This is a genomic window from Mannheimia sp. E30BD (assembly GCF_041807785.1).
In the GTDB taxonomy this organism is placed as follows: domain Bacteria; phylum Pseudomonadota; class Gammaproteobacteria; order Enterobacterales; family Pasteurellaceae; genus Mannheimia.
The window spans coordinates 114,880-171,477 of sequence record NZ_JBGTYX010000003.1; the positions used below are offsets into that span (position 1 = coordinate 114,880).

General features: G+C 38.7%; 58 protein-coding genes, 4 tRNA genes and 5 pseudogenes (2 of these 67 cut by a window edge). 27 read left to right on the forward strand and 40 right to left on the reverse strand.

The genetic code is table 11. The features are described 5' to 3' along the window. Both ACERCG_RS03075 and trpE read right to left on the reverse strand, forming a co-directional pair. On the reverse strand, nucleotides 1-124 hold the 5' end (the start) of the coding sequence (locus ACERCG_RS03075; protein WP_373610610.1) for an aminodeoxychorismate/anthranilate synthase component II. The gene continues 464 nt to the left of window position 1, outside the view; only the first 124 of its 588 coding nucleotides appear in the window; it begins with the start codon at nucleotides 122-124; the stop codon falls past the left edge of the window. Nucleotides 125-318: 194 nt separating this feature from the next. Continuing rightward, nucleotides 319-1,872, reverse strand: coding sequence for an anthranilate synthase component I (trpE, locus tag ACERCG_RS03080; protein ID WP_373610611.1), 1,554 nt, complete (start codon nucleotides 1,870-1,872; stop codon nucleotides 319-321). A gap of 143 nt (nucleotides 1,873-2,015) precedes the next feature. Between trpE and ACERCG_RS03085 the strand changes: the two genes are divergently transcribed. From ACERCG_RS03085 to ACERCG_RS03095, 3 genes are all read left to right on the forward strand, one after another. Next, entirely contained in the window at nucleotides 2,016-2,633 is a 618-nt protein-coding gene (locus ACERCG_RS03085; RefSeq protein ID WP_373610612.1) for an L-threonylcarbamoyladenylate synthase, read from the forward strand. A gap of 141 nt (nucleotides 2,634-2,774) precedes the next feature. Beyond that, nucleotides 2,775-3,854 carry a 23S rRNA pseudouridine(2605) synthase RluB gene (gene rluB, locus ACERCG_RS03090; RefSeq protein WP_373610613.1) on the forward strand — a complete coding sequence of 360 codons (1,080 nt, stop codon included), beginning with the start codon at nucleotides 2,775-2,777 and terminating at the stop codon, nucleotides 3,852-3,854. A 139-nt stretch (nucleotides 3,855-3,993) separates the two neighbouring features. Next, nucleotides 3,994-5,763 (forward strand): SLC13 family permease, encoded by a 1,770-nt coding sequence (locus ACERCG_RS03095; RefSeq protein ID WP_373610614.1) that lies wholly within the window; start codon nucleotides 3,994-3,996, stop codon nucleotides 5,761-5,763. Nucleotides 5,764-5,808: 45 nt separating this feature from the next. Here the strand turns inward: ACERCG_RS03095 and lolE are convergent, their stop codons facing one another. The 19 genes and pseudogenes from lolE to rmuC form a co-directional block, all read right to left on the reverse strand. Beyond that, entirely contained in the window at nucleotides 5,809-7,074 is a 1,266-nt protein-coding gene (gene lolE / locus ACERCG_RS03100; protein WP_373610615.1) for a lipoprotein-releasing ABC transporter permease subunit LolE, read from the reverse strand. After that, nucleotides 7,071-7,754 (reverse strand): lipoprotein-releasing ABC transporter ATP-binding protein LolD, encoded by a 684-nt coding sequence (gene lolD, locus ACERCG_RS03105; RefSeq protein ID WP_373610616.1) that lies wholly within the window; start codon nucleotides 7,752-7,754, stop codon nucleotides 7,071-7,073. Before lolD ends, lolE begins: the two co-directional genes overlap by 4 nt. A 16-nt stretch (nucleotides 7,755-7,770) precedes the next feature. Beyond that, the gene (locus ACERCG_RS03110; protein ID WP_373610617.1) at nucleotides 7,771-9,195 is read right to left on the reverse strand and encodes a DUF4041 domain-containing protein; all 1,425 of its coding nucleotides are present in this window, start codon (nucleotides 9,193-9,195) and stop codon (nucleotides 7,771-7,773) included. Between the two features lie 14 nt (nucleotides 9,196-9,209). Then, entirely contained in the window at nucleotides 9,210-9,554 is a 345-nt protein-coding gene (locus ACERCG_RS03115; protein ID WP_373610618.1) for a hypothetical protein, read from the reverse strand. Between the two features lie 52 nt (nucleotides 9,555-9,606). Continuing rightward, the gene (locus ACERCG_RS03120) at nucleotides 9,607-10,779 is read right to left on the reverse strand and encodes a lipoprotein-releasing ABC transporter permease subunit (protein WP_373610619.1); all 1,173 of its coding nucleotides are present in this window, start codon (nucleotides 10,777-10,779) and stop codon (nucleotides 9,607-9,609) included. An 87-nt stretch (nucleotides 10,780-10,866) separates the two neighbouring features. Next, a complete protein-coding gene (locus ACERCG_RS03125; RefSeq protein WP_373610620.1) occupies nucleotides 10,867-11,814 on the reverse strand; it encodes a 2-hydroxyacid dehydrogenase in 948 nt (315 codons plus the stop codon). A 219-nt stretch (nucleotides 11,815-12,033) separates the two neighbouring features. Further along, on the reverse strand, nucleotides 12,034-12,888 hold the full coding sequence (gene kdsA, locus ACERCG_RS03130) for a 3-deoxy-8-phosphooctulonate synthase (RefSeq protein WP_373610621.1): 855 nt from the start codon (nucleotides 12,886-12,888) through the stop codon (nucleotides 12,034-12,036). Continuing rightward, entirely contained in the window at nucleotides 12,885-13,484 is a 600-nt protein-coding gene (locus tag ACERCG_RS03135) for a Fic/DOC family protein (protein ID WP_373610622.1), read from the reverse strand. Before ACERCG_RS03135 ends, kdsA begins: the two co-directional genes overlap by 4 nt. Then, on the reverse strand, nucleotides 13,453-13,647 hold the full coding sequence (locus tag ACERCG_RS03140; RefSeq protein WP_373610623.1) for an antitoxin VbhA family protein: 195 nt from the start codon (nucleotides 13,645-13,647) through the stop codon (nucleotides 13,453-13,455). The genes ACERCG_RS03135 and ACERCG_RS03140 overlap by 32 nt, the downstream gene beginning before the upstream one ends. Before the next feature lies 1 nt (nucleotide 13,648). Further along, on the reverse strand, nucleotides 13,649-14,515 hold the full coding sequence (locus ACERCG_RS03145; protein WP_373610624.1) for a SirB1 family protein: 867 nt from the start codon (nucleotides 14,513-14,515) through the stop codon (nucleotides 13,649-13,651). A 9-nt stretch (nucleotides 14,516-14,524) separates the two neighbouring features. Further along, the gene (prmC, locus tag ACERCG_RS03150; RefSeq protein ID WP_373610625.1) at nucleotides 14,525-15,391 is read right to left on the reverse strand and encodes a peptide chain release factor N(5)-glutamine methyltransferase; all 867 of its coding nucleotides are present in this window, start codon (nucleotides 15,389-15,391) and stop codon (nucleotides 14,525-14,527) included. An 11-nt stretch (nucleotides 15,392-15,402) separates the two neighbouring features. Continuing rightward, entirely contained in the window at nucleotides 15,403-15,552 is a 150-nt protein-coding gene (locus ACERCG_RS03155) for a hypothetical protein (RefSeq protein ID WP_373610626.1), read from the reverse strand. A 39-nt stretch (nucleotides 15,553-15,591) separates the two neighbouring features. Then, nucleotides 15,592-16,023: pseudogene (locus ACERCG_RS03160) on the reverse strand (DNA adenine methylase); the annotation flags it as partial. Next, nucleotides 15,984-16,151, reverse strand: a complete 168-nt coding sequence (locus tag ACERCG_RS03165; RefSeq protein ID WP_373610627.1) for a DNA adenine methylase — start codon at nucleotides 16,149-16,151, stop codon at nucleotides 15,984-15,986. The gene ACERCG_RS03165 and the pseudogene ACERCG_RS03160, both read right to left, overlap by 40 nt. A gap of 65 nt (nucleotides 16,152-16,216) precedes the next feature. After that, the gene (locus ACERCG_RS03170) at nucleotides 16,217-16,492 is read right to left on the reverse strand and encodes a hypothetical protein (RefSeq protein ID WP_373610628.1); all 276 of its coding nucleotides are present in this window, start codon (nucleotides 16,490-16,492) and stop codon (nucleotides 16,217-16,219) included. A 113-nt stretch (nucleotides 16,493-16,605) separates the two neighbouring features. Next, entirely contained in the window at nucleotides 16,606-17,139 is a 534-nt protein-coding gene (locus tag ACERCG_RS03175) for a hypothetical protein (protein WP_373610629.1), read from the reverse strand. Nucleotides 17,140-17,217: 78 nt separating this feature from the next. After that, nucleotides 17,218-18,300 (reverse strand): peptide chain release factor 1, encoded by a 1,083-nt coding sequence (gene prfA / locus ACERCG_RS03180; RefSeq protein ID WP_373610630.1) that lies wholly within the window; start codon nucleotides 18,298-18,300, stop codon nucleotides 17,218-17,220. A gap of 101 nt (nucleotides 18,301-18,401) precedes the next feature. Then, nucleotides 18,402-18,986, reverse strand: a complete 585-nt coding sequence (locus ACERCG_RS03185) for an anthranilate synthase component II (protein WP_373610631.1) — start codon at nucleotides 18,984-18,986, stop codon at nucleotides 18,402-18,404. A 104-nt stretch (nucleotides 18,987-19,090) separates the two neighbouring features. Further along, nucleotides 19,091-20,710, reverse strand: a complete 1,620-nt coding sequence (gene rmuC, locus ACERCG_RS03190) for a DNA recombination protein RmuC (protein ID WP_373610633.1) — start codon at nucleotides 20,708-20,710, stop codon at nucleotides 19,091-19,093. 85 nt (nucleotides 20,711-20,795) lie between these two features. Between rmuC and ACERCG_RS03195 the strand changes: the two genes are divergently transcribed. The 13 genes from ACERCG_RS03195 (at nucleotide 20,796) to purN (ending at nucleotide 27,613) form a co-directional block, all read left to right on the forward strand. Beyond that, nucleotides 20,796-21,770 (forward strand): aminodeoxychorismate synthase component I, encoded by a 975-nt coding sequence (locus ACERCG_RS03195; RefSeq protein ID WP_373610634.1) that lies wholly within the window; start codon nucleotides 20,796-20,798, stop codon nucleotides 21,768-21,770. Next, nucleotides 21,748-22,368, forward strand: coding sequence for an aminotransferase class IV family protein (locus ACERCG_RS03200; protein WP_373610635.1), 621 nt, complete (start codon nucleotides 21,748-21,750; stop codon nucleotides 22,366-22,368). The genes ACERCG_RS03195 and ACERCG_RS03200 overlap by 23 nt, the downstream gene beginning before the upstream one ends. Nucleotides 22,369-22,459: 91 nt before the next feature. Next, nucleotides 22,460-23,569, forward strand: coding sequence for a recombinase RecA (gene recA, locus ACERCG_RS03205; protein WP_373610636.1), 1,110 nt, complete (start codon nucleotides 22,460-22,462; stop codon nucleotides 23,567-23,569). 54 nt (nucleotides 23,570-23,623) lie between these two features. Then, on the forward strand, nucleotides 23,624-24,103 hold the full coding sequence (gene recX / locus ACERCG_RS03210; protein WP_373610637.1) for a recombination regulator RecX: 480 nt from the start codon (nucleotides 23,624-23,626) through the stop codon (nucleotides 24,101-24,103). Continuing rightward, nucleotides 24,096-24,407 (forward strand): N(4)-acetylcytidine aminohydrolase, encoded by a 312-nt coding sequence (gene yqfB, locus ACERCG_RS03215; RefSeq protein ID WP_373610638.1) that lies wholly within the window; start codon nucleotides 24,096-24,098, stop codon nucleotides 24,405-24,407. Before recX ends, yqfB begins: the two co-directional genes overlap by 8 nt. Before the next feature lie 9 nt (nucleotides 24,408-24,416). Continuing rightward, nucleotides 24,417-24,953, forward strand: a complete 537-nt coding sequence (locus tag ACERCG_RS03220; protein ID WP_373610640.1) for a topoisomerase DNA-binding C4 zinc finger domain-containing protein — start codon at nucleotides 24,417-24,419, stop codon at nucleotides 24,951-24,953. Then, entirely contained in the window at nucleotides 24,946-25,500 is a 555-nt protein-coding gene (locus ACERCG_RS03225) for a Sua5/YciO/YrdC/YwlC family protein (RefSeq protein WP_373610641.1), read from the forward strand. The genes ACERCG_RS03220 and ACERCG_RS03225 overlap by 8 nt, the downstream gene beginning before the upstream one ends. A gap of 3 nt (nucleotides 25,501-25,503) precedes the next feature. Then, nucleotides 25,504-26,328, forward strand: coding sequence for a shikimate dehydrogenase (gene aroE, locus ACERCG_RS03230; protein ID WP_373610642.1), 825 nt, complete (start codon nucleotides 25,504-25,506; stop codon nucleotides 26,326-26,328). 164 nt (nucleotides 26,329-26,492) lie between these two features. Next, nucleotides 26,493-26,569, forward strand: a tRNA-Met gene (locus ACERCG_RS03235). A 2-nt stretch (nucleotides 26,570-26,571) separates the two neighbouring features. Beyond that, nucleotides 26,572-26,656: transfer RNA gene (locus tag ACERCG_RS03240), tRNA-Leu, on the forward strand. A 25-nt stretch (nucleotides 26,657-26,681) separates the two neighbouring features. After that, nucleotides 26,682-26,756: transfer RNA gene (locus tag ACERCG_RS03245), tRNA-Gln, on the forward strand. A 55-nt stretch (nucleotides 26,757-26,811) separates the two neighbouring features. Further along, nucleotides 26,812-26,886 (forward strand) — tRNA-Gln (locus ACERCG_RS03250). Nucleotides 26,887-26,974: 88 nt separating this feature from the next. After that, complete coding sequence (gene purN / locus ACERCG_RS03255; RefSeq protein ID WP_373610643.1) at nucleotides 26,975-27,613, forward strand: phosphoribosylglycinamide formyltransferase; 639 nt, start codon at nucleotides 26,975-26,977, stop codon at nucleotides 27,611-27,613. 56 nt (nucleotides 27,614-27,669) lie between these two features. Here purN and ACERCG_RS03260 read toward each other — a convergent pair. The 3 pseudogenes from ACERCG_RS03260 to oppB form a co-directional block, all read right to left on the reverse strand. Then, a pseudogene (locus ACERCG_RS03260) lies at nucleotides 27,670-29,265 on the reverse strand (ABC transporter ATP-binding protein). Nucleotides 29,266-29,274: 9 nt separating this feature from the next. After that, nucleotides 29,275-30,123, reverse strand: a pseudogene (gene oppC, locus ACERCG_RS03265) (oligopeptide ABC transporter permease OppC); the annotation flags it as partial. A 63-nt stretch (nucleotides 30,124-30,186) separates the two neighbouring features. After that, nucleotides 30,187-31,110, reverse strand: a pseudogene (gene oppB / locus ACERCG_RS03270) (oligopeptide ABC transporter permease OppB). A gap of 186 nt (nucleotides 31,111-31,296) precedes the next feature. On the opposite strand from oppB, the gene ACERCG_RS03275 reads away from it, so the two are divergent. Genes ACERCG_RS03275 through ACERCG_RS03285 form a run of 3 tightly spaced genes read left to right on the forward strand, consistent with a single transcriptional unit; the run spans nucleotide 31,297 to nucleotide 33,490 of the window. Continuing rightward, nucleotides 31,297-31,956, forward strand: a complete 660-nt coding sequence (locus ACERCG_RS03275) for a CDP-alcohol phosphatidyltransferase family protein (protein WP_373610645.1) — start codon at nucleotides 31,297-31,299, stop codon at nucleotides 31,954-31,956. After that, on the forward strand, nucleotides 31,937-32,563 hold the full coding sequence (locus ACERCG_RS03280) for a lysophospholipid acyltransferase family protein (RefSeq protein WP_373610646.1): 627 nt from the start codon (nucleotides 31,937-31,939) through the stop codon (nucleotides 32,561-32,563). The genes ACERCG_RS03275 and ACERCG_RS03280 overlap by 20 nt, the downstream gene beginning before the upstream one ends. Nucleotides 32,564-32,566: 3 nt before the next feature. Beyond that, nucleotides 32,567-33,490 (forward strand): phosphatidate cytidylyltransferase, encoded by a 924-nt coding sequence (locus ACERCG_RS03285; RefSeq protein WP_373610647.1) that lies wholly within the window; start codon nucleotides 32,567-32,569, stop codon nucleotides 33,488-33,490. Between the two features lie 69 nt (nucleotides 33,491-33,559). Here the strand turns inward: ACERCG_RS03285 and ruvB are convergent, their stop codons facing one another. The 11 genes from ruvB to ACERCG_RS03340 all read right to left on the reverse strand — a co-directional run bounded on the left by ruvB (nucleotide 33,560) and on the right by ACERCG_RS03340 (nucleotide 41,396). After that, the gene (ruvB, locus tag ACERCG_RS03290) at nucleotides 33,560-34,564 is read right to left on the reverse strand and encodes a Holliday junction branch migration DNA helicase RuvB (RefSeq protein WP_373610649.1); all 1,005 of its coding nucleotides are present in this window, start codon (nucleotides 34,562-34,564) and stop codon (nucleotides 33,560-33,562) included. A gap of 10 nt (nucleotides 34,565-34,574) precedes the next feature. Further along, nucleotides 34,575-35,180, reverse strand: a complete 606-nt coding sequence (ruvA, locus tag ACERCG_RS03295; protein ID WP_373610650.1) for a Holliday junction branch migration protein RuvA — start codon at nucleotides 35,178-35,180, stop codon at nucleotides 34,575-34,577. Between the two features lie 108 nt (nucleotides 35,181-35,288). Beyond that, nucleotides 35,289-35,915, reverse strand: coding sequence for a LysE family transporter (locus tag ACERCG_RS03300; RefSeq protein ID WP_373610651.1), 627 nt, complete (start codon nucleotides 35,913-35,915; stop codon nucleotides 35,289-35,291). Between the two features lie 7 nt (nucleotides 35,916-35,922). Beyond that, nucleotides 35,923-36,396 carry a phosphatidylglycerophosphatase A gene (locus tag ACERCG_RS03305; RefSeq protein WP_373610652.1) on the reverse strand — a complete coding sequence of 158 codons (474 nt, stop codon included), beginning with the start codon at nucleotides 36,394-36,396 and terminating at the stop codon, nucleotides 35,923-35,925. 5 nt (nucleotides 36,397-36,401) lie between these two features. Further along, nucleotides 36,402-37,382, reverse strand: coding sequence for a thiamine-phosphate kinase (gene thiL / locus ACERCG_RS03310; protein ID WP_373610653.1), 981 nt, complete (start codon nucleotides 37,380-37,382; stop codon nucleotides 36,402-36,404). A gap of 58 nt (nucleotides 37,383-37,440) precedes the next feature. After that, the gene (nusB, locus tag ACERCG_RS03315) at nucleotides 37,441-37,854 is read right to left on the reverse strand and encodes a transcription antitermination factor NusB (RefSeq protein ID WP_373610654.1); all 414 of its coding nucleotides are present in this window, start codon (nucleotides 37,852-37,854) and stop codon (nucleotides 37,441-37,443) included. 86 nt (nucleotides 37,855-37,940) lie between these two features. Beyond that, complete coding sequence (pilQ, locus tag ACERCG_RS03320; protein ID WP_373610655.1) at nucleotides 37,941-39,242, reverse strand: type IV pilus secretin PilQ; 1,302 nt, start codon at nucleotides 39,240-39,242, stop codon at nucleotides 37,941-37,943. An 8-nt stretch (nucleotides 39,243-39,250) separates the two neighbouring features. Next, nucleotides 39,251-39,664, reverse strand: a complete 414-nt coding sequence (locus tag ACERCG_RS03325) for a hypothetical protein (RefSeq protein WP_373610656.1) — start codon at nucleotides 39,662-39,664, stop codon at nucleotides 39,251-39,253. A gap of 1 nt (nucleotide 39,665) precedes the next feature. Next, nucleotides 39,666-40,199 carry a hypothetical protein gene (locus ACERCG_RS03330; RefSeq protein WP_373610657.1) on the reverse strand — a complete coding sequence of 178 codons (534 nt, stop codon included), beginning with the start codon at nucleotides 40,197-40,199 and terminating at the stop codon, nucleotides 39,666-39,668. 1 nt (nucleotide 40,200) lies between these two features. Next, entirely contained in the window at nucleotides 40,201-40,722 is a 522-nt protein-coding gene (locus ACERCG_RS03335) for a hypothetical protein (RefSeq protein ID WP_373610658.1), read from the reverse strand. Continuing rightward, nucleotides 40,698-41,396, reverse strand: coding sequence for a competence protein ComA (locus tag ACERCG_RS03340; protein WP_373610659.1), 699 nt, complete (start codon nucleotides 41,394-41,396; stop codon nucleotides 40,698-40,700). The genes ACERCG_RS03335 and ACERCG_RS03340 overlap by 25 nt, the downstream gene beginning before the upstream one ends. A gap of 124 nt (nucleotides 41,397-41,520) precedes the next feature. On the opposite strand from ACERCG_RS03340, the gene ACERCG_RS03345 reads away from it, so the two are divergent. The 5 genes and pseudogenes from ACERCG_RS03345 to ACERCG_RS03365 all read left to right on the forward strand — a co-directional run bounded on the left by ACERCG_RS03345 (nucleotide 41,521) and on the right by ACERCG_RS03365 (nucleotide 48,302). Beyond that, complete coding sequence (locus ACERCG_RS03345) at nucleotides 41,521-44,073, forward strand: penicillin-binding protein 1A (RefSeq protein ID WP_373610660.1); 2,553 nt, start codon at nucleotides 41,521-41,523, stop codon at nucleotides 44,071-44,073. A gap of 230 nt (nucleotides 44,074-44,303) precedes the next feature. After that, nucleotides 44,304-44,828, forward strand: coding sequence for a shikimate kinase AroK (gene aroK, locus ACERCG_RS03350; RefSeq protein ID WP_373610661.1), 525 nt, complete (start codon nucleotides 44,304-44,306; stop codon nucleotides 44,826-44,828). Between the two features lie 25 nt (nucleotides 44,829-44,853). Further along, nucleotides 44,854-46,022: pseudogene (locus ACERCG_RS03355) on the forward strand (3-dehydroquinate synthase). Between the two features lie 8 nt (nucleotides 46,023-46,030). Beyond that, complete coding sequence (locus tag ACERCG_RS03360) at nucleotides 46,031-46,858, forward strand: Dam family site-specific DNA-(adenine-N6)-methyltransferase (protein WP_373610662.1); 828 nt, start codon at nucleotides 46,031-46,033, stop codon at nucleotides 46,856-46,858. A gap of 85 nt (nucleotides 46,859-46,943) precedes the next feature. Next, nucleotides 46,944-48,302, forward strand: coding sequence for a sodium-dependent transporter (locus tag ACERCG_RS03365; protein ID WP_373610663.1), 1,359 nt, complete (start codon nucleotides 46,944-46,946; stop codon nucleotides 48,300-48,302). A gap of 92 nt (nucleotides 48,303-48,394) precedes the next feature. Here ACERCG_RS03365 and ACERCG_RS03370 read toward each other — a convergent pair whose 3' ends face one another. Continuing rightward, nucleotides 48,395-49,783, reverse strand: coding sequence for an SLC13 family permease (locus ACERCG_RS03370; protein ID WP_373610664.1), 1,389 nt, complete (start codon nucleotides 49,781-49,783; stop codon nucleotides 48,395-48,397). Nucleotides 49,784-50,001: 218 nt separating this feature from the next. Between ACERCG_RS03370 and ACERCG_RS03375 the strand changes: the two genes are divergently transcribed. From ACERCG_RS03375 to ACERCG_RS03385, 3 genes are all read left to right on the forward strand, one after another. After that, a complete protein-coding gene (locus ACERCG_RS03375) occupies nucleotides 50,002-51,177 on the forward strand; it encodes a phosphoglycerate kinase (protein ID WP_373610665.1) in 1,176 nt (391 codons plus the stop codon). Between the two features lie 84 nt (nucleotides 51,178-51,261). Next, entirely contained in the window at nucleotides 51,262-52,338 is a 1,077-nt protein-coding gene (gene fbaA / locus ACERCG_RS03380; RefSeq protein WP_373610666.1) for a class II fructose-bisphosphate aldolase, read from the forward strand. A gap of 105 nt (nucleotides 52,339-52,443) precedes the next feature. Next, nucleotides 52,444-53,238 carry an ATP-binding cassette domain-containing protein gene (locus ACERCG_RS03385; protein ID WP_373610667.1) on the forward strand — a complete coding sequence of 265 codons (795 nt, stop codon included), beginning with the start codon at nucleotides 52,444-52,446 and terminating at the stop codon, nucleotides 53,236-53,238. Between the two features lie 76 nt (nucleotides 53,239-53,314). On the opposite strand, the gene aspA is transcribed toward ACERCG_RS03385, so the two are convergent. The 4 genes from aspA to tehB form a co-directional block, all read right to left on the reverse strand. Continuing rightward, the gene (gene aspA / locus ACERCG_RS03390) at nucleotides 53,315-54,742 is read right to left on the reverse strand and encodes an aspartate ammonia-lyase (protein WP_373610669.1); all 1,428 of its coding nucleotides are present in this window, start codon (nucleotides 54,740-54,742) and stop codon (nucleotides 53,315-53,317) included. A 150-nt stretch (nucleotides 54,743-54,892) separates the two neighbouring features. After that, nucleotides 54,893-55,162, reverse strand: a complete 270-nt coding sequence (locus ACERCG_RS03395; protein WP_373610670.1) for a DUF1294 domain-containing protein — start codon at nucleotides 55,160-55,162, stop codon at nucleotides 54,893-54,895. A gap of 80 nt (nucleotides 55,163-55,242) precedes the next feature. Continuing rightward, nucleotides 55,243-56,280, reverse strand: coding sequence for a phosphoribosylformylglycinamidine cyclo-ligase (gene purM, locus ACERCG_RS03400; protein ID WP_373610671.1), 1,038 nt, complete (start codon nucleotides 56,278-56,280; stop codon nucleotides 55,243-55,245). 143 nt (nucleotides 56,281-56,423) lie between these two features. Beyond that, nucleotides 56,424-56,598: the 3' portion of an SAM-dependent methyltransferase TehB gene (tehB, locus tag ACERCG_RS03405; RefSeq protein ID WP_373610672.1), read on the reverse strand. The gene runs 698 nt beyond the window's last position; only the last 175 of its 873 coding nucleotides appear in the window; its start codon lies beyond the right edge, outside the window; it ends in the stop codon at nucleotides 56,424-56,426.

Sequence of the window (56,598 nt, forward strand, 5' to 3'; positions counted from 1 at the left end):
CTAAAAAATCCTCAAGCGGATAATCATTGCGGAAAATCGTTACTTGATGCCCTAATTCACGAAATTGATCGACCAAGTTATAGGTAAAAGAGTCGAAGTTATCAATAAAAAGAATATTTGCCATTGTTTTTTTATCCTATTTTCTCTCCCCTTCTTTAGAAAAACTGAGCTATCAGGTTCTATCTTATATCCGTAGGGACGGGTCTCTGTGCCCGTCCGCTAACGATATTAATTTACGGGCGGGCACAGGACCCGCCCCTACAAACAATTATTATTTAGAACCTGGTAACCCCATCTTTTCTAAAGAGGGGAACTTAGTTACTGTCTATTCACTTGCCCAATCGCTTTTAACACCGCTCGCGCTTTATGGCGGGTTTCGTCTGCTTCTAATTGAGGATCAGAATCTAACACCTCGCCGCAGCCTGCTTGCACATAAGCGATACCGTTTTGCACAAAAGCAGAGCGAATCACGATACAAGTATCTAAATTACCATCTGAGGTTAAATAACCCACCGCACCGCCGTAGCTATGGCGTTTTTGCTGTTCCACTTGGTAAATAAGCTGCATTGCTTTGATTTTGGGAGCCCCAGTTAATGTGCCCATATTCATACAAGCTTGGTAGGCGTGAAGAGCGTCTAAGTCAGCACGAAGTATGCCGATCACACGGGAAACAAGGTGCATAATTTGCGAATAGCGGTCAATTTGCATTAAATCGACCACACGGCGGGTGCCTGATTCGCTTACACGGGCGACATCGTTTCGAGCTAAATCCACCAACATTAAATGCTCGGCAAGCTCTTTTTGATCGAGGCGTAATTCCAGCTCTAAACGGCTGTCTAGTTCAGGATCGATATTGCCTTGTTCATCAAAACCACGAGGGCGAGAGCCTGCAATCGGGTAGATCTCTAACTGGCGGTTGCCTTGCGAATACTTCAACGCACTTTCAGGCGAAGCCCCAAATAGCGTGAAATTTTCCCCTTGCATATAGAACATATAAGGGCTTGGGTTGCTAATTTTTAACTGTTTATAACTAGCAAGCGTATTCGGGCAAGGCAGGCTAAAACGGCGAGATGGCACAATTTGGAAGACATCGCCAATGTTAATATGGTGCTTGAGCTTGCGGATAATCTCTTTAAACTCCTCATCTTCAATATTGGCAATAGCTTCATCACTCGCTGCTTTAATGGATAATGAAAGATCAGCTTCTGAAACATTTGCAAGTTTTTGGGCAAATTCGACCGCTTGTTGTTGAAGATTAGCTTGCTCGTTAGGCTCAAAACAGAACGTATTTAACACCGCTTTTTCGGTTTGATGATCGATAGTAACCAACTGTTCTGCCAAATAGAAACTGTAATCAGGGCAGCTTAAGCCATCATCTTGCAAGCTGATATTTTCCATCGGAATAAAGTTCGCCACTAAATCGTAGCTAAATAAACCACCTAAATAGATTGGCGATGTGGAACTCGCAAACAGTTGGCTCACGGTGCGTAAACCATCAAAAACGGTAGTGGTTTGGAGTTTGCTATCTTCATCTAAATGATTGCTGATGGTTGGAAAAGTGGCTTGCAAGCGGTCATTTTTTTCCAACATTTTGCAAATAGGAGCAGGGGAAAGTTGGTTTAACGCTTTTTCAATTAAAGGCAATACCGCCTCGCCATTTTTGGTTAAGGCGTGAAAGGTTACGCTTTGATCTTCACAAAAAATATGTACAGCCGATTTTGCAAATAACAAACTTTTTAGGCTGTTTTTGCTCTGAATTTCGGCAGAATCTAATAATAAGGTATGCGGACGTTCGCCACATAACGCATAGTAAATGCTTGTAGTGTCTGAAAAGTAAGGAAGCTCTGTTTGAGTAATGGTTAAGTAAGACATTGCTAATTCCTATAAAAAATTATTTTGCACTATTAAACTAGTACAAAAGGAATAAGTCAAGCAATTATTGTAGATATTTATAGAGCTTCGGGCATATTGGTGTATAATTAGCCCAATTTTTATCGAGCGAAAGGCGTGAAACGATGACACAATTTTTTTATATTCACCCCGATAATCCACAGCAACGCTTAATTAATCAAGCGGTTGAAATTATTAAAAACGGCGGTGTGATTGTTTACCCAACCGATTCAGGCTATGCCTTAGGCTGTGCGATGGGCGATAAGCACGCAATGGATAGAATTGTGGCAATTCGTAAATTGCCAGAAAATCATAATTTCACGTTGGTGTGCAGTGATTTATCAGAGCTTTCCACTTATGCGTTAGTGAATAATCAAGCCTATCGCTTAATTAAAAATAATACGCCGAATTCTTACACTTTTATTCTGCCAGCCACCAAAGAGCTGCCTCGCAGATTAATGACAAAGCGTAAAACGGTGGGCATTCGTGTGCCGAATAATGCCATTGCATTGGCACTCATTGCAGCACTTGGTGAGCCAATTCTTTCTTGCTCGTTGATGCTGCCTGATACGGAAATTACCGAATCTGATCCCGATGAAATTCGTGAACAGTTAGAACATCGGGTTGATCTCATCATTCACGGCGGTTATTTAGGACAACAGCCTACGACCGTGATTGATTTGACGGAAGATGCACCCGTCATTATTCGAGAAGGTTCGGGCGACCCGACGCCGTTTAATTAAATTGATATTGTGTGATAAATGCACAAAATTTTACGTAGGGGCGGGTCCTGTGCCCGCCCGTATTAATATTGTTATTAGGACGGGTCCAGTATCCGTCTCTACAATGCTTCAGACGCTTGTGAAAGCGACAAAAGGAACTTTATGACAACTTTTCAAAAGAAACCAAGCCACAACTTCCGCTCAGAGAGAAATACGGATAATCGTCCATCTTTCAAAAAAGGCGAGCAGAAATCGAATGCGAAATCTGAACGAAAATTTGGCAAGACTTCAGAGAAACCTCAACGCCCAACATCTAAACCATTAACCCCACGAGCTGCAAAAAAAGTGGAAAAAGCGACCGCTAGTGAGCCTGTTTCACAAGAGAAAAAAGCCAAAGTAGTGGGTGAAAAGCTACAAAAAATCTTAGCACGAGCAGGGAAAGGTTCTCGCCGTGAGCTAGAAGAGATTATCGCCAGCGGGCGTGTGAGTGTGGACGGCAAAATTGCCTCTTTAGGCGACCGTGTGCAAGTGAGCTCCTCAACTAAAATCCGTATTGATGGGCATTTAGTAAACTTAATGCCAGCACAAAAAGAGATCTGCCGAGTATTGATGTACTACAAACCAGAAGGGGAGTTGTGTACACGTTCAGATCCTGAAGGACGAGCAACGGTATTTGACCGTTTACCTCGCTTAACAGGCGCTCGTTGGATTGCGGTTGGGCGTTTAGATATTAACACTTCAGGTTTATTACTCTTTACTACAGACGGCGAGTTAGCGAACCGTTTAATGCACCCAAGCCGTGAGGTGGAGCGTGAGTATTCGGTGCGTGTGTTTGGTAATATTGATGATGCTATGTTACAACGCTTACGCAAAGGCGTTCAGTTAGAAGATGGCCCGGCTAACTTCAAGCAAATCAAAGTGGTTGGCGGAACAGGTTTAAACCAATGGTTTGATGTAACCTTAACTGAAGGGCGTAATCGTGAAGTTCGCCGTTTGTGGGAATCGCAAGGGGTGGAAGTGAGCCGCTTAATTCGCATTCGTTATGGTAACATTAAATTAGACAAAGGTTTACCACGTGGTGGTTGGGAAGAGATGGGGCTTGAGCAAGTGAACTACTTGCGTGAGCTAGTGGGCTTACCTGCTGAAACGGAAACGAAAGTGGAGGTGGCTGCAAATCGTCGCCGCACCAATATTCGCCAAATTCGTAAGGCGGTTAAACAACACCAGAAATATCGTGGTTAATCAATAAGAAACAGAGAGCTGATTATATTCGTGTAATCAGCTCTTTTTGTTATGTTTAAGTGAATAAAATTTAGAGACAAAAACAATAGCTTGATTTATTATTGCGGCTCCCATTTATAGTTAAAATTGGAGTAAAAGGATGTCTTGGGATATTGTGGCGACACTGGCAGTAACGGCTTTTGCAGTGTTTTTATTTGCAACCGAAAAAATTCGTATGGATGCAGTTGCCATCTTAGTATTATCGTCTTTGGTTTTATTAGGGCAAATTGATACTAAGTCGGCATTAAGTGGATTTTCAAATTCAGCAACAGTTGCTGTAACCGCAATGTTTGTATTAGCAGCAGGCTTACAAAATAGTGGTGCATTAGATAGTATAGGTAGCTTGCTGGCAAAGGTTAAAACGCCTTGGGTATTTATTTTAGTTTTATGTGGTATAAATGCTGCAATTTCCCCTTTTGTGAATAACACCGCAGTAGTTGCGGTATTAATCCCAATCGTGATTGCAGCATCACAAAATATTAATCTTGCACCGTCTAAATCCTTAATTCCGTTATCCTTTGCTTCTCAAATGGCAGGGGTCTGTACACTTATTGGAACATCAACTAACTTATTGGTAAACTCAATTGCACAAAATCAAGGGCATTCAGGCTTCGGAATGTTTGAATTTGCTCCTTTAGGGATAATTTTCTTCCTGGTTGGTACTGTATATTTGCTACTTACTAGTCGCTTCTTATTACCCGAATCGCGCTTACAGCTTGAAGAAGGGATTGGATTTGGTAAATATGTCTCTGAATTAAAGGTAAATAAAAATTCTGTCTTAATTGGCAAGAATTTAGCAGAATCAGGGTTAACCGAAGAATTTAACCTATTTGCTGTGGGGTTATTACGCAATGGAGAGCGTTTATCCACCCCAAGCCACCAAGTATTACAGAAACACGATATTTTATTATTACGTGGTGAATCGGCAGATTTAGCTGGGGCTCGAGAGAAATATGGCTTACACCACGTTGTTTATGGTCGTCGTGATCTTGATGAAGATGATTTTGACGACTTAATGATGGCAGAAGTGATGATTTCGCCAACCTCTCGTTGGGTTGGTGGTACTATCCCAATTTTGCAACAACGTTGGAATAAAGATGCAACTGTATTAGGTTTACAACGTCGTAGCCGTATCATTAGAGAACGCTTGCGTGGTATTAGCTTTAAAATGGGCGATATTCTATTATTAACGCTTCCAAAAGAAGATATGGATGATTTACGCAAAGATAAAGATTTTATCGTGCTCTCTTCTGATTTAGTAAAAACCGAAGAGTCTTGGCGTGCTAAGTTTGCACTTTGGGTAATGGTTGGGGTGGTGGCTACTGCCGCAATCGGTATTATGCCGATTGCAATCAGTGCCTTAGTAGGTGCGGTTGCAATGTGTTTAGCAGGCTGTTTAACCGCAGATGAAGCCTATCAATCTATCGACTGGAAAATTATTTTAGTGATTGCAGGTTTACTCCCACTTGGTGAAGCAATGGCGAACAGTGGAGCTGCTCAGTTTATTGTAGATAATACGCTTGGTAAAGTAGGACATTTTGGGCCTTTAGTGGTGCTTGCAGTACTTTATTTACTGACTTCTGTATTAACCGAATTTATGAGTAACGCGGGAACAGCAGTATTATTAACACCAATTGCGATTTCAACTGCTCAAGTGTTAGGTGTTGATGCCTCGCCGTTTATTATTGCGGTAATGCTTGCAGCCGCAACTAGCTTTATGACACCAGTAGGCTATCAAACCAATACGATGGTTTATGGTGCAGGCGGTTATAAATTTACAGATTTCATCAAGATTGGCTTACCGCTCAATATTATCTTTTGGATTTTAGGGGTTATTTTTATTCCTGTATTCTTCCCGTTTAATCCATAATAAATGAAAAAAGTGGCTAACTAGTTAGCCACTTTTTTGTTCTGTTTAATGTCCGCTTAACACTTTCGCCGGCTCTAATTTCGTTGCTCGGTTTGCAGGATAAAGGCTGGCAAACAGGCTTAATACAATAGTTGCAACCAGCACATAGCCAATATCTTGCCAATGTAATTCACTTGGTAAGAAATCAACAAAATAAACGCCGTCTGACAGTAATTTTATACCGAAGAAACCCTCAATCGCTTTAATGATAGCGGTTAAATTTAGCGATAAAATTACACCTAAAATAATCCCAAACAATGCCCCTTTCATACCTGAAAGCAAGCCATACCATAAGAAAATACGGCGGATAAACCCATTATTTGCGCCAAGTGTCCGCATAATCGCAATATCGCCTTGTTTATCTTTTACCGCCATAATTAGCGTAGAGATAATATTAAAACAAGCCACACCGATGACGAGAACCATTGCGATATACATTACGGTGCGAACAAGCTGAATATCGTTATACATATAGCCAAATTTTTCGATCCAAGTATTCAAGTAAAGTGGCTGTGGATAACCATTAAGCTGCGGCATCGCAAGACTTTGCACCGCAAATGGATTGCTTAAACTCATTTCAATCCCTGAAACTTGATTTGGCTGATATTCCATCAGCTCTTGGGCTTTATTGAGCGGAATTAACGCATAGCTATGATCTAACTGCCCATCTAAACGTAACACGCCTGTAACAGGCATATTAAAACGCAATGGCTGGGCTAATTTGCCGTCTTCTGTTGGTTGAGGAATCAGTAAGGTTACTTCATCGCCAGCTTCAACTTCTAGGGCTTTTGCAATGCCTGCCCCGAGAATTAAGCCATCTTCATCAGCGTTGAATTGAGCGGTAAAAGCCTGCCATTGTTCCGCTGGAATAAATTGGCTGAGTTTGCTTACCTGATCTTGTTTGTGCGGATCAACGCCTCGCACCTGTGCAATTTTAAGCTGTGAACCGTTTTCAATTAAAGCAGTAAAGCTTACAAAGGGCGAACTAGCGGTGATATTTCCCGATTTTTTCACCAATTCCTCTAGTTTTTGACTATCGGCAATCGGTTGAGCCTGATTTCCACGAAATGACACCAGCTCTGCGTGCGACACAACCGAAAGCACACGGCTATTTAGCTCACGCTCAAAGCCGTTCATCGCACTTAAGCCGATAATCAACACCGCGACACCAAGTGCGATCCCAATGCTGGAAAATAGCGAAATCAGCGAAACTAACCGATTTTTCTGCTTGCCCCGTTGGTAACGCCAGCTAATGAAAAAGGGCGTACTCATAAGCTCCCCTCGCTTAACACACCATCTCGCATTACAAGGCTACGTGAAAGTTTATTCGCTAGGTTTAAATCGTGCGTGACTAATAAAAACGCAATGTTTTGCTCTTGATTTAATTGTTGAATTAACTCAAAAATGCTTTCGGTCGTTTTTTGGTCTAAATTCCCTGTTGGCTCATCGGCAAGCACTAAGGCAGGGTTATTTACCAACGCCCGAGCAATCGCTACACGCTGGCGTTCCCCACCTGATAATGCAGACGGGCGATGTGTAATTCGATGAGCTAATCCGACCGCTTGTAACATTTTTTCGGCTCTATTTGCCGCTTCGGTTTTGTTCTGTTTGCCAATTAACATCGGCATCATCACGTTTTCAAGAGCGGAAAAATCTGCCATTAAGTGATGAAACTGATAAACAAAGCCTAAGTTTTGATTACGAAGTAAGGCTAACTTATCAGAACTTAAATGTTGTAATGATTGCCCACGTACCCACACTTCGCCACTACTTGGCTGGTCTAAACCGCCAAGTGTATGTAATAAGGTACTTTTACCCGAACCGGAGCTACCAACAATCGCCACTAACTCGCCTTCATTCATTGAAAACGAAACCTCTTTTAGCACTTGAACTTTCTGTTCGCCTTCATCGTAAAATTTGCTGATATTTTCACAGCGAAGTAATTCTGTCATTTTATTCATCTAAATTTTATATTCCTCGTATTCGTCGAGTTTCGTAATATTCTTCTGCAAGAGCTGTCATATGAAATTCAGCTTCATTTCCTGTTAATTCTTCAACAGCGTGTTTAATTTCTTCTAAATCTACTTCAAAGAATTCTCTTCTGATATTTACGGCATTTACACGTTGAGAATCAAAACGCTTATGTAACATAGATTCTAATGTAGGTGCATCTTCTGAATAGATAAATGCATGAACATCAAAGAAAAATGGTACGCTTGCATCACCTAATTCTTTTATCCTCTCCATAGGATCTAGACGACGTGTGAGACCTATTTTATATACATTCTCTCCGAAAGAACCTATATTACTAATGATATAAATATAGCCTCGTCTAGTTTGTTCAGCTAAACTTCTTGCTCGTTCTTCTCTACTTTGTGCTTCTGCTAATTGCTGCTCTAGTAATGCAATTTGAGCTTGAATAGCAATCATTTTTTCAGAGTTACTATATTCTAATTCTGCTCTAGCTTTATTGAGCAACTCTTGATACATTTTCTCTTCTCTTTCTGCATCTGCAATGGCTTTTTCGTACTCTCGTCTTGCTTTCTGCTCTTCTTTGATTTGCTCTCTTATAAAACGTTGCTCCTCGTCCTCTTCCTGCTTTTTCAATCTATATTGGTATTGAAGAGTACATTCGGTAAGCTTTAGTTCTATATATCTAATATTAAATTGGCACTGAAAATGAATAGATAATTTTTCTAATTCGTTTGCTAATTTTTCTATTCGCTCTAATGTTTTTGGGTAATATCCTGGTCTAACTTTGCTGATGAGCAGGTCGCAATCCTCATTGAAAGCTAAAAGCATCAGCTTTATCTGACCATCTAATACCCTTTTTGCATCTGAAGTTGTACCTAAAACAGTATTTAAAGCAGTTTCATTATAAAAAATAGCTTCTTTACTTTTGATTAAGTCTTTTTGTTCTTCTCTAACTCTTCTAATTTCTTCAGCAAAACGTTCAGATGTTTGATATAAATAGTCTGGAATTTCAAAATGACCAACATCTGAAAACTCTTCTAAAGTTGAATATAGATCAATCTTACTTTGAATAGCATAAACTCTATCTATATAATCTTGCTCTTGTGAAGATAATTCAGCAATTTTTTCTTGAATTTTTAATTTTAACTTATTATCTTCCACTACCTGTTCACTCAATATATTTGCATTTTTCTTTAAGTCCTGTAGTTCTTGAGTTTCTTCATTTATTTTATTGAATGACATTAGACTCTCATCTAATTTTTCTTGTGCTTCCTTAAGTTCAGATAAAGTTTGCTCAAGTATCTTTTTATTCTCATTAATTGCAGATTTGAAATTAGTATATGTCTCTAACTTTTTCTTAAAATAGAAATAAAAAAAGATACATATTACGAAAGATATAGCTAAAAAAATCAGTTCCATTAATACCCCCCAAATTATTTGATTATTTCATTAATAAAGCTATTTACTAAGTCTTTTCTCTCTAAACAACGAAAGTTATAATCGCATTTAGCTTCATAAATAAATGTTTTTATAAACTCTTTTTGTTCTCTTAATTTTTGTTTTTCTAAACGCTCTCGATTTTTTTCTGCTATAGCTAATTGGCGTTCTAAACTTCTCTGTTCTCTTTCAGCTTCTCTAATAGAACGCTCTTGAGCTTTTTGATTTAATCTAATTCTACGTTCCCTTTCTTTTCTCTCTCTTTCATTTATTCTATTGATTTGAACAATAGCTCGAGAGATTTGTCGAATAGATTTACTGAATGATGATTTTTTTGCCATTTTATTACCTTAATGAATTGCTAATCTAGTCGAACAATTTTCAATATTATTACTATTCATATCGCAATGCCTGAGCCGGCTCAATTTTTGAGGCTCGATATGCTGGGTAAAGGGTGCAAAGTAGTGAAAGTAAAATGGAAACACCTACAATCACCGTAATTTGTGAGCCTGAAATCAAGGTGGATAAATGAATGCTCGGGTTGAGCAAGAGGATAATTTGATCCAAATTAGACACCACTAGCACTCCAAGCAAGCCACCAATCATCGAGCCAATCACGCCCACAATCGCCCCTTGGAACACAAAAATCTGCATCACTTGTTTTTTGGTTAAGCCTTGGGTTTGCAAAATCGCAATTTCGCCCTGTTTATCCACCACCATTAAGCTCAAGGAAGTTACAATGTTTGAAATAGCGACCACAATAATCAAGCTAATTAGCAAGCCCATCATATTTTTTTCCATTTTTACCGCTTGGAAAAATTCGCCTTTTTGCTCACGCCAATCGCTGATTTGGTAACGTTCTGCATCGAAATGGTTGCTAAGTTCGGTAACTTGGAACGGATCTTGCAGATACAAACGCACACCTTGTACCTGATCTTCGGTAATTCTCAACAACCGCCCTACATCGGCTAAATTAGCAAAGAGAGTAAATTCGCTTGCCTCACGGTTGGAATGATAAATGCCTGAGATTTCAAATAACCGCTGCACAGGCACACGCCCCATTGGAGTGTATTGGCTGTTTTCGGTAATCATTAAACGGAGTTTATCGCCCACGTTTAGGTTTAGTTTATCTGCTAAGCGAGAGCCAACCAGCACCTTAAATTCACCTGTTGGTAATAATTGAGGCACATTTTGATCCACTAATAGCGGATCATCTGTGGCATTTTCAACACCAATTAGCTGCCCAGCATTAATCCCTTCCGAGCTTTGAATGACCACGTTCGCACGGTTAATTACTACACTTTGAGTAGCAAAGGCGGGTAAGTTTAGTTTTTCTTGTTTGGAAAAATGCCCTTCCTGCGGTGTAATAATGGCGTGCGGTAAGGTAGAAAGCAGGTTATTTTTCTGCATATTTTCCAAGCCGTTCATAATAGATAGCACAATCACCAACGCCATCACGCCCAGCACAATGCCAAGACTGGCAAGGTTGGTTACAAGCCGTCCGAAACGGTCTGCACTTTTCGACCTAAAATAACGAAAAGCAATAAAAAAAGGGGTTAAATTCATTTGGTTCTTCTAAAAATAGATCAATACAAGCGGTCGATTCCGCATAAAAGTTTGCAAATTTTCTTGAAAAAACGACCGCTTGTGTATTTACTTGCCTGTTGCGACAAACTCTTCCATATTTTGCGTTACTTTATTTACTAATGTAGTAACCGCAGAATCACTCGCCCACGCAACGTGTGGGGTAATCAGTAGATTCGGTAAGCGTCTTGCTGCAAGGATTAACGGATTATCTTTCTCTGGTGGCTCTTTAACTAAAACATCAAGTGCGGCACCTGCAATTTTACCCTGCTCAATAGCATTCAAAAGAGCTTGCTCATCAATTAACGGACCACGCCCTATGTTGATAATATAAGCCGTTGGCTTCATTAAGTCCAAGGTTTCAGCGTTAATTAGATTTTTCGTTTTATCGGTTAAAGGGCAGTGTAGAGAAATAATATCCGCTTGTTTTAATACCTCTTCAAAAGCGGTATAGCCTTCACGGATTTCCGTTGCTCCTTGATGTTCTGCAAAAATAACCTCCATTCCGACCGCTTGTGCTAGGCGAGCCACTTCAGCCCCAATATTTCCTTTGCCGACAATACCTAACGTAGAGCCTTGAATATCTTGAATTGGATAATCGACATAGCAGAACTGCCCGCACGTTGCCCAACGGTCTGAGGTGATTAAATCACGGTGATAATCCGCTAAACGATGTTTAAGCGAATAGATCATAGCGATAACGTGTTCTGCCATAGTAACCGTGGAATAGCCCGTTACGTTTTTAACCGCAATACCAAGTTCTTTTGCCGCCTCTAAATCCACATTATTCGTGCCTGTTGCCGTGATCGCAATTAATTTCAGTTTTGGTAATTTAGCCAGCAGATCACGCTGTAGTAATACTTTGCTGGTAACAATAATATCGGCATCTTTCACACGCTCGAACGTTTGCTCGGCGATGGTGGAGTCATATTCCGTCCAAGTATGAGGAAAATTCGGGCGAGGAATTTCGTGAGTAGCAGGAATGCCTGTACGGTCAAGAAAAACAATATTTAGCATTTTTTTCTCCTATTCTGTCTTTTACCTTTCTACTCCCTTCTGAGCTACCTGAGCGTGTTTGAATGGGTAGGAAAATTTACTCTGAGCGAAGCGAATGTAAATTTTTCGTTAAGCCCATTCACACTAAGCGAAGAAAAGTAGCGAAGTAGGGTCGCCTTTCTTTGCCTACTTTCTTTGGCGAAGCAAAGAAAGTAGGAAAGGATTTAATGAGGAGAAAGTTTATTTGGAAGTATCAATTTCTTCAAAGCTCTTAACCAACTCATCAATCGCTTTCATTTGTGAAACAAAGGCTTCTAATTTTGAAAGCGGTAATGCTGATGGGCCATCACATTTTGCTGAGTTTGGATCTGGGTGAGCTTCTAAGAAAAGCCCTGCTAACCCAATCGCCATACCAGAACGGGCAAGTTCAGTTACTTGTGAACGGCGACCACCTGAAGCAGCACCAAAGGGATCACGGCATTGTAAAGAGTGGGTTACATCAAAAATCACAGGACAACCTTTCGACACCTTTTTCATAATACCGAAGCCGAGCATATCTACAACTAAGTTGTCATAACCAAAGTTTGTACCACGATCACACAAAATCACGTTTTCATTACCGCATTCAGCAATTTTTTCCACAATATTTCCCATTTGTCCCGGGCTTAAGAATTGTGGCTTTTTCACATTGATGACCGCACCGGTGCGAGCCATCGCTTCAACCAAATCTGTTTGGCGAGCTAAGAATGCGGGAAGTTGAATCACATCAACCACTTCCGCCACAGGCTTACATTGGTAAATTTCGTGTACATCAGTAATGATATTTACACCAAAAGTCTGTTTTAGCTCTTGGAAAATTTTTAACCCCTCTTCCATACCCGGCCCACGATAAGAGTGGATTGACGAGCGGTTTGCTTTATCGAATGAGGCTTTAAATACATAAGGTACGTTGAGCTTGTTCGTTACTTCAACATATTGCTCACATACACGAAGTGCCATATCACGGCTTTCTAGCACATTCATACCGCCAAATAGCGTAAATGGCTTATTGTTCGCCACCTCAATGTTACCAACTTTTACGATTTTATCTGTCATAGGGATTCCTTGTTTATCAGTTCTAATCTTTCAAAAATAATTTGTTCAAATAATCTATTATCCACATAAAGTGAAGAGTGTTCTGAAGCATCGATCATTTCTTCTGGAGTTACATTTTGAAAATGTAAGCGATAATTAAATTTTAACGCTAATTGAATAATGAATTCTCGCTGGCTACGTCCGTTCCCCTCTCTAAAAGGATGTAGAATGTTTATTTCACCGAGATAATAAGCTAATTTCTTTGCAAAAGTAGCTTTATCATATTTTTCAAACTCTTCACTTATCAATTTCTGATGTAACTTATGAAATTCAGGCTGAATTCGATTTGGAGCAGCAAATACAGTTTTACCTTTTGTGATCCCAATTTCACGTAATTCTCCCGCCCATTCATAAATTTCAGAAAATAGCCGATGGTGTATTTTCTGCAAATGAGCTAAATCAAAATTCCCTTTTATAGGCTCTAACCTTAGGCTAAGCGTATTCATTGCAACTAATCGGCTTTCTAACAAATCTAATTCCTCGTCAGATTTAGCCCCAAGTTTATTACGCAATACACCATTTTTATCAGTGTAACGGTCGAACTCCGCATATTTCATATATGCTCCGCTTTACTTCGTCAAAACTGATCTGATTATCGATCCACGCATTAAATAACGCCATTGTTTCCTTATCAATGCTTAATCCTTCCAAGCGATTATTATCAACAGCTGCTTGCACCGCTCTTATACGGAATTCACGTTCTTGTTCAGTTAATTTCATTTTAATGCACCAAACTCTCTTGGCTTTTTCGTTCTAAGCCTTTGACTTCCATTTTTAAAATTTCAGCGGAAGGGTCTTCTGGGCATTGGTCGATAAAATAATTAATATCTTCCAACGCTGCTTGGTAGCAATCCATACTTGCTAACACCATTCCACGATCACGAATTTCATACGGATCTTCTGGGCTCATTGCCAAACGGTATTCAATCAAACGCAAAGTTTCTTCATATTTCCCTTCACGGGTGAGGGTCATCTTGAATACGGTTTCAATTCGCTCAAGCAATTCTTGTGGTTCAGCTCGTCTTAGAAGATCAGGGGTTACTTCCACGCCGAAACCGATTTCGCCCTCAAGCCATTTGTTAAGCATTTCGATTCCAATAAACTCGCCATTCCACGGGTTAATAAAACGAACTTTAGTTGCTCCGTTTGGCTGTTTCATTTCTGCTCTTAACACTAATTGGGTTGGGAAGTTTACAGGGTAAAGTGGTAAATCTAGCACTGCAGCCAAATAAAGCACTACCGCTCCTAATGAAACAGGCATTCCACGACGTTTTTTGATGACTTGATTGAGCAATAAATTTTCCGTGTGGAAATAGTCTTCATAATAACAATGGAAACCCCATTCTTTATAAACTAAATGGAGCAGTTGATTAATACGTTCTTCATCGCCCTCGCCATTCACGTTATAGCGAGCCTTTTTGGTTAGTGCAGACATCTGACCAAACACTTGTTGCTCGTTTACACTATCGTCAATTAGCGTAGTGAGCCGTAAGATTTCACGATAGAGAAATTTTTTCAACTCCGCATCGCTTATCTTAACTTTCGGCTCTGCCAACTCTTTCAATAATTCTTCAATAATATCGTCCATTTCCTGCCTTTATTTTAGGATTGCTTGGGTTACTCTATCATTGCCACCATAATCTTGAGCGGTTTCGATAGCTTCCCACAAATTTAAATCAAATAAATCTCTTACCTGCTCGCCCTGCTGCCAGCCGTGTTCTAGCATTAACGCCCCTTGTGGCTTTAAGTAAAGCGGTGCATTTTCAATAATTTTTTGCAAATCGCTCAACCCATTGTTATCGGCAACTAATGCGGTTAAAGGTTCAAAACGCACATCGCCAACTATTAAATTTTCATCGTTTTCGTCAATATAGGGTGGGTTAGAGACAATCAAGTCAAATTGTTGATTTTCAAGCGAGCCGAACCAATCACTTTGTAGAAATCTAACATTACTAAACCCAAGATTTTGGCGATTTTCTTTTGCGAGTTGCACCGCATTATGTTGAAAATCCACCCCGATAATTTGAACTTTATCGCCTAATTCACTAGCAAGAGCTAATGCAATCGCCCCTGTGCCTGTGCCTAAATCCAAAATTTGCAAATTTTTCTGATTTTCTAACCGCTTGTAAGCAAAATCTAACGCTAATTCAACTAATCGCTCTGTATCAGGGCGAGGAATTAACGTTGCGGCTGAAACCTTTAACGGCAACGACCAAAACTCCCGTTGCCCTAAAATATATGCCATTGGTTCACCCTTTGCTCGCCTTGCTAAGTATTCGGCAAGTTGTTTTAGCTCATTTTCAGTTAAGATAGTTTCGCTAAATGCAAAAATTGCTGATTTTGAGCGTTTTGTAACTGCTTGTAGCAAGAGGTTTGCATCAAGTTTTGCATTTAGATAGGGATCGTTTCCAGCATTCTTGCTTAGTTGCTGTTCGGCGAAAGTGAGCCATTGTTGGTAGATCATTTTTATTTTAATTAATATTTTTCTAAAATATGGAGATATTCTAATGTTTTATCATCACTATATTCTCTATTACTATCGGCTTTAAAACGAGAATACTCTTTTCCTACAAAATCATAATGTCCATATTTAGAACAAATTTCTTTAATATCAGAAATAGACATTAATCCTTCATTATTATAGCTAATAAAGATATGCTTAAACTCTGCATTTTTAATTAAATCTTCAAAAACAGTTTTTACAATTCCTTTTTGACAGTAGCTTGATTTTTTATATTCTCTTAACCCTGTTTTACCTTTAGGAACAAAATCGTCATATAAAGCAATTGTATTTAAAAGATGATAGTTTGAACCATATTGTCTAGCGTTGTAAGGAGGATCTAGATAAAGAATATCTCCATAAATTTTTGTAATGAGAGAGTTACTATCTTGGTGGTAAACTTCTGTTTCTGCTTTTCCATTTTCACTATATTCTTGAAAAATAAAATCTCTTTCTGAATAAGAGATATTTTCTTCTAAAAAATTAAATAGGGAAAAATAATCAAAAAAACTATTATTACTAATATAGTTTTTAGATAAAACATAACTATAATACTCTAAATCATTAACAATGATTTTTTTACTTGGTCTTTTAATGCACGAGAAATAATTCCCGTTCCTGCAAAAAGTTCAGCAAAAACTTTATCATCTAAACAGCCTACTGTTTCTTTTATTGTAGAGATAACAAAACTAGATAATTTATTTTTTGACCCTATATAATTCATTAGCTATCATCATTGGTTAATAAAATTACAAATGCCTCAGTTTGATATGCCGTTTCATCTCTAGACTAATAAGAAGAATTAATTTGCTGCACAAAAGTATCAAATTGACCTTGTGAGAAAGGCCATTCTATTTTTCCAAAACCAAGTTGTTTCCATTTTTGTAAAAGAATAGCTACATTATTTTCTCCGGTTAAGCCTTTCTTATATTTATCTGTCTGTTTAAATAATTGTCGGATAATTTGATATGCCTTCTGATAATCCCAATGCTCAACAATTAGATTATATGCTTCTTTAGCATTTTTAACTTTTGTTTGGATACCTAATAAAGCTAAAAAAGCCATTGCATTTTTCTGGTTACCAAAAATCTTTTTTAACTAATTCTTGGCTAATCATTCCCTGAATATCAATAGAGTTCATAAATTATCCTTCAAGTTTATTCTAATAAGCCAAAAAATTATAAAATCCTTACACAATTCCCCGAACGGACGGCTTCAGCAACTTTCTGTTCAATGCTAAATGCTTTGGTGGTAAAGTTACTTACGGCAAGGTTTACATTAGTTTTACCTGATTTTTTGGTTTGTTGGTTTAGGGCATCGAAATATTGTTGTTCTAAACTTTGTAATTCTTGGTTTGCTTGCAGATTAGCCTGTACTTCATCAGCGTGAGCTCGAGAAACTTTGCTCTGAGTAAAGCTATAAGTTAAGGTGTTATCTGCAAATTTCCAACTGCCTGAACGCTCTAGGGCATAATTAAAAATTGGCTTTTCAGCAGGGAGTGTAACATTACCCAGATAGTTCGCTTTACCATCTTTGCCTAACTTCACTTTGTTTGTGGTTGCCGCAACGCCATTCATTGCACATTCCCATTCGCCGACAAAATGCTCGGTGGTTGGCGTAATCACTTCATTTTTTACTATTGGGCTTGAGTTGATAAAGCTGTTACAAGCAGCCAGTAGAGTAGTAGTTGTGATTAATAATAGTTTTTTCATATTGATATTCCTTTCATTGCTTCTCTTTCAAGCGGTTAGAATTTGCAAAAAATCTGCAATATCTCACCGCTTGTAAAATTAATTTTGTTCAGACAACGCCGCTAACTGATCCGCTTGATATTCAGTAATAATCGGCTGGATTAATTCATCAATTTTACCGTTCATTACTTCATCTAAGCGGTAAACCGTTAAGTTGATACGGTGGTCAGTTACACGCCCTTGTGGGTAGTTGTAGGTACGGATTTTATCCGAACGATCGCCCGAGCCCAATAAGTTACGGCGAGTGTCTGCCTGCTCTGCGGCTTGGCGTTCTTGCTCAACTTGCACGATACGAGAAGCAAGTACTGCTAAGGCTTTCGCTTTGTTTTTGTGTTGTGAACGCTCGTCTTGGCACTCTACCACAATCCCTGTTGGAATATGGGTAATACGCACCGCAGAGTCTGTAGTATTAACGTGCTGACCGCCTGCACCTGATGAACGGTAAGTATCAATTCGCAAATCAGATGGATTGATTTCTGGCATTTCGCTTTCTGGTAACTCTGGCATTACCGCAACGGTACAGGCAGAGGTGTGAATACGCCCTTGTGATTCGGTTTTCGGCACACGTTGCACGCGGTGTCCGCCTGATTCAAATTTCAGTTGCCCGTAAACGCCTTCGCCGCTGATTTTCACGATAATCTCTTTATATCCGCCTTGCTCACTTTCGTTAGCAGACATTTCCTCAATTCTCCAGCGTTTACTTTCGCAATAACGGCTGTACATACGGTATAAATCGCCTGCGAAAATACCTGCTTCATCGCCACCTGTTCCTGCACGGATTTCAAGGAAAGCGTTATATTCATCGTTCGGATCTTTTGGCAACAATAGAATTTGTAAATGCTGCTCAAGGTTTTCAATTTCCGCTTTGTTTTCGGCAATTTCCTCTGCTGCCATATCCTTCATATCAGGATCATCTAACAGTAATTGAGCTTCCTCAATATCGTTGTTTAATTTTTTCCAACAGTTAAAGGTGCCAACCACTTCTTCTAATTGGGAATATTCTTTTGAATAGGCACGGAATTTTTCTTGGTCGGAAATCACAGACGCATCGCCAAGTAATGCTTGGAGTTCTTCGTGGCGTTCGCTCAAGCTTTCTAATTTATTGATAATAGAATCTTTCATTGAAAATATCTCTTAATATTTGTGTAGGGGCGAAACATTTTTCACCCTTACTGATTAGATTTTAAAAGGAAATAAACTAGCGGATTATAGCCGATTTTCCGTTAAAAATCTTGCTCAATCGTAAGCCAATTTTTCAGCATCTCTTTTCCGTATTCGGTGATAAAAGATTCAGGGTGGAACTGCACCCCAAAAATCGGCAAACTTTGGTGTTTGAACGCCATCAGCACATTTTGCTCACACACAGCAGTGGCTACAAGTGGTGTATTTTCCAACGAATTTTGCAAAATTCCCCACGAGTGATACAGCCCCACTTTCAACTGTTGCGGTAAACCGTCAAACATTGGATTTGGCTTAATTTGCGTTAGCATACGTTGCTGACCGTGCCGAACATTCTCTAAATTGTATAACGTGCCACCAAAAAACTCGCAAATCGTTTGATGCCCTAAACAAATCCCTAAAATAGATTTGCTTTGATAATAACGCTCTAACATCGCAAAAGTTTGTGGATACGCGCTCGGCACATCAGGGCCGGGCGAGATGAGAATATGCGTGAAGTTTTCCACTTCGTCTAGGTTTAATTCTTCCACTAATACGACCTTTGCAGGCACATTGAGCTTACGGAGTAAATCCACCAAGTTGAAAGTGAAAGAGTCGTGGTTGTCAATGATTAATAGCTTTTTTTGCATTTTTGTGTAGGGGCGGGTCCTGTGCCCGCCCGATATTTCAGATGATATTCTTGGGTGGGCACAGGACCCGCCCCTACAATTTTAGGTAAATAACGAGATTTGACCTACTCTTCTAACAATTCCTTCGATACCATTTCCAATTTAATCGTATCCACTTCGTTTTCAATCAGCTCTACTTGTGGCACAAGTTGGCTTGCCTTGCTAGAAAGATGTTGGAATCGTTCCACTTTTCCGAGCAAGCCTTGTCGTCCAACAAGAGAAGTAACTGCTTGATTATATTGATTATTTGCCGTATTGAGCGTATTACCTAATTTTGCCAAGCGATCCGCCACAGCACAAACTTGGTTATAAATTTCGCCTGCTTTCTCGCTGATTTCACGAGCCTCAGAATTGCCTCGTTCAATTCGCCACAAATTCGCTACGGTGCGTAAAATTGGCATTAGCGTGGTGTGCGAAACCAAAATCACATTGCGTTCATAGCCAAAGTTAAACAACTGCGGATCGTGCTTCATCGCTTCAATATAAGCAGGCTCAATCGGTACAAACATCAGCACAAAATCAGGGCTTTTGATACCAAGCAAAGCACTGTAATTTTTCTTCGATAAACCCTCGATATGGGAACGGAGCGAACGGCAATGTTCGTCCAACGCCTGTGAAATTGCAAAATTTTCCTCAGATCTGACCGCTTGATCGTAGGCTACTAACGACACTTTGCTGTCAATAATCAGGTGTTTTTGATCGGGCAAATGCACCACAAAATCAGGGGCAAAACGTCTACCTTCTTCATCACGGAAACTTTCTTGGGCTTGATAATGCTCGCCTGCTAACAAACCCGCTGACTGCAATGCGGTTTCAAGCTGAACCTCGCCCCAGTTACCCGCCACTTTGTTATTGCCTTTCAACGCATTCGTGAGGTTTTGAGCCTCTTCCGACATTGAAACACCAATTTGTAGCACACGCTTAATTTCGGCTTCTAAATTCGCAGAACCTTTAAGGGATTCGCTATGTACCTCATTCACTCGTTTTTGAAAGCCCTCAATTTGCTCTTTAAAAGGCTTAAGCAGAGCTTCAAGCGAGCTTTGATTGGTTTCACTAAATCGCTTACTTTTTTCATCTAAAATCTGTTGAGCGAGGTGTTGAAATTCCACATTAAGCTGTTGTTTTACTTCCACAAAATTACGTTGCTGCTGCTCAAAATTCGCCTGTTTTTCCGAAAGCGTGGTGCGTAGCTCGGTCAGCTCATTTTGCACTTCATTTAAGCGACTAAAAAGCGATTGATTTTCTCGCTCTTTTTGCGAAAGCGAACTCTGGCTAAATTGCAGCTGTTCTTCCAAACTCTCGGCTTTAGCGTGCGAAGAACCCACCCTTTCTTTCAGCTCATTGATATAGCGTTCTAGCTCGTTTTCCTGCTGTTCGGCAAGCTCAATTTTTTGTTGAAAACGTTGTAGCTGAGCATCTCGTTCACTCAAGCGTTCGCTTACGGCTTCATATTTCGTTTGTTGTTGCACCGCCCATTGCTCAAGTTGATTTTTCTCTTGGCTAAGATTCTCATATTTTTCGCTGATTTGGTGAAAATCTGCCGTGATTTTGTTGAGATCTTGGCTTAACTCATAAGCATCTCGCTGATAACGTGATTGCAGAAAAAACAAATAAATGCCAATCAGCACACAAACGGCAAGGGCAACATAGAGCCAAATTTCATCAATATTAAGTGAGGCGTTCATCGGTAAAACCTTTTTCAAAAAATGCTTTTCAAAACTATTACTTTGCATTATAACAGAGCTTTCCAATATTAAGCATTTCAGTTTTATGCAAGATTTTATAGACAAAGCCAATCAATATGGGCGAGCCAAACGTCCTTTTTTCTTTTTAATTGATTTTGAGCAGGAAAAGCCGCTTATTTTTCCGCTCGAAGAGGCTCATACAAGCGGTCTTTTTTTTGAGTTTTTTTGCAAATCGAATGCAAAAAGAACCTTTGAAAAAGTGGCTAAATCTTTTGAATTTTCAGCAAATCCAATTACTTTTGCTGAATATCAAGCTGGTTTTGAATTAGTGAAGAAAGAAATTCAAGCCGGTAATAGCTATTTGCTGAATTTAAGCTATCCAACAGCCATTGAAACCAATTATTCATTAGCGGAGATTTTTGCAAGTAGTAAGGCAAAATATAAATGTTATCTGCAAGATCAATTTGTCTGCTTTTCGCCCGAATGCTTTGTGCGAATTGAGCAGAACCGCATTTTTTCTTACCCGATGAAAGGAACGATTAATGCGAGCGAAGAAAATGCTGAGCAGAAATTAATGGCTTCTGAAAAAGAGTTTACCGAACATAATACTATTGTAGATTTGATCCGAAACGATCTCGCCTTAGTGGCTAAAAATATCGAAGTAACAAAATATCGCTATGTGGAAAAAGTCCAAACCCATCGTGGAGCAATTTTGCAAACAAGTTCTGAGATCTGCGGCGAACTGGCTGAAAATTGGCAGGAAAATATCGGATCTATTTTAGCCACTTTATTACCTGCTGGTTCTATTAGCGGTGCTCCTAAAGAGAAAACGGTTTCTATTATTCAGCAGGCAGAACAAGGAAAGCGTGGTTATTACACAGGGATTTTTGGCTATTTTGATGGCGAAAGTGTAGAAAGTGCGGTGGCAATTCGCTACATAGCCCAAACCCTGAGCGGACTTGTGTTCCACAGCGGCGGAGGAATTACCTCACAAAGCGTGTTAGAAGATGAATATAACGAAATTTTAGAGAAAGTCTATGTACCAATTTCCACTCTTTGAAACCATTTCAGTGATTGGTGGCAAGGTGAAGAATTTGCCTTATCATCAACAACGTTTTGAACAGGCGGTGCGAGAATATTTTGGTTGTGAGCCAACTTTCACATTAGCACAAATTTTAGTTGTACCAGAGCCTTATCAACAAGGCAAAGTACGCTGCCGAGTGGATTATAATGCGACTGAATGTGAGATAAAATTTTTCCCTTATTCGCCAAAACAAGTCGAGCGTTTTCGTTGTGTGGAAGTGGAAAATTGGGATTATCACTTAAAATTTAGCGACCGCAAGCGGTTCGATTTACTCAATATTTTGCAAAATGAAGAAGTGATAATTATCAATAATGGAAATTTTAGTGATTGCTCTATTGGTAACTTGCTTTTTCTAAAAGGGGGTGTTTGGTACAGTCCGCAAGATTATCTACTAAAAGGCACACAATTAACTCAATTATTAGATCAAGGAAAAGTCCATTTAACTAAAATCACTCAAGCTGATTTAGGGCAATATGAAAAAATAATGTTGATTAATGCTCTTAATCCCTTTGATGAAGCAAGGGCATTATCTTGCTCACAAATTTATTTTTGTGAGCTGGATCGAAAAGTTTAAAAAAACACTTGCAACTGGATAAGCATATACTATAATAATATACAGTTATTTTTACGCAGTAAGCGTGTATCAAATTGATAAAGGATAAAATATGGCTGAGAAGAAAAGTCAAAAAAGCACACCTGTAAAGCAGGTTGATCCCGCACAAAAAGAGAAAGCACTAGAAGCTGCTCTCGCTCAAATTGAGAAACAGTTCGGTAAAGGCTCAATTATGAAATTGGGTACTACACAAACGCTAGATATTGAGGCGGTTTCAACAGGTTCTTTAGGGTTAGACTCTGCATTAGGTATTGGTGGCTTACCAATGGGGCGTATTGTTGAGATTTATGGTCCGGAATCTTCAGGTAAAACTACTTTGACTTTATCTGTTGTGGCTCAAGCACAAAAAACAGGTAAAACTTGTGCTTTTATTGATGCGGAACACGCACTAGACCCAATTTACGCACGCAAATTGGGAGTAAATACAGATGATTTATTAATTTCTCAGCCGGATAACGGTGAACAAGCATTAGAAATTTGTGATGCCCTAGTGCGTTCCGGTGCGGTTGATGTCATTATTGTGGACTCTGTGGCGGCTCTTACACCAAAAGCCGAAATTGAAGGCGATATGGGTGATTCCCATATGGGTTTACAAGCTCGATTAATGTCTCAGGCATTGCGTAAATTAACCGCAAATATCAAAGCAACAAACTGCTTAGTCATCTTCATTAACCAAATCCGTATGAAGATTGGTGTAATGTTTGGTAACCCTGAAACCACTACGGGCGGTAATGCATTAAAATTCTATGCTTCTGTGCGTTTAGATATTCGTCGCTCTGGCGTAGTGAAAGACGGCGACCAAGTTATCGGCAGTGAAACCAAAGTGAAAGTAGTTAAAAACAAAGTTGCACCGCCATTCCGTGAAGTTAATTTTGATATTATGTACGGAGAAGGTATTGCTCATACCAATGAATTACTTATTCTTGCCGAAGCAAATGGCTTTATTAAGAAAGCAGGAGCTTGGTTCTCTTATGAAGGCGAGAAAATTGGTCAGGGTAAAAACAATGCAATTAAATGGTTAAAAGAACACCCTGAAATTGCGGAGAAAATCGAGAAAGATGTAAGAGATTTGCTCATCGCTAACCCAAATTTAGTTTCTACTAAAAATTCTAAAAGTTCAAATGATGACAACAGCGAAGAATTTAATGAAGAAGAACTATAACTAATTCAATTTATGCGATTTTCGCTCAATGTGAAAATCGCATTTTTTATATTTATGACAACTATTTCGACAACCAAAACAAATAAATACACAGCGGTTAATTATCTGCTATATTTACTCTCAAAAAGGGATTACAGTGAGCAAGAACTTCGCCAAAAACTCAAACAAAAAGAGTACGATCCTGATGAAATAGATGAGGCGATAGAAAAAGCTCAAGCCAATAACTGGCAAAGTGATAAACGATTTTGTACCACTTTTATTCGCTACCGTTCAATGCAAGGCATAGGCCCTCGCCGATTAAAGCAAGAATTAAAACTCAAAGGAGTTAAAGATTGGCTAATTAACCAAGAGCTTGAAAATGCAGAGATAGCTTGGTTTGAATTAGCCGAGCAAATTTTTGAGAAAAAAAGACCGCTTGAATGGGACATTAAAGCCAAACAAAAAATGTGGCGGTTTATGGTCAGTCGTGGTTTTTACAACGATCATTTTAGTCATTTAATGGATTTAGATTATAGCAGTGATGAGTATGAATAGAGAAAAAATAACCTTTTTTAGCCGATTTGAAGCAGATATTGTAAGTGGTAAAAAAACCATTACTATTCGAGATAAATCAGAATCTTACTTTCAACCAAACCAAGAATTAGCGGTTTTTACCAACGAAACAGACCGCTTTTTTGCTAACATCAAAGTGCTTTCTGTAACGCCAATTCAATATGATGAATTGAGCGAGCAGCATGCTCAACAAGAGAATATGAGCTTAACGGAATTGAAAGAAGTTATTCGAGAGATTTATTCGAATAACGACTCCTTTTTTGTCATTCATTTTAAACTGATTTAATGTAATGCTATGGCACTTTTTAAATCCACCAAACAAGTTGAATTATGCCCACAATGCCATTCTCCCTTGCAACTTAAACAAGGCAAGAAAGGTTTGTTTTTGGGCTGTTCCGCTTACCCTGAGTGTGATTACATCAAGCCATTACATCAAGAAAATCATATTATTAAAGAATTAGAAGAATGCTGCCCTGAATGTGGGCATCATCTCCAATTAAAACAAGGCAGCTATGGCATTTTTATTGGTTGCAGTAATTATCCTGAATGCCATTTCATTGTTCACGAAGAAGCGGAAGTGGAAGAAGAATTTGATTGCCCCGAATGCAAACAACATAAACTGGTTGCTAGAAAAGGGCGTTCAGGCAAAACATTTTATGGTTGTACAGGCTTCCCGGATTGTAAATTTACCCTAGCAACTAGACCGATTAAGCAACAATGTGAAAAATGTGGCTGTGAACTTGCTACTATCAAAAAAGCGAAAGGCAAAGAATATAGGATATGTGCTAACAAAAGCTGCCAACATAAAACAGAAGTAACACTAAATGAATAATTTTTTAGACATCGTTAATCAATTAAAACAAGAAGAAGTAGTCGCTTACCCAACCGAAGCGGTTTTTGGCTTAGGTTGCAATCCACAAAGTGAAAAAGCAGTCAGGAAATTACTCGCCTTAAAACAACGCCCAGAAGAGAAAGGTTTAATTTTACTGGCTTCTGATTTAAAGTATCTACAGCCTTATATTGATGAAAGCCGAATGACAGAGCAGGCTTGGCAGCAACTCAACCAAATTGGTGAGCAAGCTATTACTTGGATCGTCCCCGTAAAAAAGAGCGTGCCGAGTTACCTCACAGGTAAATTTGATTCTATTGCCGTACGTTTATGTAATGTACCTTCAGTCGCTGAACTCTGCAAGGCAACAGGCTTTGCTCTCACATCAACCAGTGCCAATTTAACAGACAAGCCACCGTGCCGAAATGCACAAGAAGTACAAGCTCAATTTGGGGAAGATTTCCCTGTATTAAATGCAGAAACACTAGGTAGAGAAAATCCCTCTGAAATTCGAGATATTTTCAGCCAACAGATTTTTAGACAAGGATAGAAAATGAACCAATACGCTGTTTGGGGTAATCCAATTAAACAAAGTAAATCGCCTCGCATTCATCAACTTTTTGGCTTGCAGACTCAACGAGAGATTGAATATATCGCAAAACTAGGCGATGAGATTACCTTTGAGCAACAATTAGCTGAGTTTTTCAACTCAGGGGCAAAGGGGGGGAATATTACCGCTCCTTTTAAAGAACGAGCATTTGCGATTGCTGATGAATATAGCGAAAGTTGCTTATTAGCAGAGGCTTGTAACACTTTAAAACGATTAGATGATGGTCGTTTATATGCTGATAATACAGATGGCAAAGGCTTAGCGGCTGATTTAGAAAGGCTTGGTTGGTTGAAAACAGGGCAGAAAACCTTAATTTTAGGTGCAGGTGGGGCAACTAAAGGGGTATTACTTCCGTTGCTTCAGGCTGGGCTAGATATCACGATTTATAACCGCACTGCAGATAAAGCGGTCATTTTAGCGGAAAAATTCGCAAAATTTGGCAAAATTCAGACTGCTTGTTTAGAAGAAATTGCTGAACGTCAGTTCGATTTAATTATCAATGCTACATCGTTGGGTTTACAAGGTAAATACTTGGAATTGCCACCATCGTTAATAGCTTCAACCAAAATTTACGATATGCAGTATGCCATTAATATGCAAACGCCATTTATCAATTATGCGAGAAGCTGTGGTTCTACCGAATATCAAGACGGGTTAGGAATGTTAGTTGGGCAAGCCGCTTTTGCTTTTGCTTTATGGGAAGATAAATTCCCTGATATTGAAGCTGTTCTTGCACAATTAAAACAAGAAATGCAATCCGCCACATAGAGAAACTAACTATTATTTCATAAACAAAAAACGGTAGATTTCCGCCAAAATGTCGAATGTCTATACAATCAAACTAAAAAAACAGATTTTTTTAAAAAAGTATTTGACGGAAAGCCTTAAAATCAGCATAATGCACTCCGTTAACCGATATGGTGAACGCAAATGGCTACATAGCTCAGCTGGTTAGAGCACAACACTCATAATGTTGGGGTCGCAAGTTCGAATCTCGCTGTAGCCACCATTGCGGGACTGGCGAAATTGGTAGACGCACCAGATTTAGGTTCTGGCGCCGCGAGGTGTGTGGGTTCAAGTCCCTCGTCCCGCACCATTTATCGATTAACAAAAATTAGTGTTGGGGTATCGCCAAGCGGTAAGGCACCGGGTTTTGATCTCGGCATCCCTAGGTTCGAATCCTAGTACCCCAGCCATCTAATTTCAAATCATCAAATCTACTTAAGCTAACGTAAGTTAGTTTTTTTCTTTTGGGGTATCGCCAAGCGGTAAGGCACCGGGTTTTGATCTCGGCATTCCTAGGTTCGAATCCTAGTACCCCAGCCATATTTTCCTCTTATATTTTAATTTCTGTACTACATAGTTAATTCAGGGCATAATATAAGTCATTATGAATTATCAGTAAGTAATCAAAATGAAAAAATTTGTTGTGTTAATTTCAGGAAGTGGTTCTAATCTCCAAGCAATAATTAATAGCCAAAAATCAGTTAATGCAAGCGGCCAAATTTGTGGTGTAATTAGCAATAAGGCTGATGCGTATGGTTTAGTTCGAGCTAAAAAAGAAGGCATTCCAACTTTTGTGTTTTCTCGTAAAGATTATGACAGTAATTTAGCTATGGATTTAGCTATTGCAGAGAAAATAGAGCAATTAGGGGCTGAATTAATCGTACTTGCTGGCTATATGAAGATTTTAACACCTGAGTTTACTCAACGCTTTGAGGGAAAAATTTTAAATATTCACCCTTCATTATTACCAAAATATCCGGGATTAAATACTTACCAAAGAGCGATAGAAGCAGGAGAGTCTGAGCACGGAACAACAATTCATTTTGTAAATGAAGAAGTTGATGCAGGGGCTATTGTACTACAAGCAAAAGTACCTATTTACCCTAATGATGAAGTTGAAGATATTATGGCTCGTGTTGTTGAACAAGAACATCAATATTATCCACTTGTTGTTGAGTGGTTCTGTTCAGGGCGTTTGGTTGCTAAAAATGGAAAAGCGTATTTAGATGGAAAAGAATTAGGTAATATAGGCTATGCGGAGGAGTAATTACATTACTATAAAAAGAAGCTGCAACTGCAGCTTCTTTTGTTATATGGAGTAATTTACAAATTAGAGGCTAAAATTAACCGCTTGGTGTACTCTTGTTGTTGATTTTCAAAGATTTGATTTACATCTCCGCTTTCAACTACCTCACCTTGACTCATTACAATCACACGGTCGCTTAATGCTCTGATTACTGCAAGGTCGTGGCTAATGAACATATAGCTTAAACCATATTTTTTCTGTAAGCGATTGAGCAATTCGATTACGGTAATTTGCGTTGAGCGGTCAAGTGCTGAAGTCGGTTCATCTAAAAGTACAAATTTAGGCTCTAAAATGATAGCTCTTGCAATGGCAATGCGTTGGCGTTGTCCGCCTGAGAACTCGTGCGGATAGCGATTGATCATTGCAGGGTTAAGGTTTACCTCTTCCAAGATTTTCATCACTTTTTCACGGCGTTCGGCTTTGCTCATTTGAGGATAATGTACGGTTAAACCTTCTGCGATAATTTCGCCCACTGTTAAGCGTGGTGAAAGTGAGTTAAATGGATCTTGGAACACCATTTGCATATCTCTTTTTAATGCTTTCTGCTCAGATTTGCTGAGCTTGGTAATAGCTTGGTCAGCAAAAGTAATGTTGCCACGATAGTCCAAAATCTGCATAATCGCACGCCCAAGCGTTGATTTGCCTGAGCCAGATTCGCCTACAATTCCCAATGTTTCACCTTTTTTCAAACTTAGAGAGATGGTTTTTACCGCATTAAATACTTTTTTAGGCTTACCGAAAAGCGAACGTTTTAAAATATAATCCACTTCGATATTATCTGCCTTAATCAAGGTTGGGGCATTGAGCGGCAACTCGCCTTTTAAGTTATTTGGAATAGGCGTTAATAGCTCGATAGTATAAGGGTGCTGCGGATTGCTAAATACTTTTTCTGTTTCGCCACGTTCAATAATTTCCCCATTTTGCATTACACAAACGGCATCGCTATATTTATGCACCAAGCGTAAATCGTGAGAAATTAAGATAATTGCCATTCCCATATCACACTGTAAATCGTGCATTAAGTCGAGAATTTCTGCCTGAGTGGTTACATCTAACGCTGTTGTTGGTTCATCAGCAATTAATAGATCAGGTTTATTGATAATTGCCATTGCAATCATAATTCTTTGCAACTGACCACCTGAGAATTCGTGCGGATAACAACCCATCTTTTTATCGGCATCTGGAATTTTGACTTTCTGTAAAGTTTCCAATACCAATTTTTCAGCTTGAGCATTGGTAATTTGTGGATTATGCGTTTGAATTGCCTCCGCCACTTGTTTACCAATTGGCATATAAGGGTTGAGCGAGGTCATCGGCTATTGGAAAATCATACCAATGCGATCGCCTCGAATTGCCTGCATTTCTGTTTCAGACAAGCTCAACAGATTTTGCTCTTCAAACACAATTTTTGAATTTTCACCAAATTTAACAATGTTTTTTGGCAGTAATTGCATAATTGCCATTGAGGTAACGGATTTCCCCGAACCCGATTCTCCAACAATAGCAACAGTTTGTCCTTTCTCAATAGAGAAAGAGACATTACGAACTGCGTGAACTAATTCTTCGTCCGTTTTTAAATAAATATCGAGATTATTTACTTCTAATAATTTCATCTTAAACCTCTATTTATCTTTTGGATCGAGTGCATCACGCAAGCCATCACCAATAAAGTTAAAGCAAAAAAGCGTTAAACATAAGAAAAATGCAGGGAAAGCGAGCAACCAAGGTGATGTTTCCATCTGTGCCGCACCATCGCTTAATAATGCTCCCCAGCTACTCATCGGCTCTTGTGTGCCAAGCCCTAAGAAACTGAGGAAAGATTCAAACAAAATCAGAGAAGGCACTTCAAGGGAGATATAAACTACCACTAAACCTAAAACGTTTGGCACAATGTGTCGCCAGATGATTTGACGGCGAGAAACACCGCATACAATCGCTGCTTCTACAAACTCTTTATTTTTTAGTGAAAGCGTTTGTCCACGCACAATACGCGCAAGGTTAAGCCAAGCCACCATACCGATTGCCACGAAAATCAGGAAAATATTTTGCCCGAAGAAAGTAACTAGTAAAATAACGAAGAACATAAATGGGAATGAGCTTAAAATTTCTAAAAAACGCATCATTACCATATCCACTTTGCCGCCGAAATAGCCTGAAATCGCCCCGTAGATCGTGCCGATAAGCACGGCAATCAACGCACCTGCAATACCTACCATTAAGGAAATACGTCCACCCATCGCCACACGCACAAGCAAATCACGCCCTGAGGAATCCGTACCGAAATAGTGTTGAGATTCAAAATCAGGTGGAATACCCATCATATTCCAATCGGTATCTTCATAGCTAAATGGCATTAGCATTGGGGCAAAGATAATAAAAAGGATAATACAACACAGAATAATCAGGCTTGCCACAGCCGCTTTATTGCAGAAAAAACGGCGGCGGGCATCTTGCCATAAACTTCTGCCCTGAATCGTTGAGGTAACATCAACAAGCGGTTGTTTTTTATCAGAATTTTGCATTTCCGCGCCTCATTATGAATAACGAATTTTCGGGTCGATTACCGCATATAAAATATCGACAATCGCATTAAATAAAATAGTAAGTGTGCCAACTAAAATGGTAAGACTTAGCACTAAAGAGTAATCACGGTTCAACGCACCATTGACGAATAGCTGCCCGATGCCGGGTAAGCCAAACACGCTTTCAATGACTATTGAGCCGGTAATAACTCCCACAAAAGCAGGGCCTAAATAGGTAATCACGGGTAACATAGCAGGGTGTAAGGCGTGTTTAAAAATAATTTTGCTCATCGGTAAACCTTTTGCTTTGGCAGTGCGAATGAAGTTTGAGTGCAATACTTCAATCATTGAGCCACGAGTGATACGGGCAATACCTGCAACATAACTGATGGTTAAAGAGAGAACAGGCAATACCATATAATAGAGCTGACCACCGTTCCAGCCACCGGCAGGTAACCATTTGAGATAAATAGCAAAAACGAGAACCAACAGCGGAGCGAATACAAAGCTCGGCATAATGATCCCCGTCATTGAAAAGCCCATCACTAAATAATCCCACCTACTATTTTGCTTAAGAGCTGCAACCGTTCCTGCCGTTAAGCCAATAATGACCGCAAAAATAAAAGCAGCAATGCCCAGTTTGATTGAAACAGGGAATGCAGAGGCAATTAAGGTATTGACGGTTTGATCTTTATATTTAAATGACGGGCCGAAATCGCCTTTCGACAGATTTTCCATATAAATGAAATATTACTTGTAGAGAGGCTCGTTCAGATGGTATTTCGCTTCAATATTCGCCATTACTTCGGGCGGATAGGCTTTTTCACTGGTAAATGGGCTGCCGGGAGCAAGCCGCATTAGGAAAAAAGAAAAGGTAATCAAGATAAATAAGGTTGGAATCGCCTCAAGAAGACGTTTAAAAATAAACTTCAGCATAAGTGCCACTCTTTTTAGTTATATTGGTAGGAAATTAATAGCGTAAATTAACGGCTTTGTAAAGATATTGATTAGTTATGGCTATTTTTATAATAATTCATTATTCTTAAGCAGTTATTTTTTAGCTGATTTTTGCAAATTTCTGTTAGAATTTGACCGCTTGTTATTTATTAGAAGGAATATAGAATGCCTGAAATACAGAGTGAAAACCGCAGACCTTTAGCGTCTCGCAATAATAAATGCCTTGCAAAATTTGCTTCTTGGCTTGCCCGTAAAGATTTCCCAACACCTAATCAAATTTCCTGTTTCAGTATGCTGTTTGCCTTACTTGGAGCGGTTGCACTATTTTTTAGCCAATCTATCTGGTCTCTTATTTTTTGTGCGGTGATGGTGCAAATGCGTCTTCTCTGTAATTTATTTGATGGAATGGTTGCGGTAGAAGGCGGTAAGAAAACCGCAAATGGAGCTATTTTTAATGAATTTCCAGACAGAGTAGCAGACAGTTTATTTTTAATTGCATTAGGCTATGCCACACCTTTCTTTTGGTTAGGTTGGCTGGCAGCATTGTTGGCGGCTTTAACTGCCTATATTCGTATTTTCGGCGGTAGTTTAGGGTTACCACAACGTTTTCAAGGCCCAATGGCAAAACAGCAAAGAATGGCTGCAATAACGATAGGCTGTTTGCTTGCAGCGGTAGAAATTTATTTCAATTTAACCACTTATACACTTTCCGCCACCTTAATTATTATTACGCTTGGCACAGCTTATACTTGCTATGTTCGTACAATGGCGATTTCTGCCGAACTCAATTATTTGGAGAAACAGGATGAAAACATTACTCGCTAAATTCATCGACCATATTATCTGCTTTTTTACCTCTTTTATTACAGGCGTTCGTCCCCAGCAATTAACTGAAAATAGCGTGCCGAAGGTGTATTATGCAAACCATCATAGCCACGGCGATTTTATTTTAGTCTGGATTTCACTACCGCAACATTTACGCCTAAAAACTCGTCCTGTTGCCGGGGCAGATTATTGGCAGAAAGGAGCTATTCGCCGCTTTATTGCGAATTCTGTGTTCAATGTATTACTGGTAGAGCGTAACAGCGATAATCCGCAACTGGCGATTGAAAATATGGCAAACCGACTTTCAACAGGAGAGAATTTGATTATTTTCCCCGAAGGGACTCGCAATTCGAGCGAAGAAGTGCTACAACCTTTTAAAAGTGGCATTTATCATTTAGCTCAAACCCTGCCGAATATTCAATTTGTACCGGTCTGGATTGATAATATGAAACAGGTTCTACCAAAAGGGGCAATCTTACCTATTCCGTTAATGTGCCAAGTGCGTTTTGGCGAAGCAATTTCGTTGCAAGAAGGCGAAGAAAAAGCCGATTTTATTGAACGTTCTCGCCAAGCGTTGCTTGCACTTTCTCCAACGCATAAGGAGTAAATAATGACAATTAGCTCTATTTTTCTCACTTTTTTCGCTGTTTTAATTATTGCTTCTCTGATAGGTTTTACTCTTAAACAACGTAAAGGGAATACAAGCACTATCGAGAACTTAAATGCCCGTATTTATGCGTGGTGGATAATGCTTTTTGTTTTGTTATTTGCCTTTGCATTCGGGCAAAACGGCACAATTTTGCTGTTTTTCCTTATCTCCTTTGCGGCATTGCGAGAGTTTATGACGCTGGTCTATCAAGACCGCCACGATTACTACGCCTTAGTGGTCTGCTTCTACTTACTCTTACCGCTACAATACTATTTTGTGTGGACGGAGTGGTATGGAATGTTCTCTATTTTTATTCCTGTTTATGGCTTTTTATTGTTACCTATTGTAGGCAGTTTAACAGGCAAAACCGAGCATTTTTTAGGGCGTTCAGCCAAAATTCAATGGGCGGCGATGATCAGTATTTTCTGTCTTTCCCACGTTCCTGCATTGCTTACTTTAAATGTACAAGGCTTAGCGAAAAGTCAAAATATCCAACTGCTGATTTTCTTAATTGCGATTGTTCAATTAAGTGATGTATTGCAATATATTTGGGGCAAATTGGTGGGTAAACGTAAAATTATGCCAAGCCTATCGCCATCTAAAACGGTAGCTGGTACGGTTGGCGGCATTTTAAGTGCAACCTTAATTGCGATGCTGCTTGCTCCTATTACGCCATTTTCAACGCTACAGGCAGGGGTTATCGGCTTTGTAATTTGTTTAATGGGCTTTTTTGGTGGATTGGTAATGTCTGCCATTAAACGAGATTACGGCGTAAAAGATTGGGGCAGAATGATTAAAGGACACGGCGGAATGTTAGATAGAGTTGATTCAATTTGTTTCTCTGCTCCTGTGTTCTTCCATATTGTCCGATATTATTGGGCATAAAGCCTATTCAACAAGCGGTTGTTTTTATCGAAAATTTTGCAAATTTTGGGGTAAAACAACCGCTTGTTATTAATCAATTTTAGTAATGCCTAAGTGGGCATAGGTTCTATTGGTTGCAATTCTACCTCTTGGGGTACGTTGTAGGAAGCCTTGTTGAATAAGGTAAGGCTCTAGCACATCTTCAATCGTATCTCGTTCCTCGCCAATTGCTGCTGCAAGGTTATCTAAACCCACAGGACCGCCGTCAAAACGTTCTACAATCGCTTGTAGGAGTTTAATGTCCATAAAATCAAATCCTTCCGAATCCACATCAAGCATTGCCAATGCCAGTTTAGCAATCTCTGAGGTAATAATGCCGTTATTGCGAACATCAGCATAATCTCGCACACGGCGGAGTAGTCGGTTGGCAATACGAGGTGTGCCACGAGAACGGCGAGCTACTTCGTAGGCTCCATCAGCAGATAAATTAAGATTTAAGCAATCCGCACTGCGTTTCACAATTAAAGTGAGATCGTCCACCGAATAAAATTCTAATCGTTGAACAATGCCGAAGCGATCTCGTAATGGAGAGGTTAGCGATCCTGCTCGAGTGGTTGCGCCTACTAAGGTAAAAGGCGGTAAATCAAGCTTAATGGAGCGCGCAGCAGGGCCTTCGCCAATCATAATATCGAGCTGATAATCTTCCATTGCAGGGTAAAGTACCTCCTCAATAGCGGGAGAGAGTCGGTGAATTTCATCAATGAAAAGCACATCGTAAGGCTCAAGATTAGTCAGCATTGCGGCTAGATCGCCTGCTTTTTCTAATACAGGCCCGGAAGTAGTGCGGATATTCACACCCATTTCATTTGCTACAATGTTGGCGAGGGTGGTTTTACCTAGACCGGGCGGTCCAAAAATCAGTAAGTGATCGAGAGCCTCATTACGCAATTTGGCGGCTTTGATGAAGATCTCCATCTGATCACGTACAGAGGGCTGCCCAACATAATCGGCAAGCAATTTAGGGCGGATTGCACGGTCGATAACTTCTTCCTCACGCTTTGGCGAGGCACTGATAATTCTATCTGCTTCAATCATAATTTAATGTTTATAATGAATTTTTTAATGCCTCACGAATGAGCTGCTCACTCGTTGCTCCCGTTTTATTGACTTTCTTGATCATTTTTTCTGCATCAGCTGGTTTATAACCTAAAGCAATTAAAGCATCAAGGGCTTCATTTGCCGGATCTGGCGTATTGCTTGCGACAATTTGATCGTGCGAGGTTTCTACAAAGAAATCAGTTTGAGCAATCCCTTTAAATTTACCTTTTAGCTCAACAAGTAAACGATCTGCGGTTTTTCTACCAATGCCCGGAATTTTAGTCAGTTTTGCTAGTTCTTCATTTTCAATGGCTGTAGCAAATTGTGAAACCGACATTGCAGAAAGAATGGCAAGGGCTAATTTAGGGCCTACACCATTGGTTTTAATCAATTCACGAAATAAGGTTCTATCTTGTTTTTGGGCAAAACCAAAGAGCAAGTGAGCATCTTCTCGCACCACTAAATGGGTGAAAATAGTGGTTTCATCACCCACTTGTGGCAAACTATAGAAGCTAGTCATTGGGAGAAGTAATTCATAGCCTACACCTTGTACATCTAGTAAAATTTCCGGTGGCTGCTTTTCAATAATTTTACCGTGTAATCGTCCTATCATTGTTCTATCCTAAAATTAAAATTGGCAGTAGCATAGCAGAAACTGTATAAAATAACACTATGTATTCTCTACCTGATTTGCAAATTTTTTACTAAAAACGACCGCTTGTTAGCTGATGAGATGAGTAATGCCTTCATAAATCAACATTAAGCCAAACAGCATAAAAATCACGCCTGAAATGTTATCAATATAGCGGCTATATTTTGTGTAGAATTGCCTTACCAGGCGGCGAGAGAATAGTAAGGCAACCAAGCAGAAATAGGCAAATGTACTAACGACAAACAAAAAGAGCAGCTCAAACATTTGCGATGTTTGAGTAATATTACCTAAATATGCGGAAATTACGCTGGTGAAATAAACCCCAGCTTTAGCATTAAAGATGTTAATTAATAGACCTTTTTTGATTTCTGTGAATGTATGTAGTGGGGTAAGTAATGATTTATCTTCCTTAAAGGTAATATTCTCTTTTACCCTAACCATTTTGGAGCCGATGTAGGTAAGATAGCTTCCCCCAATCATCATAATGACATATTGAAACGTATCGCCCATACCTTTACTTAGCAACGTTAATCCGAAAATAGCAAAAGCAGCCCAAAAAATAATACCTATGGAAATACCTGTTGCAGCAAGAGTGCCACTTTTGATGGAATGACTTGCCGATTGTCTAACCACATAAAAGAAATCAGGTCCGGGGCTGGCGAGCCCTGCTAGATGAATCAGTAAAATTGTGAGCATAAGATCCTTAAATAAAATAATACAAAATATGTAGTGAGAGTAGAGCAAAGATGGCAGCAAGAATATCGTCAAACATAATGCCCAAACCGCTTTCTAGTTTTTTGTCAAAATAGCGGATAGGAAAAGGTTTGAGAATATCAAAAATGCGGAAACTGATAAAAGCGAACACATAACCTAATAAATTATATTCAGGCAGATAAGCGAACATTAAAAAGATAGCAACAATTTCGTCCCAGACTATTCTGCCATCATCGTGAACATTGAGATCTTGGCTGGTTTTCGTGCAAATGTAGCAGCCAGCAATAAAGCCAATTATGCTAAGAATGACAAAGAAAATACCGGATTGGGTAATGTTCCATAGCAAAACAGAAAGGATTACCCCAGCCAGACTTCCCCAAGTGCCGGGGGCTGGTTTTAATAAACCAGAACCAAAGCCAAAACCGAGAAAGTGGATAGGATTTTTAAGATTAATTGGTTTCATTGTTATTATTTTTTGAAATGATCAAAGCCACTTTTAGTGGGCAAAGTTACGACTTCATTATTGCGTAATAAGATTAAACCTTCTTTGGCGGAACGAATTTGCCCGATGCAAGTATAGTTTACACCAATGTTAGTGAGGGCTTTCTCAAGTTTTTGCTTATTATCGTTATGAACGGTAAAACAAAGCTCGTAATCTTCCCCACCACTTAATGCAAAATGTTCAGCCTCTTCTTTTGAATAGCAATTTAGTAGTGGCTCTGAAAGCGGTAAATCATCAAGATTTACAGCAGCACCACAGTGACTACGTTTTAAAATATGCCCTAAATCAGAGAGTAAACCGTCTGAAATATCAATTGCTGCATTCGCAATAGAAGCAATAGTTAAGCCAAGCAGTACACGGGGGGTTGGGCGTAAATGGCGTTGAATAAGATAGCTTTCATCTTTATTCCAACTTATATTATCGGTTTGTTGGTTAAGCAATAATTGCAAACCGGCTGCACTATCGCCAAGCGTGCCGGAAACGTAGATCCAATCGCCTACTTTTGCATTATGGCGAAATAGCCCTTTATCTTGTGGCACAATACCTTGTGCGGTAAGGGTTAAGGATAAATGCCCTTTAGTAGTGTCGCCGCCAATAAGATCAACATTATAGTGATCTAAAATATCAAAGAAATGTTCGCTAAATTCAGCTAGCCAATTGTGATCGATTTCAGGTAAGGTTAAAGCTAACGAGATCCAAGCAGGCTCTGCTCCCATTGAGGCGAGATCGCTTAAATTAACTGCAACACTTTTATATGCTAAGTCAGCAGGCGAAATAGAGGGTAGAAAGTGAGTACCACAAACTAACGTATCTGTGGTAATAGCAAGTTGTTGATTGGGCTTTAGCGAGGTTACCGCACAGTCATCACCAATGGCTAATAATACATCTTTCCGAGGAGGACGCTGAGAGGCATTGAAGTAGCGGTCGATAATATCAAATTCACCCATAAAATTCCCTTTCCCATTACGTTAAAATCCCCAATTTCATACAAAATTGGGGAAGATTTTATTTCTTACCGAGTGCCGGTGCTAGTTTATCTAAAATACCGTTAATGTATTTGTGGCTGTCGTCAGAGCCAAATACTTTAGCAACTTCAATGCCTTCGTTGATCACAACACGGAAAGGTACATCATCTTGGAATTTTAGCTCATAGCCTGATAGGCGAAGAATAGAACGCTCGATAGGATCGATATCATCTTCTTTACGATCTAAAAATGGGCGTAATGCTTCATCAATGGCTTCAACATTATCTACAACACCACGGAATAGTGTGCGGAAATAAGGCATATCCACACCTTTCATATCTTGATCGGCAATAAATGCTAATTCCACTTCTTCAACCGTATTTTTGGAAATATACCAAGAATAAATGGCTTGAACCGCACACTCTCTTGCACGGCGACGTGGGGAAACTTTCATAAAACCTCTAATTCTATAACACAAAAAAATGACGGCTGATTCTATCACACTTCCCCTATTTTTGCTTGCGTTTATCTTCGCTATTTTTATTTTTTCGTACCCCTTACTTTTTCGTTTGATTGAAGAATATAAGGTGTAACAAAAATAACCAGTTCCCTCTTGCTGATTCTATCTCTTGATTGGCTGAATAATCGTTTGATGAACGGAATTGAGCCTAAAATAGGCACTTTATCTTCCCCTTTTTGGGTTAAATATTGGAAAATGCCACCTAGTACGATAGTTTCTCCATGTTTAGCAAACACTTGTGTGTTGAGTTCTTGTTTATCAATGGTAATTAAGCCACTGCTGCCTGATTGAGAATTAGGTGAATTTTGAGTAATAATTAAATCCAATAAAATTTGATTTTGAGTAGAAAGATGAGGCACAACCTCCAAGCCTAGCACTGCTTCTTTAAATTCCACATCGGTTGCTTCCGATTTAGTGTTATACATCACATAAGGAATTTCTGTGCCTTGCTTAATGCTCGCCGGCTTTTTATTAGTGGTTAAAAGACGAGGGCTGGCAATGATTTCCACGCTGTTTTCTTGCTCTAATGCACTGAGTTCTAAATCTAACACACGGCTATTAATGGAAGCGACTTGTAAAACCGCTGAAGCACCATTCGCAACAGGGAAATTCACATTGAGATTATTGGCTACACTACTTAATCCATTGCCTTCAAGCCTCCCACCAAATTTATAGTGATCAGCTCCTCTAGAGAACATTCCCCAACGCACACCTAATTCTTGCAAATGTTCGCTACTGATCGTAACAATGCGAGCTTCAATCGCAATTTGTTCGGTGGGGTGGTCGAGTTGTTTGATTAATAGCTCAATATTTTGCAGTGATTTCGCACTATCTTTAATAATTAAGCTATTACTTCGCTCGTCAAAATGGATATAGCCATTTTCAGATAAAAACGTACCACTGCCTTTCGTTAAAGATTCAATCACTTCTGAGGCTTTCGCATAATTGAGCTTTATGGTTTTCGTTATCAGCTTTGGTGTGGTTACAAGCGGTGGATTTTGTATATTATTTTGCAAATGGTGAATTAAATTTAAGTCCGCCTGTTTTTCTTCTTTTTTGCTGATATAAACAATGTCCGCTTCTTGGCTAAAAGATAATTTATTTACTTTGCTGATCGTTTTAAATATCTCTTCAATAGACTTATTTTCTAACCTTAATGTAGATTTTGTTTGAATATCATCTTCTAAAACGATATTTCTTTCCGCTTCTTCAGATAAATAAGTCAGCAGAAGTGAGGTCGGTGCATTTTTTACTGAAAGAGAAATCGTATCAGCCAATGCGAATGAGGAGCTAAGTAATACATAAAGCAAAATTCTATACATATTAACCTCTATAGTTTTATCGTGATTTCATACGGAAAGTTACAATCTTTCGTAAGTTTCCAATTAATATAAGTCAGTGATTTCAAAGTAATGTTTTTTATCTCAATATCTTGATTTTTAATTATCTGGTTTTCTTTAAAGTCAAATAGTTGTTCTTTTTCATCAATGAACAAGGCGGTAGAATGTTGATTAATTTTAACTAAGCCAATCAGTTTTAACTTCTTAAATTCCGTTGGTAAATTAAGTGAATTCAGACTTTCAGACGTTTTACAAGCGGTTAAATTTTTCGAAATATTTGCAATTTCAGGCAGAGCTTCAACACTATTCTGTTCATTGCTTACTGTAAGTTGCTCGCCAAAAAAGGGGTCAGCAGCCAGAGCATTAATGCTAATGAATAAAAAGAAGAAAAAATAGTTACGCATATTATTCCTTATTTGTTAAAACGACTAATGTGGTTGTTAGTTCTACTTTTCTATCTTCAGTAGATTTAGTTAAAGTAAGCAAGTGATATTTTAAATAGTCAATTTGGTTAAGATCATTAATAAAGTTAAATAATGAATGGCTATTAGCGGTTATTTTTATTTCAATGCTTTTACCCTGTTCTAAATTCCAATTTAGGCTATCAAGATTAAGTTGATGCTTCTTAGCTATTTTTTTTATTATTGTATTAATATCTGTTAAGTTATTTTCTGAGTTTTTATACTTAGCTTTATCAAATAATCTGTAGTGTACATTTTTTTGATGCGTAAGCTGTGTGTTTTGATTTTCTATATTCTCTAACAGATAGTTAATTTCTAAGTGAGTTTTGCTTATATAAAGTACAGGTAAAATAATTAGCAAAAAAATTAGAGAGAACTGTATAGCTATTTGCTTTTTTCTAATGATATTTACGGCTTTAAACATATTGTTGCTTGGATTTAAATATAGATTTTCCAGCTTGTTTCGGATTAAAATCATCTTAGTTTCCTTTATGTTTTATACTGAATATGAAAGAGATTTCATTTTTATGATTAACATTTACTTGCTCCGTTTCTGTTTCAATAAACTCTTGTTGATATAAATACTGCTCTAATTTCTTGAAATCGTCTTCGAGACTTAATGTGCCACTTATTCTTAAATAAAGATCTTTCTCTTGATATAACTGTATTACATCTATTCCGCCATTTTTTAAGGGGGTATGCTGTATCATTTTAAATAGTTGTGCGATTTTCTTATTTTCTGCAAAAGGTAAGGTAATAGTATTTCCATTTTGCAGAAGTGAAATTTTGTTTTCAAAATCAAATGTATCTGTTTGTAGTTTTTCTAATTGTTGTGTAAGAGCTTCAAGTTCACTCTGTTTATTATCGATATAAAAGAGTAAAGATATTCCAAAAAAACACATTAACAAAAATGTATAAGCGATATTTTTAATGCTACTATAGCGAGTAAATATCCATTTACTTTTTCTATTTCCACTTAAATCAATGCCTTGCCATTCCATAAACTTGCTCCAAGTGCGAGACAATAAAGTTGCTTTGCGTTATCAGATGGTATATCTATATTAGTAATAGGAATATCAGATAAAGAAATGCAATCCTTAGGTTCAACTTGAGGAAATATCAATTCATTTTCGGTAAACTGAATGATTTTTTGCTTAAAATAAAAGCAAGGGGAATTGTTATCAAGTTGAGGATTTAAATAAAAAATAGCTCGAATATAACAATGCAATTCGCAATCTAATATGCTATTAAATTGAGCTAGACTTTCCGCATAACGTCTATTTAATGCGTAAATTATTATTTTATCGAGATTGTTATTGCTACTCGGCAATCGCTGATAATCAAAATTGATACATTCAATAGCAAGTGGTTGCTCATTTTTTAAAATTTGAATAATTTGCCTATGTAATTGAATGTCATCCAGTTTTTTAGAGATGAAAACCGTTTTCCGCCAGATGTATTGGTAAGGAATAGGACAAACAAGGGCAAAATGTTTATTTTCTGTCTCTTTTTCAATGATTTGCTGAATAGCTGTCTCTCCCTCACTCTTTTTATGCCAAAAAGTATGGAATTTTTGAGCCTCATTTTTGACTAAGCAGTAATATTGTTCATCTTCACTTAAGCCTAAAATGATAGGCTTTAAAGGTTTTTTGTTTGATAGCTTAAGTAATTTCATATCGGGTCAATAAGTAAAATTTGTCGCAATTTAGTTAGGCTAAATCAGCATTTTGGCTTATACTTAGCAACCTAATATTCGCTTTAAATTTATATTTCGTCATTAACCAAAAGAGATTTTTTCGATGCGGATCGCAAAAATAATATTTAGTGCTTTACTTTCACTTGTAATTTTGGGTGGAGTAATTGGTGGTTTACTTTATATGCATATCAAGTCTGACTTGCCTGATGTCGCAACACTTAAAAATGTTGAACTACAACAGCCAATGCAGATTTTTACCTTAGATGGAAAACTCATTGGGGAGGTAGGTGAGGAACGACGTATTCCCGTTAAACTTGAAGATGTTCCTCCAATGCTGATAAAAGCAATTTTGGCAACGGAAGATGCTCGCTTTTATGAGCATAAAGGGATTGACCCTAAAGGGATTATGCGTGCACTGTGGCGTACCAGCCAAGGTGATACACAAGGGGCAAGTACTATTACGCAGCAGTTAGCGAAAAATTTCTTTCTTACTCCTGAAAAAACCTTTGAGCGTAAAGCGAAAGAAGCCATTCTTGCGTTAGAAATTGAACAAGTTCTAACAAAAAATGAAATTTTAGAGCTGTACTTAAATAAAATTTATTTGGGATACCGCTCACACGGTGTAGTGGCAGCGGCTAAAACCTATTTCAATAAGGCATTGAAAGATTTAACCCTTTCGGAAATTGCGATCATTGCAGGGCTTCCAAAAGCTCCCTCAACAATGAACCCTCTTTATTCGGTAAAACGAGCAGAAGATCGCCGTAATGTGGTGCTAGGGCGTATGCTTGAAACCAAAGATATTACCCAAGAAGAGTATGAAAAAGCGAAAGCAGAGCCTGTGGTGGCTAATTATTATGGTGCGGCTTTAGAGTTCCGTGCGGATTATGTAACGGAAATGGTTCGTCAAGAAATCGTTAAGCGCTATGGTGAAAATATTGCCTATAACAAGGGTTTGAAAGTTTATGCCACCGTGCTTTCACACGATCAGAAAGCCGCACAAGATGCTCTGCGGGAGAATTTAATTGATTATGATCGCAGACGTGGTTGGCGAGGCGCTGAGCAATTATGGACAGGAAATGCAGCTTGGGACGATGAGAAAATTATCGATCATTTAAGTAAATTGCCGAAATCTGATCCTTTCACTCCTGCGGTTGTAATGCAAGCAGATAAATCGAAATATACGCTTTTATTGGCAAATGGCGATTCCGCAACGTTAAAGCGTGCTAATGCTAATTTTGCTTCTAAAGGCTTAAAAGTGGGCGAACAGATTTGGGTTAGACAAAATAAAGCTAAAGAATGGGCTTTAGGGCAAATTCCTCAAGTGAATTCTGCTTTAGTATCAATTAATAGTGAGAATGGGGCGATTGAAGCGATTGTTGGTGGATTTAGTTTTGAACAGAGTCGTTTTAACCGTGCAACACAATCTTTAGTGCAAGTAGGGTCAGCAATTAAGCCATTTATTTATGCAGCTGCAATGAATAAAGGTTTGAGCCTCTCAACGACCATCAGTGACGCTCAAATTGTGATTAAAAAGCCGGGACAAAAAGAGTGGAGACCGAAAAATGCTGATGGGGTTTATGGTGGTTCAACGCGAGCAAGAGTTGCTTTAGGTAAATCTCGAAATATGGTAGCAATCCGTGTATTACAAATGGCAGGTATTGACTACACAGCCGATTATTTACAGCGTTTTGGCTTTAACCGTAATCAGTATGTGGCAACAGAAGCCTTAGCTTTAGGTGCGGCTTCTTTTACACCATTAGAAATGGCTCGTGCTTATGCAGTGTTTAATAATGGAGGTTACTTAATTGAACCTTATATTATTGATCGCATCATTGATGCTCATGGTTACGAACTCTATCAAGCAAATCCTGTAGTAGCTTGTTCGGTATGTGATAACCCTGTTATCTATCCTGAGCCGAAATATTTTGACTCAGTAAAAATTCACGATGAAAGTCAGGTTGTGCCAGCTCTGCTTACTCAGAATAATTCTGAGGAAGATGCAGTAGAGGATATTGCAGAATCTGAGCCAGAATTACAAGCAGGAAATAGCGAGAAAAACGCCCCTAGCCTGATGGCAGAATCTTCTCATCATATTAAGGGATTACGTTATGCTCCTCACGTGATTAGTAATGAATTAGCATTTTTAATGCGTAGTGCATTAGCAACAGCGGTAACTGGTGAACCTGAATATGGTTGGAGAGGCACGAGTTATAGAATGCTCAATACTATTAAACGTGATGATATAGGTGGTAAAACGGGTACAACCAATAAATCTAAAGCAACTTGGTATGCAGGTTTTGGTGCAGATATTGCAACGGTTGTTTATGTTGCTTTTGATGATAATAAAAAAGAGCTAGGTAAAGGTGCAACGGGCTCAAGTACTGCCTTACCTGCTTGGATAAATTATATGAAAGTTGCCTTAGCAGATAAGAAAGTTGAAAAACAGGTTGTACCTAAAAATATCGTTGAAGTAAAAATTGATCCAAATAGTGGCTTCTTGGGTGATGGACGTAAAGAATTCTTCATCAAAGGTACAGAACCAACAAAACGCTATGTGGTTGAAAGAGGTTATACTGAAAAGCCTCCAGCACAATCTGCTCCAGCTCGATTAGGGCTTCCACCGCCTGGTATGTTACAAAGTGGTGAGTTATTCTAAAAATTGCGAGGAATATGCTCTTAAAAGTTGAAAAATGGGGGTGTTTTTTGCGATAATAACGACCAATTTTATTTTGGGCGATTTGTGAGTTATTTATATACTTTTAGTCAATAAACGGATTTTATTGCAATTTTTATAAGAAATCAGACCGCTTGTATAACAAGCGGTCATTTTTTCTTTTAATTTCACAAATCAGATGTTTACAAATTTTAATAATAGAAGAACAAATAATGGCTGAAAAACGTAATATCTTTTTAATTGGACCGATGGGAGCTGGAAAAAGCACTATTGGTCGCCAACTTGCTCAAACATTAGGTATGGAATTTTTAGATTCTGACAGCGTGATTGAAGAAAGAGCAGGTGCGGATATTGATTGGATCTTTGATGTTGAAGGTGAAGCTGGTTTCCGTAAGCGAGAAGAGCGTATTATTAACGAATTAACGCAAAATCACGGTATTGTGCTTTCAACGGGAGGCGGTTCTATTTTATCAAAAGATAACCGTAATGTATTATCAGCTCGTGGTATTGTAATTTACTTAGAAACAACCGTTGATAAGCAATTTGAGCGTACTCAGCGTGATAAAAAACGCCCTTTATTGCAAACCGAAGATCCTCGTAAAACATTGGAAGAACTTGCAAAAATTCGTAATCCGCTTTATGAAGAAATTGCAGATATTACTATCCACACGGATGAACAAAGTGCAAAAGTAGTGGCAAATCAAATCATCGATATGATGGATAATTTAGTCGCATAAAAACTAATTTAACAAGGAGCGAGAGATGTTACAGGTAAATGTAGAATTAAAAGAACGCCGCTATCCGATTATTATTGGAGAGGGGCTACTTTCTCAAGCTGAGAGTTATTCGCCGTTAAAAGCAGGCGATAAAGTGATGATTGTTTCTAATCCAACCGTTGCTTTTCATTACATTGATACTGTTACTCGCGCTTTAACTGAATTAGGTTGCCAAGTAGATTCGGTATTAATTCCCGATGGCGAAGAGCATAAAAATTTGGATTCATTAAATCTGATTTTTACTGCCTTATTAGAAAAAAATCATAACCGTGATAGTACCTTAATTGCATTAGGGGGGGGGGTAATTGGCGATGTGGCAGGTTATGCCGCTGCTTCTTACCAACGTGGTATCCGTTTTATCCAAATCCCAACCACACTATTAGCACAGGTGGACTCTTCCGTTGGTGGTAAAACAGCGGTAAACCACCCGCTAGGCAAAAATATGATTGGGGCTTTCTATCAGCCTATTTCTGTGATTGTGGNGGTGGTAAAACAGCGGTAAACCACCCGCTAGGCAAAAATATGATTGGGGCTTTCTATCAGCCTATTTCTGTGATTGTGGATACTGATACGCTGAAAACTTTACCAAAGCGTGAGGTAAGCGCTGGCTTAGCAGAAGTGATCAAATATGGTGCGATTTTTGATCTACCTTTCTTTGAATGGCTAGAAAATCATATTGATGATTTAGTGAGCTTAAAACAAGCTGAAATTGAGTACTGTATCCAACGCTGTTGTCAGCTCAAAGCAGATGTGGTTGCTCGTGATGAAACAGAAAAAGGCGATAGAGCATTATTAAATCTTGGGCATACTTTTGGACACGCCATTGAAGCTCGTATGGGCTATGGCGTATGGTTGCACGGCGAAGCCGTTTCTGTTGGTATGCTTGAAGCTGCTGCTTTATCGCACATTTTGGGCGATTTAAATGTGGAAGATGTGGCTCGTTTAGAAAAATTACTGGCAAGAGCCAATCTACCGACTATTTCGCCAGATGGTATGGAGCCTTTAGAATACCTGCCTTATATGTGGCGAGATAAAAAAGTGCTTGGTGGACAATTGCGTTTGATTTTACTGAAATCACTTGGTCAAGCTTATGTTTCAGCAAAAGCAACCGAAGAACAAGTACTGGCAGCTATCGAACGTTTCACCCAACGTTAAAGATTTAAATGAGTCATTCTAAACATCGAGCCTTTTTAAAATGGGCGGGCGGAAAATATCGCCTTATTCCAGATATCCAAACCCATTTGCCAAAAAAGGCTTGCTTAGTTGAGCCTTTTGTTGGTGCGGGTTCGGTATTTCTGAATACTGACTTTGAACACTATATTCTTGCCGATATTAACCCTGATTTAATCAATCTTTTCAATGTGGTAAAAGCAGATGTTGAGCATTATATTGCTCAAACAAAATTGCTTTTTCTACACCCTAAAGCGAATACTGAAGCCTTTTATAAAGCACGCCGTGCGGAATTTAATCGCTCAAAAGATACCTTTCGCCGTTCGGTTATTTTCCTCTATTTAAATCGTTTTGGTTATAACGGGCTATGTCGTTATAACCAAAAAAAAGGGTATAATGTACCATTCGGGCGTTATAAAACTCACTATTTTCCTGAAAATGAACTACGGTTTTTTGCAGAAAAAGCTCAAAAAGTGACTTTTATTTGTGCCGATTTTGAACAAGTGTTTGAGTTGGTAAAAAGCAGCCCAATGGATTGCGTTATCTATTGCGATCCGCCTTACGCCCCTTTATTGCAAGAGACTAATTTTACGCAATATGCAGGTGGTGGCTTTAGTTTGTTCCAGCAAGCTCGCTTGGCAAATCTCGCTCAAGAAATGAAAGAGCAGGGAATTCCGGTATTAATTTCAAATCACGACACTGATTTTACTCGGCTAATTTATCAATCTGCTCAAATCACTGAGGTGCAAGTGCAACGTTCAATCGGGCAAAAAGCAGATTCCCGAATTAAAGTCGGTGAGTTATTTGCGTTATTTTCCTAATTATTTGCAAATTTTTCCCAAAATATGACCGCTTGTGTTTAGCATTTAAGCGTTATTTTTTATTTTTATGCCTGTGGAGTATCAAATGGCAAATCAAAATGAAGAGCGTCAATCGTGGTCTAGCAGATTGGCATATATTATGACTGTTGCAGGAGCAACGGTAGGATTCGGAGCAACGTGGCGTTTTCCCTATTTAGTTGGTGAAAACGGCGGCGGTGCTTATGTATTTCTATTCTGTATTGCAATGATTGTGATCGGCATTCCAATGATTTTAGTCGAAAATGTGATTGGCAGAAGAATGCGATTGAATGTAATTGATGCTTTTGGTGGTTCGGCAAATGGTAAAAAAATCTCGCCTGCGTGGAAAGTTCTAGGCTATATGGGGCTACTCGGGGCATTCGGCATTCTGGCATATTATATGGTGCTTGGTGGCTGGGTACTTAATTATATTGGTAGCTTGATTACAGGGAGTCTTAATCTCTCAACGCCTGTTACGGTAGAAACTACTTATCAGTTCTTCCAACAAGGTATTTTTAATAGCCCTGCGACCATTATTACTTATACCGCCATTTTTGTGCTGGTAAATTATTTTATTTTAATGAAGGGAATTGTTGATGGTATTGAGCGTTCGGTTAAATACCTGATGCCGATTCTATTTGTGTTTTTACTGGTAATGGTTATCCGCAATGTAACGTTACCGGGAGCGGTTGAAGGGATTAAATTTTATTTGATGCCTGATTTCTCTAAAATCACGCCAAAACTGTTTGTGTTTGTATTAGGTCAGGTGTTTTTTGCATTAAGTCTGGGTTTTGGTGTGCTGATTACGCTTTCAAGCTATTTAGATAAAAATGAAAACCTTGTTAAAACAGCAATCATTACAGGTGTAATGAATACGATTATTGCGGTGCTTGCCGGTTTTATGATATTTCCATCGCTATTCAGCTTTGGTGTTGCTCCAAACTCTGGGCCAACATTAGTCTTCCAAAGTTTACCGATTGTGTTCTCAAATATGTGGGGCGGTACGATTTTTGCGATTATTTTCTTTACTTTATTGGTTGTCGCGGCTTTAACCACTTCATTAACCATTTATGAAGTGATTATTACTTCACTTCAAGAAAAAGCAAATATCAGTCGCAAGAAAGCGATTTTTATTACCTTAGCAACCATTTTTGTATTAGGGAATATCCCATCTGCATTAAGTGATAATGTGCTAAAAGATGTGCAAATTATGGGTAAAAGCATTTTTGATGCTTTCGATTATATTAGTGGCAATATCCTATTTATCTTAACTGCATTGGGTAGTGCAATTTTTGTTGGATTTGTATTAAAAGATGAAGCAAAAGAAGAGCTTAGAGCAGGTAAAACATTGACTGCTATTTGGTTTAATTATGTTCGTTTTGTGATTCCTATCATTATTTTAGTGATTTTCTTTAATTCGCTATAAATAGAGTGACGTGTATAAATAAAGCTGTTTGAATGTGTATTCAAACAGCTTTTTTGCTTTACAAGCGGTCTAAAAAGTTAATTTTTTTGCAATTAATGCCAAGTCATCCAGAAGAAATAAGATAAGCAACCAATAATGGTTACACAGAAAATATTGAGGATAAGACCGACTTTTACCATCTCACTTTGCTTGATATAACCTGTTGCAAAGACAATTGCATTTGGTGGGGTTGCAATAGGCAACATAAAGGCACAAGAAGCACCACAAGCAATGATTGCTGCTAATGAAATTGGTGGTAAACCGAGCGAATTTGCAACCGTAATAAAGATGGGTAGCATCAAGGCTGAACTTGCCGTATTTGATGTAAACTCAGTTAAAAATACAATAAAGCCTGTCATTACTAAGGTCATAATCAGCCAGTGCTTTGTACCGATGTAATTTACAATAGTATCTGCCAAAATTTTGCTTGCGCCTGTCTCACGTAACACAATACTTAGCACTAACCCACCACCAAATAGCATTAATACGCCCCATTCAGTACGTTCTTGAATTTCAGACCAAGTTGCTGTGCTGCAAATACAGAGTGCTACAACAGCAATCATCGCAATGACAGCGTCAAAATTTTTAATTGATTCTTTTAATGCTAAGCCATTGCGAATAAAAGGCTCAATATAGCTACTAAAAGTCAATAAAATCGCAGTAACGATAAAAATGATGAGAGTCGCAAGCTGTTTTCCATTGAGTTTTGAATCTTCAATTTCAATATTAAACGGCACGTTAAAGTTTGGCTTTAGCATAACGAGTAAGCTGATAACCATTGCAATCATCAGTAAAATTGCAACAGGCATACCGTATGGAAGCCATTCAGAAAATGAGATTTTAATCTGAGAAGCCAATAACGCATTTGGTGCAGAACCAACTAAGGTGCCAATACCACCGATACTAGAACTAAAAGCAATACCTAATAGTACAAAAACATAAAGATTGCGGTTAGTTTTAAGATCAACCTTATGCAGAATACCAAGCGTGAGTGGCAACATCATTGCGGCTACGGCAGTATTATTAATAAAGAGGGAGAGTAGGGCAGTTACAGCAAATAGATAAATGACGGTACGTTTTAAATTACCTTTGGCTAAGCGGATAACGTGGTTAGCAATCCAAAGATCGATTTTTTGGATATTTAATACCGCTGCAATCACAAAGCCCCCGAAGAACATAAAAATAATTGGCTCTGAGAATGGAGCAAAAGCGGCTTTGGTTGATAGCACGTTAAGCCCAATCGCAAATATCGGCACCATCAAGGCAGTTACGGTAATATTAAAGGCTTCGGTCAGCCAAAGAATGCCGATGAAGACAAGCAGGGCTAAGTCCCTATTTTCTTGTTCATTGAACGGGAGAAATTGCAGTAATAGAAAGAAAATTACAATATCAACTGCAAGTATTATTAACCCTCTTAAAGGATTTTTAGCTGTGCTAGTCATATAAACTCCTAATTACTTTTTGTTATATTAAATCGAAGGTATTAGCACTATACCAAAAATTTTTGTTAAAAAGATTAAAAAATTGTAAAGGAAAATATTTTCAGGAAACGTATAAAAATTATCAATTTATTTGATCTAGGTTAGCCCAAAATGATTAGAAGCTGATATAATCAAGTCATTATCACTTTTTAAATTTAAATCATAAAGAGGAACAAACTATGTCTGTTATTAAAATGACTGACCTTGATTTAGCGGGTAAACGTTTATTTATTCGTGCTGACCTTAATGTGCCGGTAAAAGATGGTAAAGTAACATCTGATGCTCGTATTGTGGCAACCATTCCTACATTAAAATTAGCTTTACAAAAAGGGGCTAAGGTAATGGTAACTTCTCACTTAGGTCGCCCGACTGAAGGCGTATTTGAAGAGGCAAACTCATTACAGCCTGTGGTTGATTACTTAAATGCTTCAGACTTAGGTGTTCCAGTACGTTTAGTGCGTGATTACTTAGATGGCGTTGAAGTAAACGAAAATGAAGTAGTTGTACTTGAAAATGTGCGTATCAATAAAGGTGAGAAGAAAAACGATCCTGAGCTTGCGAAAAAATATGCAGCACTTTGTGATGTTTTCGTAATGGACGCATTCGGTACAGCACACCGCGCTGAAGGTTCAACTTACGGCGTAGCAGAATATGCACCTGTTGCTTGTGCTGGCCCATTATTAGCGGCTGAATTAGATGCATTAGGCAAAGCATTAAAAGAACCACAACGTCCAATGTTAGCGATTGTAGGTGGTTCAAAAGTTTCAACAAAATTAACCGTTCTTGATTCCCTTTCAAAAATTGCCGACCAATTAATTGTTGGTGGCGGTATCGCAAATACCTTTATCGCAGCAGAAGGTCACGCAGTTGGTAAATCATTATATGAAGAAGATTTAATTCCTGAAGCAAAACGTTTAGCACAAGCAACCAATATTCCAGTTCCTGTTGATGTACGTGTAGGTACAGAATTCTCTGAAACTGCACCGGCAACCGAAAAATCGGTAAACGAGGTTCAAGCAGATGAGTCTATTTTTGATATTGGCGATAAATCAGCTGAAGAATTAGCAAATATCATCAAATCAGCAAAAACCATTCTTTGGAACGGCCCAGTTGGTGTGTTTGAATTCCCGAACTTCCGTAAAGGAACTGAAGTAATTTCAAATGCGATTGCAGAAGCAACAGCAAACGGTGCATTCTCTATCGCAGGTGGTGGCGATACTTTAGCGGCTATCGATTTATTCGGCATTAAAGATAAAATCTCATACATTTCAACTGGTGGCGGTGCATTCTTAGAATTTGTAGAAGGCAAAGTATTACCAGCCGTTGAAATTTTAGAGAAACGTGCTAACGGTTAATATTTGATTTATTGAACTGATGGCGTAAGCGTCCAGGCTTGCTCTATCAAAATATAGATTTTATTTATTATAAGGAAAAGCAAAATGTCATTATTAAACATCGTAAAACCAGGTGTTGTTACAGGCGACGACGTACAAAAAGTATTCGCTTACGCTAAAGAAAACAATTTCGCAATCCCAGCGGTAAACTGTGTAGGTTCAGACTCTGTAAACGCAGTATTAGAAACAGCAGCTCGTGTGAAATCACCTGTTATCGTTCAATTCTCTAACGGTGGTGCACAATTCTATGCAGGTAAAGGTTTGAAACCTGCATCAGGCGCTCGTACAGATGTATTAGGTGCGATTGCAGGTGCAAAACACGTTCATCAATTAGCAGAAGAATACGGTGTGCCAGTTATTCTTCACACTGACCACGCAGCAAAAAATTTACTTCCGTGGATTGACGGCTTACTCGAAGCAGGTGAAAAGCACTTTGCAGAAACAGGTCGCCCATTATTCTCTTCACATATGATCGATTTATCAGAAGAGCCAATCGAAGAAAATATGGAAATCTGCCGTGAATACTTAGCTCGTATGGATAAAATCGGTATGACGCTTGAAATTGAAATCGGCGTAACGGGCGGTGAAGAAGATGGCGTGGATAACTCAGATGTTGATGAATCTAAACTTTACACTCAACCGTCTGAAGTATTATACGTTTACGACCAATTAAGCCCAATCAGCAAACGTTTCACTATTGCGGCGGCATTCGGTAACGTACACGGTGTTTACAAACCGGGTAATGTAAAATTAAAACCATCAATCTTAGGCGAATCACAAAAATTCGTTTCTGCTGAGCGTGGTTTACCGGAGAAATCATTAGACTTCGTATTCCACGGTGGTTCAGGTTCAAGCCGTGAAGAGATCCGTGAAGCAATCAGCTACGGTGCAATCAAAATGAACATCGACACCGACACCCAATGGGCAGCTTGGGACGGCATTCTTCAATTCTATAAAGCCAATGAAGCATACTTACAAGGTCAATTAGGTAATCCGACAGGTCCTGATGCACCAAACAAAAAATACTACGATCCACGTGTTTGGTTACGCAAAATGGAAGAGTCTATGTCTAAACGCTTAGAGCAATCTTTCGAAGACTTAAACTGCGTGAACGTATTATAATTTGCAAAGTTTTTAGCAAATTTGACCGCTTGTGAGTAAACAAGCGGTCTTTTTTTATTTATTTTTTGCGGTAAACTATTACTTTATTCCCAACTTATAAATATTATGGCATTACTTGAAGCACACAACCTCAGCAAGCGTTTTATTGAGCGAACAGGATTGTTTCATAAGCAAGATTTCTATGCGGTTAAAGAGGTTTATTTTACCCTCAATAAGAAAGAAACATTGGCAATTATCGGCGAAAATGGAGCAGGTAAATCTACTTTAGCCAAAATGATTACTGGTATGGTAGAGCCAACCTCTGGGGAAATTATTTTTAGAGGTACACCGTTGCATTTTGGCGATTACAAATACCGTGCCAAACGTATTCGAATGATGTTTCAAGATCCAAATGATGCCTTTGATCCAAACTACAATATCGGGCAGATATTAGATGCTCCTTTGCGATTAGCAACTGATTTAAGCGAACAGGAACGAAACGAGCGTATTTTTAATACCTTAAAATTAGTGGGAATGTACCCTGAACATGCCCTGATTCCCATTTCTGAAGCCTCAAGCGGACAAAAACAACGAGTTGCCTTTGCCAGAGCCTTAATTTTAGAACCCGAAATTATTATTGCTGATGACACAATAAACTCTCTTGATTTCTCCGTTAAAACGCAACTGCTTAATTTAATGCTCAACGTGCAACAAAAACAAGGAATTGCTTACATTTACGTTGGACAAAATATTGGGCTAATTAAACATATTGCAGATAAAATAATGGTAATGCAAAACGGTGAAGTAGTAGAATACGGAAAAACAAGAGAGGTGTTACTTAATCCAGAACATCAAATAACTAAAAGATTGATTGAAAGTCACTTTGGAAAACCGCTGACGGAAAATGCTTGGCTTAGCTAAATAAAAATTAATTAAATTAAAAATAATAGGACAGGCAGAATGATTAACTGCCAGCCCTATTTCTTACAGGAAGATTTTATTCATCCTCTGTAAAGCGTTTTGCTTTATAAGTTGGGTTCATTAGGTTCTCAACAGAAAGAATATCATCTAATTGTTCTTCTGTGAGTAAGCCACGCTCTAGAACCACTTCACGCACGCTTCTGCCTGTGGTTGCACAGATTTTACCTACGATGTCTCCATTGTGGTGTCCGATAAATGGGTTGAGATAGGTTACAATACCGATTGAGCTAAACACATAGTTTTGGCAGATTTCACGGTTAGCTGTAATGCCATCAATACATTTATCACGCAAGTTCACACAAGCGTTGGCAAGAATGTCGATAGACTCAAATATTGCTTGCCCGATAACAGGTTCCATTACGTTTAATTGTAATTGACCTGCTTCTGCAGCGAATGTTACGGTGGTGTCGTTACCGAACACTTTAAAGCAAACTTGGTTTACTACTTCTGGCACAACAGGGTTTACTTTGGCTGGCATAATAGAAGAACCTGCTTGAAGTTCTGGCAAGTTGATTTCATTTAAACCAGCACGCGGGCCTGATGAGAGCAAGCGTAAGTCGTTACATACTTTAGAGAGTTTTACCGCTGTGCGTTTTAATGCTCCGTGTACCATTACATAAGCACCGCAGTCTGAGGTGGCTTCAATTAAGTTTTCTGAGAGAACACAAGGAAGTTGGGTAACTTCAGCCAGATATTTCACCGCAAGTTGTGAATAGCCTTCAGGGGTATTTAAGCCTGTACCGATTGCAGTCGCCCCTAAGTTCACTTCAAGTAGTAACTCTGCTGTGCGTTTTAGGTTACGAACTTCTTCATCTAATAACATGGCAAAGGCTTGGAATTCTTGGCCAAGTGTCATCGGAACCGCATCTTGTAATTGGGTACGACCCATTTTTAATACATCAGCAAATTCTTTTCCTTTATTTTCAAAAGCGGTTTTTAGGTAAGTAATTTTATCAATTAATTTGATAATGCTGTTATACACTGCAATACGGAAGCCCGTTGGGTAGGCATCGTTCGTTGATTGGCTAGCATTCACGTGATCCATCGGGTTGATGATGTCGTATTTGCCTTTTTCTTCCCCTAAAATTTCAAGGGCTAGGTTGGCAATCACTTCATTGGTGTTCATATTTACCGATGTGCCAGCACCACCTTGATAAACATCAGATGGGAATTGGTCTAAGCATCTATCTTTTACTAAGACTTCATCACAGGCTTGAACAATCGCATTTGCCACTTTTTTCGGAATTGCCCCTAGTTCGCCATTCGCTAATGCAGTGGCTTTTTTCACCATTACCATACCACGCACAAACTCAGGCACGTCAGAAATAGTTACATTTGAAATGTTAAAATTCTCAATCGCTCTTAATGTATGAATTCCCCAATAAGCCTCATTCGGCACTTCTCTTTCGCCTAGTAAATCGTGTTCAATACGTATATTTGACATTTTTATCTCCTTTAGTAGATAGAATTAAATTTTGCTAAATAATACCTATTTTAAGGGATGAAAAACGTGATCTACATCAAATTTCTAAATAGCGGACTAGGATATAAATTGTGCTTTCGGATTAGAAAAACTAATGATAAATTAAAGTGATTACAACGCTAAATAAAAATAAGGCAAGCCAATTAACCAAGTGAAAGTGGAGAAGATAACTGCAATGTGAAAATACCAATGCTTAGTTTTATGGCGGAAATATTTCATTGCTAAATAAGTGCCAATAGCACCACCTAAAAAGCAGAAAGAGAGTAGTGTAACTTCTGGTACTCGCCATTCTTTTTTGATTGATTTCTGTTTATCGCTATACATTAAGTAAAAGGCACTTATATTCATTAGTGCGAAATAGGTGAACCAAAATAGTTTCATTTGCAATCCTTTGTAAAAAATTAACCGCTTGTAGCAATGATCTTACTACAAGCGGTTAAAAAAGTGATTTATTTTGCAAATTAGTTGATTTCAACTTGCTCAGAGCCAGTGCCTAGCTCTTCAATTTTACCGATAACCCACGCCTTTTCGCCAGCTTCTTTTAGCACGCTTAACGCATTTTCAACGTCAGCCATAGGCAGAGCAATGACCATTCCTACACCACAGTTAAAGGTACGGTACATTTCATAACGGCTGATGTTACCTTTTTCTTGTAACCATTTAAACACTGCAGGCCATTGCCAGCTTGATTCATCAATAACTGCTTTAGCAGATTCTGGCAATACACGAGGAATATTTTCCCAGAAACCGCCTCCTGTTAAGTGAGCGATAGCGTGAACATTCGCTTCTTCCACTAATTTTAACACCGATTTCACATAAATTTTGGTTGGAGCGAGTAAATGTTCGCTAAGTGGTTTATTTTCTAATAATTCCGTTGCTGGATTGGTATTGCTCACTTCTAACACTTTACGAATTAACGAATAGCCGTTTGAGTGTGGGCCACTTGAAGCGATAGCAATTAATACATCTCCTGTTTGAACGGCTGAACCATCAATAATGCCTGCTTTTTCAACAATACCTACGCAGAAGCCTGCTAAATCGTAATCGCCTTCGTGGTACATTCCCGGCATTTCAGCGGTTTCACCACCTACTAATGCACAGCCCGACATTTCACAGCCATCAGCAATGCCTTTTACCACATTTGCTGCAACATCAACATCTAATTTGCCTGTTGCGTAGTAGTCTAAGAAGAAAAGGGGTTCTGCACCCTGTACGACTAAATCATTCACACACATTGCGACTAAATCTTGCCCAATGGTATCGTGTTTGTTGAGATCAATGGCTAAACGTAGTTTTGTACCCACACCATCAGTACCTGATACTAAAATAGGCTCTTTATATTTGCTTGGTAATGCACATAATGCCCCAAAACCGCCTAAACCGCCCATTACCTCAGGGCGACGAGTACGTTTAACATCAGCTTTGATTCGTTCGACTAATTCGTTTCCTGCGTGGATATCAACGCCGGCATCTTTGTAACTAAGTTGTGTGTTGCTCACTTTAACCTCAACAGTAAATGAATGAAAAAACGAGGGTATTATAGCATAAGCAAACGTTTGCGAAATGTAAATTTTGAAAGAAATCTAATTATTCTACGAGAGAATGTAGGAGCAAATCACAATTTGCCCCTATAAGTTCATCGTTAAGCCATTCTCTTCGCTAACATCGTTGCAAAACGAAGCTGAATACGGTTGCCGTGCTCATCGGTTTTGTGGAGATGCCCTAAATCTTCGTTATATTTTACCAGTTCCCAATCTTTGTAATAATTTGCCAGCTCGCCTTCCGCAAAGGTAAAGGAGAATGGCATTGGGCAAGGG

Coding starts and splice junctions, on each gene's coding strand:
- aroK (WP_373610661.1), top strand. CDS start 44,304: ATGGCTGAAAAACGTAATATCTTTTTAATTGGACCGATGGGAGCTGGA.
- ruvA (WP_373610650.1), bottom strand. CDS start 35,180: ATGATAGGACGATTACACGGTAAAATTATTGAAAAGCAGCCACCGGAA.
- nusB (WP_373610654.1), bottom strand. CDS start 37,854: ATGAAAGTTTCCCCACGTCGCCGTGCAAGAGAGTGTGCGGTTCAAGCC.
- ACERCG_RS03300 (WP_373610651.1), bottom strand. CDS start 35,915: ATGCTCACAATTTTACTGATTCATCTAGCAGGGCTCGCCAGCCCCGGA.
- purN (WP_373610643.1), top strand. CDS start 26,975: ATGAAAAAATTTGTTGTGTTAATTTCAGGAAGTGGTTCTAATCTCCAA.
- ACERCG_RS03115 (WP_373610618.1), bottom strand. CDS start 9,554: ATGGCAAAAAAATCATCATTCAGTAAATCTATTCGACAAATCTCTCGA.
- ACERCG_RS03155 (WP_373610626.1), bottom strand. CDS start 15,552: ATGTCTATTTCTGATATTAAAGAAATTTGTTCTAAATATGGACATTAT.
- ACERCG_RS03305 (WP_373610652.1), bottom strand. CDS start 36,396: ATGAAACCAATTAATCTTAAAAATCCTATCCACTTTCTCGGTTTTGGC.
- yqfB (WP_373610638.1), top strand. CDS start 24,096: ATGAATAGAGAAAAAATAACCTTTTTTAGCCGATTTGAAGCAGATATT.
- ACERCG_RS03360 (WP_373610662.1), top strand. CDS start 46,031: ATGAGTCATTCTAAACATCGAGCCTTTTTAAAATGGGCGGGCGGAAAA.
- recA (WP_373610636.1), top strand. CDS start 22,460: ATGGCTGAGAAGAAAAGTCAAAAAAGCACACCTGTAAAGCAGGTTGAT.
- ACERCG_RS03110 (WP_373610617.1), bottom strand. CDS start 9,195: ATGGAACTGATTTTTTTAGCTATATCTTTCGTAATATGTATCTTTTTT.
- trpE (WP_373610611.1), bottom strand. CDS start 1,872: ATGTCTTACTTAACCATTACTCAAACAGAGCTTCCTTACTTTTCAGAC.
- ACERCG_RS03175 (WP_373610629.1), bottom strand. CDS start 17,139: ATGAAAAAACTATTATTAATCACAACTACTACTCTACTGGCTGCTTGT.
- ACERCG_RS03285 (WP_373610647.1), top strand. CDS start 32,567: ATGACAATTAGCTCTATTTTTCTCACTTTTTTCGCTGTTTTAATTATT.
- ACERCG_RS03135 (WP_373610622.1), bottom strand. CDS start 13,484: ATGAAATATGCGGAGTTCGACCGTTACACTGATAAAAATGGTGTATTG.
- lolD (WP_373610616.1), bottom strand. CDS start 7,754: ATGACAGAATTACTTCGCTGTGAAAATATCAGCAAATTTTACGATGAA.
- ACERCG_RS03165 (WP_373610627.1), bottom strand. CDS start 16,151: ATGAATTATATAGGGTCAAAAAATAAATTATCTAGTTTTGTTATCTCT.
- ACERCG_RS03120 (WP_373610619.1), bottom strand. CDS start 10,779: ATGAATTTAACCCCTTTTTTTATTGCTTTTCGTTATTTTAGGTCGAAA.
- ACERCG_RS03275 (WP_373610645.1), top strand. CDS start 31,297: ATGCCTGAAATACAGAGTGAAAACCGCAGACCTTTAGCGTCTCGCAAT.
- ACERCG_RS03365 (WP_373610663.1), top strand. CDS start 46,944: ATGGCAAATCAAAATGAAGAGCGTCAATCGTGGTCTAGCAGATTGGCA.
- ACERCG_RS03170 (WP_373610628.1), bottom strand. CDS start 16,492: ATGGCTTTTTTAGCTTTATTAGGTATCCAAACAAAAGTTAAAAATGCT.
- ACERCG_RS03370 (WP_373610664.1), bottom strand. CDS start 49,783: ATGACTAGCACAGCTAAAAATCCTTTAAGAGGGTTAATAATACTTGCA.
- ACERCG_RS03395 (WP_373610670.1), bottom strand. CDS start 55,162: ATGAAACTATTTTGGTTCACCTATTTCGCACTAATGAATATAAGTGCC.
- rluB (WP_373610613.1), top strand. CDS start 2,775: ATGACAACTTTTCAAAAGAAACCAAGCCACAACTTCCGCTCAGAGAGA.
- ACERCG_RS03225 (WP_373610641.1), top strand. CDS start 24,946: ATGAATAATTTTTTAGACATCGTTAATCAATTAAAACAAGAAGAAGTA.
- ACERCG_RS03340 (WP_373610659.1), bottom strand. CDS start 41,396: ATGAAATTACTTAAGCTATCAAACAAAAAACCTTTAAAGCCTATCATT.
- ACERCG_RS03095 (WP_373610614.1), top strand. CDS start 3,994: ATGTCTTGGGATATTGTGGCGACACTGGCAGTAACGGCTTTTGCAGTG.
- kdsA (WP_373610621.1), bottom strand. CDS start 12,888: ATGACAGATAAAATCGTAAAAGTTGGTAACATTGAGGTGGCGAACAAT.
- ACERCG_RS03345 (WP_373610660.1), top strand. CDS start 41,521: ATGCGGATCGCAAAAATAATATTTAGTGCTTTACTTTCACTTGTAATT.
- aspA (WP_373610669.1), bottom strand. CDS start 54,742: ATGTCAAATATACGTATTGAACACGATTTACTAGGCGAAAGAGAAGTG.
- pilQ (WP_373610655.1), bottom strand. CDS start 39,242: ATGTATAGAATTTTGCTTTATGTATTACTTAGCTCCTCATTCGCATTG.
- ACERCG_RS03220 (WP_373610640.1), top strand. CDS start 24,417: ATGGCACTTTTTAAATCCACCAAACAAGTTGAATTATGCCCACAATGC.
- ACERCG_RS03145 (WP_373610624.1), bottom strand. CDS start 14,515: ATGGACGATATTATTGAAGAATTATTGAAAGAGTTGGCAGAGCCGAAA.
- ACERCG_RS03385 (WP_373610667.1), top strand. CDS start 52,444: ATGGCATTACTTGAAGCACACAACCTCAGCAAGCGTTTTATTGAGCGA.
- ACERCG_RS03280 (WP_373610646.1), top strand. CDS start 31,937: ATGAAAACATTACTCGCTAAATTCATCGACCATATTATCTGCTTTTTT.
- rmuC (WP_373610633.1), bottom strand. CDS start 20,710: ATGAACGCCTCACTTAATATTGATGAAATTTGGCTCTATGTTGCCCTT.
- ACERCG_RS03335 (WP_373610658.1), bottom strand. CDS start 40,722: ATGGAATGGCAAGGCATTGATTTAAGTGGAAATAGAAAAAGTAAATGG.
- ruvB (WP_373610649.1), bottom strand. CDS start 34,564: ATGATTGAAGCAGATAGAATTATCAGTGCCTCGCCAAAGCGTGAGGAA.
- ACERCG_RS03185 (WP_373610631.1), bottom strand. CDS start 18,986: ATGCAAAAAAAGCTATTAATCATTGACAACCACGACTCTTTCACTTTC.
- ACERCG_RS03195 (WP_373610634.1), top strand. CDS start 20,796: ATGCAAGATTTTATAGACAAAGCCAATCAATATGGGCGAGCCAAACGT.
- prfA (WP_373610630.1), bottom strand. CDS start 18,300: ATGAAAGATTCTATTATCAATAAATTAGAAAGCTTGAGCGAACGCCAC.
- ACERCG_RS03125 (WP_373610620.1), bottom strand. CDS start 11,814: ATGCTAAATATTGTTTTTCTTGACCGTACAGGCATTCCTGCTACTCAC.
- ACERCG_RS03085 (WP_373610612.1), top strand. CDS start 2,016: ATGACACAATTTTTTTATATTCACCCCGATAATCCACAGCAACGCTTA.
- thiL (WP_373610653.1), bottom strand. CDS start 37,382: ATGGGTGAATTTGATATTATCGACCGCTACTTCAATGCCTCTCAGCGT.
- ACERCG_RS03200 (WP_373610635.1), top strand. CDS start 21,748: ATGTACCAATTTCCACTCTTTGAAACCATTTCAGTGATTGGTGGCAAG.
- ACERCG_RS03140 (WP_373610623.1), bottom strand. CDS start 13,647: ATGAAATTAACTGAACAAGAACGTGAATTCCGTATAAGAGCGGTGCAA.
- ACERCG_RS03325 (WP_373610656.1), bottom strand. CDS start 39,664: ATGCGTAACTATTTTTTCTTCTTTTTATTCATTAGCATTAATGCTCTG.
- fbaA (WP_373610666.1), top strand. CDS start 51,262: ATGTCATTATTAAACATCGTAAAACCAGGTGTTGTTACAGGCGACGAC.
- lolE (WP_373610615.1), bottom strand. CDS start 7,074: ATGAGTACGCCCTTTTTCATTAGCTGGCGTTACCAACGGGGCAAGCAG.
- ACERCG_RS03375 (WP_373610665.1), top strand. CDS start 50,002: ATGTCTGTTATTAAAATGACTGACCTTGATTTAGCGGGTAAACGTTTA.
- prmC (WP_373610625.1), bottom strand. CDS start 15,391: ATGATCTACCAACAATGGCTCACTTTCGCCGAACAGCAACTAAGCAAG.
- ACERCG_RS03330 (WP_373610657.1), bottom strand. CDS start 40,199: ATGATTTTAATCCGAAACAAGCTGGAAAATCTATATTTAAATCCAAGC.
- recX (WP_373610637.1), top strand. CDS start 23,624: ATGACAACTATTTCGACAACCAAAACAAATAAATACACAGCGGTTAAT.
- aroE (WP_373610642.1), top strand. CDS start 25,504: ATGAACCAATACGCTGTTTGGGGTAATCCAATTAAACAAAGTAAATCG.